This window comes from Sphingobacterium sp. UBA7249 (assembly GCF_002472835.1).
GTDB lineage: Bacteria > Bacteroidota > Bacteroidia > Sphingobacteriales > Sphingobacteriaceae > Sphingobacterium > Sphingobacterium prati.
Map to the genome: position 1 here is coordinate 230,686 of NZ_DKST01000012.1, position 52,185 is coordinate 282,870.

At 39.4% G+C, this 52,185-nt stretch carries 52 protein-coding genes (1 of these 52 only partly in view); 27 read left to right on the plus strand and 25 right to left on the minus strand.

Going from position 1 to position 52,185, the window contains the following annotated elements; all coding sequences use genetic code 11:
• Nucleotides 1–201 carry the 5' portion of a porin family protein gene (locus tag B4A24_RS08845; RefSeq protein ID WP_293944396.1) on the minus strand. Its footprint begins 396 nt before the window's first position, so 201 of the gene's 597 nt are visible here — the first part of the coding sequence; the start codon lies at nt 199–201; its stop codon lies beyond the left edge, outside the window.
• Nucleotides 202–290: 89 nt separating this feature from the next.
• On the opposite strand from B4A24_RS08845, the gene B4A24_RS08850 reads away from it, so the two are divergent.
• From B4A24_RS08850 to pruA, 6 genes are all read left to right on the plus strand, one after another.
• Nucleotides 291–500, plus strand: coding sequence for a hypothetical protein (locus tag B4A24_RS08850; RefSeq protein ID WP_172392257.1), 210 nt, complete (start codon nt 291–293; stop codon nt 498–500).
• Nucleotides 497–838 carry a tRNA-binding protein gene (locus B4A24_RS08855; protein WP_293944399.1) on the plus strand — a complete coding sequence of 114 codons (342 nt, stop codon included), beginning with the start codon at nt 497–499 and terminating at the stop codon, nt 836–838. Before B4A24_RS08850 ends, B4A24_RS08855 begins: the two co-directional genes overlap by 4 nt.
• A gap of 9 nt (nt 839–847) precedes the next feature.
• Nucleotides 848–1,315: a nucleoside deaminase gene (locus B4A24_RS08860; protein ID WP_172392255.1), complete on the plus strand. Its 468-nt coding sequence runs from the start codon at nt 848–850 to the stop codon at nt 1,313–1,315.
• A gap of 101 nt (nt 1,316–1,416) precedes the next feature.
• Entirely contained in the window at nt 1,417–2,025 is a 609-nt protein-coding gene (locus tag B4A24_RS08865) for a superoxide dismutase (RefSeq protein WP_293944402.1), read from the plus strand.
• 107 nt (nt 2,026–2,132) lie between these two features.
• Entirely contained in the window at nt 2,133–2,786 is a 654-nt protein-coding gene (gene msrA, locus B4A24_RS08870; RefSeq protein ID WP_293944404.1) for a peptide-methionine (S)-S-oxide reductase MsrA, read from the plus strand.
• A 90-nt stretch (nt 2,787–2,876) separates the two neighbouring features.
• The gene (gene pruA / locus B4A24_RS08875; protein WP_293944405.1) at nt 2,877–4,514 is read left to right on the plus strand and encodes an L-glutamate gamma-semialdehyde dehydrogenase; all 1,638 of its coding nucleotides are present in this window, start codon (nt 2,877–2,879) and stop codon (nt 4,512–4,514) included.
• Between the two features lie 112 nt (nt 4,515–4,626).
• Here pruA and B4A24_RS08880 read toward each other — a convergent pair whose 3' ends face one another.
• The 6 genes from B4A24_RS08880 to B4A24_RS08905 all read right to left on the minus strand — a co-directional run bounded on the left by B4A24_RS08880 (nt 4,627) and on the right by B4A24_RS08905 (nt 10,669).
• Nucleotides 4,627–5,808, minus strand: coding sequence for a metallophosphoesterase family protein (locus tag B4A24_RS08880; RefSeq protein WP_293944407.1), 1,182 nt, complete (start codon nt 5,806–5,808; stop codon nt 4,627–4,629).
• A gap of 6 nt (nt 5,809–5,814) precedes the next feature.
• A complete protein-coding gene (locus B4A24_RS08885) occupies nt 5,815–6,582 on the minus strand; it encodes an endonuclease/exonuclease/phosphatase family protein (RefSeq protein ID WP_293944408.1) in 768 nt (255 codons plus the stop codon).
• 200 nt (nt 6,583–6,782) lie between these two features.
• Nucleotides 6,783–7,808, minus strand: coding sequence for a recombinase RecA (gene recA / locus B4A24_RS08890; RefSeq protein WP_293944409.1), 1,026 nt, complete (start codon nt 7,806–7,808; stop codon nt 6,783–6,785).
• A gap of 67 nt (nt 7,809–7,875) precedes the next feature.
• Entirely contained in the window at nt 7,876–8,553 is a 678-nt protein-coding gene (nth, locus tag B4A24_RS08895) for an endonuclease III (protein ID WP_293944461.1), read from the minus strand.
• Between the two features lie 215 nt (nt 8,554–8,768).
• The gene (locus B4A24_RS08900; RefSeq protein ID WP_293944410.1) at nt 8,769–8,960 is read right to left on the minus strand and encodes a hypothetical protein; all 192 of its coding nucleotides are present in this window, start codon (nt 8,958–8,960) and stop codon (nt 8,769–8,771) included.
• A gap of 83 nt (nt 8,961–9,043) precedes the next feature.
• Nucleotides 9,044–10,669, minus strand: a complete 1,626-nt coding sequence (locus B4A24_RS08905) for a S8 family serine peptidase (protein ID WP_293944412.1) — start codon at nt 10,667–10,669, stop codon at nt 9,044–9,046.
• A gap of 291 nt (nt 10,670–10,960) precedes the next feature.
• On the opposite strand from B4A24_RS08905, the gene B4A24_RS08910 reads away from it, so the two are divergent.
• Nucleotides 10,961–13,051, plus strand: coding sequence for a S9 family peptidase (locus B4A24_RS08910; protein WP_293944414.1), 2,091 nt, complete (start codon nt 10,961–10,963; stop codon nt 13,049–13,051).
• 47 nt (nt 13,052–13,098) lie between these two features.
• Here the strand turns inward: B4A24_RS08910 and B4A24_RS08915 are convergent, their stop codons facing one another.
• Nucleotides 13,099–13,362, minus strand: coding sequence for a hypothetical protein (locus tag B4A24_RS08915; RefSeq protein WP_077438077.1), 264 nt, complete (start codon nt 13,360–13,362; stop codon nt 13,099–13,101).
• A gap of 172 nt (nt 13,363–13,534) precedes the next feature.
• Here B4A24_RS08915 and B4A24_RS08920 point away from each other — a divergent pair, with 172 nt between their 5' ends.
• The 8 genes from B4A24_RS08920 (at nt 13,535) to B4A24_RS08955 (ending at nt 21,551) form a co-directional block, all read left to right on the plus strand.
• The gene (locus tag B4A24_RS08920) at nt 13,535–14,305 is read left to right on the plus strand and encodes a HEAT repeat domain-containing protein (protein WP_293944416.1); all 771 of its coding nucleotides are present in this window, start codon (nt 13,535–13,537) and stop codon (nt 14,303–14,305) included.
• A gap of 500 nt (nt 14,306–14,805) precedes the next feature.
• Nucleotides 14,806–15,522, plus strand: coding sequence for a GNAT family N-acetyltransferase (locus B4A24_RS08925; protein WP_293944417.1), 717 nt, complete (start codon nt 14,806–14,808; stop codon nt 15,520–15,522).
• A gap of 109 nt (nt 15,523–15,631) precedes the next feature.
• On the plus strand, nt 15,632–16,816 hold the full coding sequence (argG, locus tag B4A24_RS08930) for an argininosuccinate synthase (protein ID WP_293944418.1): 1,185 nt from the start codon (nt 15,632–15,634) through the stop codon (nt 16,814–16,816).
• A gap of 91 nt (nt 16,817–16,907) precedes the next feature.
• The gene (argC, locus tag B4A24_RS08935) at nt 16,908–17,921 is read left to right on the plus strand and encodes an N-acetyl-gamma-glutamyl-phosphate reductase (RefSeq protein WP_293944419.1); all 1,014 of its coding nucleotides are present in this window, start codon (nt 16,908–16,910) and stop codon (nt 17,919–17,921) included.
• Between the two features lie 570 nt (nt 17,922–18,491).
• Nucleotides 18,492–19,103, plus strand: coding sequence for a hypothetical protein (locus tag B4A24_RS08940; protein WP_293944420.1), 612 nt, complete (start codon nt 18,492–18,494; stop codon nt 19,101–19,103).
• Between the two features lie 14 nt (nt 19,104–19,117).
• Nucleotides 19,118–19,384, plus strand: coding sequence for an AAA family ATPase (locus B4A24_RS08945; protein ID WP_293944421.1), 267 nt, complete (start codon nt 19,118–19,120; stop codon nt 19,382–19,384).
• 164 nt (nt 19,385–19,548) lie between these two features.
• Nucleotides 19,549–19,848: an AAA family ATPase gene (locus B4A24_RS08950; protein WP_293944422.1), complete on the plus strand. Its 300-nt coding sequence runs from the start codon at nt 19,549–19,551 to the stop codon at nt 19,846–19,848.
• A gap of 407 nt (nt 19,849–20,255) precedes the next feature.
• A complete protein-coding gene (locus tag B4A24_RS08955) occupies nt 20,256–21,551 on the plus strand; it encodes a DUF3472 domain-containing protein (RefSeq protein ID WP_293944423.1) in 1,296 nt (431 codons plus the stop codon).
• 93 nt (nt 21,552–21,644) lie between these two features.
• Here B4A24_RS08955 and B4A24_RS08960 read toward each other — a convergent pair whose 3' ends face one another.
• Nucleotides 21,645–22,484, minus strand: coding sequence for a hypothetical protein (locus B4A24_RS08960; RefSeq protein WP_293944424.1), 840 nt, complete (start codon nt 22,482–22,484; stop codon nt 21,645–21,647).
• Nucleotides 22,485–22,788: 304 nt separating this feature from the next.
• Here B4A24_RS08960 and B4A24_RS08965 point away from each other — a divergent pair, with 304 nt between their 5' ends.
• The 4 genes from B4A24_RS08965 to B4A24_RS08980 are packed head-to-tail and all read left to right on the plus strand — an operon-like array spanning nt 22,789 to nt 25,118.
• A complete protein-coding gene (locus tag B4A24_RS08965; protein WP_293944425.1) occupies nt 22,789–23,304 on the plus strand; it encodes an RNA polymerase sigma factor in 516 nt (171 codons plus the stop codon).
• Between the two features lie 41 nt (nt 23,305–23,345).
• A complete protein-coding gene (locus tag B4A24_RS08970; RefSeq protein WP_293944426.1) occupies nt 23,346–24,035 on the plus strand; it encodes a hypothetical protein in 690 nt (229 codons plus the stop codon).
• Nucleotides 24,036–24,041: 6 nt separating this feature from the next.
• Nucleotides 24,042–24,533 (plus strand): DUF4252 domain-containing protein, encoded by a 492-nt coding sequence (locus tag B4A24_RS08975; RefSeq protein WP_172392240.1) that lies wholly within the window; start codon nt 24,042–24,044, stop codon nt 24,531–24,533.
• A gap of 6 nt (nt 24,534–24,539) precedes the next feature.
• Complete coding sequence (locus B4A24_RS08980) at nt 24,540–25,118, plus strand: DUF4252 domain-containing protein (RefSeq protein WP_293944427.1); 579 nt, start codon at nt 24,540–24,542, stop codon at nt 25,116–25,118.
• Between the two features lie 93 nt (nt 25,119–25,211).
• On the opposite strand, the gene hemL is transcribed toward B4A24_RS08980, so the two are convergent.
• The 5 genes from hemL to B4A24_RS09005 all read right to left on the minus strand — a co-directional run bounded on the left by hemL (nt 25,212) and on the right by B4A24_RS09005 (nt 31,867).
• Nucleotides 25,212–26,522, minus strand: coding sequence for a glutamate-1-semialdehyde 2,1-aminomutase (gene hemL / locus B4A24_RS08985; RefSeq protein ID WP_293944428.1), 1,311 nt, complete (start codon nt 26,520–26,522; stop codon nt 25,212–25,214).
• 125 nt (nt 26,523–26,647) lie between these two features.
• Nucleotides 26,648–27,622, minus strand: coding sequence for a porphobilinogen synthase (gene hemB, locus B4A24_RS08990; RefSeq protein WP_293944429.1), 975 nt, complete (start codon nt 27,620–27,622; stop codon nt 26,648–26,650).
• Between the two features lie 108 nt (nt 27,623–27,730).
• A complete protein-coding gene (gene hemC / locus B4A24_RS08995) occupies nt 27,731–29,317 on the minus strand; it encodes a hydroxymethylbilane synthase (RefSeq protein WP_293944430.1) in 1,587 nt (528 codons plus the stop codon).
• A gap of 249 nt (nt 29,318–29,566) precedes the next feature.
• Nucleotides 29,567–30,808 (minus strand): glutamyl-tRNA reductase, encoded by a 1,242-nt coding sequence (gene hemA / locus B4A24_RS09000; protein WP_293944431.1) that lies wholly within the window; start codon nt 30,806–30,808, stop codon nt 29,567–29,569.
• A gap of 219 nt (nt 30,809–31,027) precedes the next feature.
• Nucleotides 31,028–31,867, minus strand: coding sequence for a hypothetical protein (locus tag B4A24_RS09005; RefSeq protein WP_293944432.1), 840 nt, complete (start codon nt 31,865–31,867; stop codon nt 31,028–31,030).
• A gap of 251 nt (nt 31,868–32,118) precedes the next feature.
• Between B4A24_RS09005 and B4A24_RS09010 the strand changes: the two genes are divergently transcribed.
• Nucleotides 32,119–32,517 carry a hypothetical protein gene (locus tag B4A24_RS09010; protein WP_293944433.1) on the plus strand — a complete coding sequence of 133 codons (399 nt, stop codon included), beginning with the start codon at nt 32,119–32,121 and terminating at the stop codon, nt 32,515–32,517.
• A gap of 52 nt (nt 32,518–32,569) precedes the next feature.
• Here the strand turns inward: B4A24_RS09010 and B4A24_RS09015 are convergent, their stop codons facing one another.
• The 4 genes from B4A24_RS09015 to rbfA are packed head-to-tail and all read right to left on the minus strand — an operon-like array spanning nt 32,570 to nt 35,353.
• Nucleotides 32,570–33,220 carry a hypothetical protein gene (locus tag B4A24_RS09015; RefSeq protein ID WP_293944434.1) on the minus strand — a complete coding sequence of 217 codons (651 nt, stop codon included), beginning with the start codon at nt 33,218–33,220 and terminating at the stop codon, nt 32,570–32,572.
• A 2-nt stretch (nt 33,221–33,222) separates the two neighbouring features.
• Entirely contained in the window at nt 33,223–34,311 is a 1,089-nt protein-coding gene (locus tag B4A24_RS09020) for an aminotransferase class V-fold PLP-dependent enzyme (RefSeq protein ID WP_293944435.1), read from the minus strand.
• Nucleotides 34,295–34,951, minus strand: a complete 657-nt coding sequence (gene aat / locus B4A24_RS09025) for a leucyl/phenylalanyl-tRNA--protein transferase (protein WP_293944436.1) — start codon at nt 34,949–34,951, stop codon at nt 34,295–34,297. The genes B4A24_RS09020 and aat overlap by 17 nt, the downstream gene beginning before the upstream one ends.
• 27 nt (nt 34,952–34,978) lie before the next feature.
• Nucleotides 34,979–35,353, minus strand: a complete 375-nt coding sequence (gene rbfA, locus B4A24_RS09030) for a 30S ribosome-binding factor RbfA (RefSeq protein ID WP_293944437.1) — start codon at nt 35,351–35,353, stop codon at nt 34,979–34,981.
• Between the two features lie 775 nt (nt 35,354–36,128).
• Between rbfA and argH the strand changes: the two genes are divergently transcribed.
• Nucleotides 36,129–37,460, plus strand: coding sequence for an argininosuccinate lyase (gene argH / locus B4A24_RS09035; RefSeq protein WP_293944438.1), 1,332 nt, complete (start codon nt 36,129–36,131; stop codon nt 37,458–37,460).
• 99 nt (nt 37,461–37,559) lie between these two features.
• On the opposite strand, the gene B4A24_RS09040 is transcribed toward argH, so the two are convergent.
• A complete protein-coding gene (locus B4A24_RS09040) occupies nt 37,560–38,618 on the minus strand; it encodes an aldose epimerase family protein (RefSeq protein ID WP_172392227.1) in 1,059 nt (352 codons plus the stop codon).
• A gap of 139 nt (nt 38,619–38,757) precedes the next feature.
• On the opposite strand from B4A24_RS09040, the gene B4A24_RS09045 reads away from it, so the two are divergent.
• Nucleotides 38,758–40,116, plus strand: coding sequence for a deoxyguanosinetriphosphate triphosphohydrolase (locus tag B4A24_RS09045; RefSeq protein ID WP_172392226.1), 1,359 nt, complete (start codon nt 38,758–38,760; stop codon nt 40,114–40,116).
• 167 nt (nt 40,117–40,283) lie between these two features.
• On the plus strand, nt 40,284–42,395 hold the full coding sequence (locus B4A24_RS09050; protein WP_293944439.1) for a type IA DNA topoisomerase: 2,112 nt from the start codon (nt 40,284–40,286) through the stop codon (nt 42,393–42,395).
• A gap of 32 nt (nt 42,396–42,427) precedes the next feature.
• On the opposite strand, the gene B4A24_RS09055 is transcribed toward B4A24_RS09050, so the two are convergent.
• Genes B4A24_RS09055 through B4A24_RS09070 form a run of 4 tightly spaced genes read right to left on the minus strand, consistent with a single transcriptional unit; the run spans nt 42,428 to nt 44,603 of the window.
• Nucleotides 42,428–43,318 carry a TIGR01777 family oxidoreductase gene (locus B4A24_RS09055; RefSeq protein WP_293944440.1) on the minus strand — a complete coding sequence of 297 codons (891 nt, stop codon included), beginning with the start codon at nt 43,316–43,318 and terminating at the stop codon, nt 42,428–42,430.
• Nucleotides 43,319–43,347: 29 nt separating this feature from the next.
• A complete protein-coding gene (locus tag B4A24_RS09060; RefSeq protein WP_293944442.1) occupies nt 43,348–43,725 on the minus strand; it encodes a hypothetical protein in 378 nt (125 codons plus the stop codon).
• Between the two features lie 4 nt (nt 43,726–43,729).
• Entirely contained in the window at nt 43,730–44,092 is a 363-nt protein-coding gene (locus B4A24_RS09065) for a hypothetical protein (protein WP_293944444.1), read from the minus strand.
• A 4-nt stretch (nt 44,093–44,096) separates the two neighbouring features.
• Nucleotides 44,097–44,603, minus strand: a complete 507-nt coding sequence (locus B4A24_RS09070; RefSeq protein ID WP_293944446.1) for a GbsR/MarR family transcriptional regulator — start codon at nt 44,601–44,603, stop codon at nt 44,097–44,099.
• Nucleotides 44,604–44,757: 154 nt separating this feature from the next.
• On the opposite strand from B4A24_RS09070, the gene B4A24_RS09075 reads away from it, so the two are divergent.
• The 3 genes from B4A24_RS09075 to B4A24_RS09085 all read left to right on the plus strand — a co-directional run bounded on the left by B4A24_RS09075 (nt 44,758) and on the right by B4A24_RS09085 (nt 47,104).
• Nucleotides 44,758–45,741: a hypothetical protein gene (locus tag B4A24_RS09075; protein ID WP_293944448.1), complete on the plus strand. Its 984-nt coding sequence runs from the start codon at nt 44,758–44,760 to the stop codon at nt 45,739–45,741.
• Between the two features lie 127 nt (nt 45,742–45,868).
• Nucleotides 45,869–46,261 (plus strand): energy transducer TonB, encoded by a 393-nt coding sequence (locus tag B4A24_RS09080; RefSeq protein WP_293944450.1) that lies wholly within the window; start codon nt 45,869–45,871, stop codon nt 46,259–46,261.
• A 78-nt stretch (nt 46,262–46,339) separates the two neighbouring features.
• Nucleotides 46,340–47,104: a suppressor of fused domain protein gene (locus B4A24_RS09085; protein WP_293944452.1), complete on the plus strand. Its 765-nt coding sequence runs from the start codon at nt 46,340–46,342 to the stop codon at nt 47,102–47,104.
• A 70-nt stretch (nt 47,105–47,174) separates the two neighbouring features.
• Here B4A24_RS09085 and lat read toward each other — a convergent pair whose 3' ends face one another.
• Together lat and B4A24_RS09095 are read right to left on the minus strand one after the other, a co-directional pair.
• Nucleotides 47,175–48,461, minus strand: coding sequence for an L-lysine 6-transaminase (gene lat / locus B4A24_RS09090; protein ID WP_293944454.1), 1,287 nt, complete (start codon nt 48,459–48,461; stop codon nt 47,175–47,177).
• A gap of 19 nt (nt 48,462–48,480) precedes the next feature.
• Nucleotides 48,481–50,010, minus strand: a complete 1,530-nt coding sequence (locus B4A24_RS09095; protein WP_293944455.1) for an aldehyde dehydrogenase family protein — start codon at nt 50,008–50,010, stop codon at nt 48,481–48,483.
• A gap of 132 nt (nt 50,011–50,142) precedes the next feature.
• Here B4A24_RS09095 and B4A24_RS09100 point away from each other — a divergent pair, with 132 nt between their 5' ends.
• Nucleotides 50,143–51,315, plus strand: a complete 1,173-nt coding sequence (locus B4A24_RS09100) for an acyl-CoA dehydrogenase family protein (protein ID WP_293944456.1) — start codon at nt 50,143–50,145, stop codon at nt 51,313–51,315.
• Nucleotides 51,316–52,185: the final 870 nt, after the last annotated feature.

Genomic DNA, 52,185 nt, shown 5'->3' on the forward strand with positions numbered 1-52,185 from the left:
GAATCCTAAAACGCCAACACGACCATAAAGACCTGCTTGATAACCCGCTTTATTGTCTGAATTGAAATATTTGCCATCGCTTTTAAACTTTGAAAAGTTCAACGCACCTTTTAAACCGACCTCAAATCCAGGCAGAAGCTGCGCTTGTGCCGTTGCTACGCTACCACAAATCAAGAGTAATGCTGGTAAAATCTTTTTCATAATCTTTTATTTATGTATATATTGTATCTTTAAACAAACTTTCACAAGTTTGTTTAAAGATATACAAATTTTATACCTAAATCATAGTTATGCTGAAAATTAACGAAGAACAATGGCAAATTGCCAAAGAAAAACTCCGTCGCAAGTACAATCATTTGAGTGACGAAGATCTAGCTTTTCAAGCAGGTGAAGAGGATAAATTGATCAATAAATTAGCGCAGCGCTTAAGGCGGAACCCCTCTTACATTTTATTCACAATAGGCAAAGAGATTCAGGATATTAACAGCAATAGATTATGAGTGACAACATCAGCTGGACAGATTTTGAAAAAGTTGATTTGCGCGTAGGAACTATTTTGGAAGTACAGGACTTTCCTAGCGCTAAAAAACCAGCTTATCAGCTGAAAATTGATTTTGGAAGCGAAATCGGAACATTACAAAGTAGCGCCCAGATAACAGTCCATTATAGGAAGGAAGAATTGATCGGAAAACAGATTGTTGCAGTCGTGAATTTCCCAAAGAAACAGATTGCTAATTTTTTCTCCGAATGTTTGGTCACCGGATTTGCTGATGAGCATGGAGATATTATTTTGACCTCTGTGGACAGAAAATTACCAAATGGATCGAAACTTAGCTAAGTTTGTGGCATGACATTTATAGATTTTGAAGGAACACAATTAATTGATAGCGATGAATCGTTTATGCGTATGGCATTAAATGAAGCAAGGAAAGCTTTCGAAGAAGGGGAGGTTCCTATCGGTGCGGTAGTCGTACATAGGGGACGTATTATCGGTAAAGGGCATAATCTTACCCAACGCTTGAATGACGTAACTGCCCACGCCGAAATGCAGGCTTTTACAGCCGCGGCAAATTATCTTGGCGGCAAATATCTGGATGATTGTACATTGTATGTAACGATTGAGCCTTGTATTATGTGTGCTGGCGCAGCTTATTGGACCCATATCAGTAAAATTGTCTATGGGGCCAGGGATGAAAAACGTGGTTATTCTCATTTTCACGATAAGATATTACATCCGAAGACAGTCGTTACCCAAGGTGTTTTGCAGGAAGAATGCGCCGATTTGGTAAAATCATTTTTTCGTCAAAAACGGTAAGTAAATATCGAATTTATTGTAACACATAAAAACATAACAAGCTATATTGTGTTATATTTGTATATATAAACGAAGTAATAAACATTTAAATTAAAATAGTTATGGCATTTGAATTAGAAGCGTTACCATACGCAGCCGACGCATTAGAACCACATATCGACAAGACTACAATGGAAATCCACCATGACAGACATCATCAGGCATACGTGGACAACTTAAATAAAGCAATCGCAGGAACAGACGCTGAGAATCTGTCGTTATTGGATATCATCAAAAACGTAAGTAAATATTCAGCAGCAGTACGCAATAATGGTGGTGGTCACTATAATCACTCTTTGTTCTGGAAAGTGTTAGGTCCAAATGCTGGTGGAACTCCAACAGGTGAATTAGCAGAAGCAATCAACGCTGCTTTCGGTTCATTTGATGAGTTGAAAAAACAACTTCAGGCAGCTGGTGCTACTCGTTTTGGATCAGGATGGGCATGGTTAATCGTTGGTGCTGACGGTAAATTAGCGGTGACTTCTACGCCTAATCAGGATAATCCATTAATGGACGTGGCTGAGGTAAAAGGAACGCCAGTTTTGGGTATCGACGTTTGGGAGCACGCTTATTACTTGAAATTCCAAAATAAACGTCCAGCTTATTTGGAAGAAATCTTTAATGTTATCAATTGGGATGCCGTAGCAAAAAATTATGCTGCAGCTAAATAATTGATTCTTTGATAAGAATGAGGAAGCGACAATATGAATATATTGTCGCTTTCTTGCTTTTGTAATGGTTAGATACTAACCAATAGTTCTAAAGTAATTGTACGCCGATGAAATATGTTATTATAGTTTTTGCGGCTATCTTTTTGTTGAGTTCTTGTCAGACTCAAACTCCTACGGCTGAGAAATCTGATTTCTCAAAGCTGCCAGAAAAGAGTGGGAACACCTTGGATACCGCTACATTTGCTGCAGGGTGCTTTTGGTGTACTGAAGCGCAATTTAAAGAATTGAAAGGCGTGCAGAAAGTTGTCTCCGGATATACTGGCGGATGGGTGGTTAACCCTAGCTATGCTCAGGTTTGTACGGGTAATACAGGTCATGCTGAAGCTACTGTTATTGTTTATGACCCAAAAGTAATAAGTTATGATAACTTGCTGGAAGCTTTCTTTGTGTCTCATGATCCTACACAATTCAATCGCCAGGGAGATGACGTGGGGATACAATATCGCTCCGCCATATTTGTACACAACAAAGAGCAATTGGGAAAGGTCCGGTTTTATATTGCCGCTTTGAATAAGGAGAAAGTTTACAGGGAGCCGGTTGTGACGGAGGTGGTACCAGCGACAGCGTTTTATCCTGCAGAAGACTATCATCAGGATTATTATAAAGTTAATGGTAAGGAGCGGTATTGCCAATTGGTTATTAAACCGAAATTGGAAAAATTTAAACGTATCTTTTCCAAGGTGCTTAAAGAAGGTGAGTAACTTTGGGTATTCGTAAAATTTAAGGTAATTTTACTCCTATTGGTATCATTTAGTGTGGTGCTAATAAGTTGAAATATAAATAATTGTAATATGTCTAAAGGATTTTTTACAGTGCCTGTTCCTACGAACGAGCCGGTGTATACTTACGCTGTCGGAACGAAAGAACGTAAGTTGTTGAAAGCAGCAATTGATGAGGCACGTTCGAAACAAATCGATATCCCAATGTATATTGGTGGTAAAGAAGTAACTACTTCTAAAAAAGTAACTATAGCTCCTCCACATGACCACCAACATATCTTAGGTCAATACAATCAAGGCGAGAAATCACATGTAACCGATGCAATCAATGCAGCGCTAGCTGCTAAAAAGAATTGGGAAAATCTGGCATGGGAAGATCGTGCGGCGATATTTTTGAAAGCAGCAGAATTGATTTCAGGGAAATACCGTTATGAGTTGAATGCTGCTACGATGTTGGGGCAATCAAAGAATCCCTATCAGGCGGAGATTGATTCGGCTTGTGAGATTACAGACTTTTTGCGCTTCAATGTGCAATATATGAGTGAAATCTATAAGCAACAGCCGCCGGTATCAGGAAAAGGTGTCTGGAACCGTGTGGAACAACGACCTCTCGAGGGCTTTGTGTTTGCGTTGACACCATTTAACTTTACAGCTATCGCCGGTAACCTGCCTTCATGTGTTGCAATGATGGGGAACGTTGTCGTTTGGAAACCATCCAACACCCAGATTTATTCTGCGAATGTATTGATGAAAATTTTCCGTGAAGCCGGACTTCCAGATGGTGTCATCAATTTAGTGTATGTATCAGGACCAGATGCTGGTGATGTTATTTTCCAACATCCTGATTTTGCCGGTATTCACTTTACTGGTTCGACAGGTGTATTCCAGGACATTTGGAAAACGATTGGAGACAATATCCACCGTTACAAAACTTATCCGCGAATAGTCGGTGAAACAGGTGGTAAAGATTTTATTGTTGTACACCCTTCTGCGGATCTCAAAACGGCAAATACAGCTTTGGTTCGTGGAGCTTTTGAGTACCAAGGTCAAAAATGTTCAGCAGCCTCACGTGCATATATTCCAAAATCATTGTGGCCAGCATTGAAAGAGTCAATGTCTAATGATGTGAAGTCATTTACAATTGGTGGAACGGAGGATTTTACAAACTTTATCAATGCGGTTATCGATGAGAAATCATTTGATAAATTAGCAAAATACATCGATCGTGCGAAAGAGTCTGCTGACGCGGAGATCGTCGTTGGCGGTACTTATGACAAGGCCAAAGGCTATTTCATTCATCCGACAATCATTGAAGCTTCAAAGCCTGATTACGAAACAATGGTTGAAGAATTGTTTGGCCCAGTATTGACCGTATATGTTTATGAAGACGCTAAGTTCGAGGAAACACTGGATATCGTCGATTCAACATCTATCTATGCATTGACAGGTTCTATTATCGCGCAGGATCGTTATGCCATTAATTTAGCTACGGATAAATTAAGACATGCTGCCGGTAACTTCTATGTGAATGATAAATGTACTGGTGCCGTAGTAGGGCAGCAACCGTTCGGCGGTGCGCGCGGTTCAGGAACAAACGACAAAGCCGGATCGATGATCAACTTGTTGCGCTGGGTATCTCCTCGTACAATCAAAGAAACATTCAATCCAGATACGGATTACAGATACCCTTTCTTAGAAAAAGGTGAATAAAAATGCCTACGGGATAATCCGCTACGAATGGGAAAGGCTTTATATAAAGCTAATGTCGATAGGAGCAGGTACATTCAAACAAGGCAGTCCACAAGTGGGCTGCCTTTATTTGTTATTTTTTAAACAGTCCTAATTCAGTTCCATCGTCACGGGTCATTCGGATAGCCAGTGATTTTGCGGACCCCGAAATATCAATGATTGTCCTTTTGCCAGCTTTTGGACCACCGCCGATAAATATCGGATAATGATGGTCTTTATCGGCGGGGTAGTATCCATATTGATGCGTATGTCCAGAGATCATCGCATCTATTTTATATTTCTGAAATAAAGGATGGAAGCATTCTCGATTATGCAGTGTACCATGCCAATCGTCTGAATGGAATATAGGGATGTGGCTGATCACAACTGTATGTTGTGCTGATTTTCTTTCTTTAGATTGTAATACAGTTTCCAGCCATTTTGCCTGTTCTTTTCTATAATTGTCATAGTCTACGGTACCACCATACACTTCGTGGTCGTCAGGTTTATCCTCCCCACTATCCAACATGATCCAAAATATGGCTCCCCTTTTGAAAGCTTGATAGTATTTATTATCGGGATAGCCAAAGTACCGTTTGAAATTCCGGGCGAAAGAGCCTCTCGTTTCGTGATTTCCGCGGTTCATAATAAAAGGTTTTCCGGTAGCGAAGAATTCAATAGGCTTCAGTAATTTTTCTGTAATATCCTCCTGATCGGTCACGTAATGAAAGGAGTCTCCGTTTAGAACAAAGAAGTCATAGATCGAAGGATCATGATTGGGTATGAGATCCCGATAGCTGCTTTTCTCCTCATGAACATCATTATACACCAGACAACGAATTTGTTGTTGATTGTTTTCTGCCAGTTTAGCTTCAAAAATTGGTGTTTGGATTTCTTGCGCATATATGATCTTATAGGGGGCAAATTTTTGAATTTCTTTTGCCCTGAGGCGATAGCGGAAAGACCGTGGTGCTTCTGCGATGGCAAAGTGAAAGAAATCTGTATTTGCATTAATCATACCATCTTCGGATTGATAGATCGTTTGCTGAACATTACCCGTACTGTCAAGGATTTCCAACCAGGCTACTGCCGGTTTACTCAGGATTGTAAAGATGCTTATGCCTGTTGCTGTTTGATTCTGTAAATAAGCAGGAACTACAAAACGAAAATCTCCTTCTGCATCTTCCGTTTCTTTTTCTTTGGCAACACTCATCGTGGGTAAGGTAATTCCCATCAATGCCAATGCTTCTAAAAATCTTCTTCTATCAAAATTCATGATGGGCTATTTAATGTCGATTTCAACATATAGTGGACGATGGTCACTCGCATATTTCTCTTCAAGAACACGGTGGTTGGAGAATTTTGGATGCGAGGCGGTATTAACCATAATATAGTCTATTTCGGTATTTGGTTTATCTTGTGGAAAAGTAAAACCATTTTGGCTCGTTGTTTTTGTGAATAACGTGCCAAGCTCTTTAATTGCCGGATCAGTAGCTTCGGAGTTTAAATCACCGACCAGGATAACAGGCCGTTTCTCATTTTTAAAACGAGATGTAATAAACTTTGCCTGTGCGATTTTGTTTTTATCTCTTAGATCAAGATGGCTATTGGCAAACAGGATTTTCTTTTTGTCGATGGTCACTTCAACAATAGATAAACTTCGGCGCTCACTTTCAACAGGAGAGGGAAGGAAGTGCTTTTCTACACGTTCTATAGGTTGTTTTGATAGTACTGCCGTGCCGTACTCGCCTTTCTCAAGATCTATTCCTTTTGAAAAAATATAATGCATTCCAGTTAGTTCAGCCAATTTTTTTGCCTGATCTTCATTGTGGGAGCGTTCCAGGTTAACATCAATTTCCTGTAGTCCGACAAGATCTGCGTTGGTATTTTTAATAATTTGAGCGATAGTGTCGAGATTGATAACAGATTCATTTTCTGAAGGTGGATTTCCATGATGAATATTGAAGGAGAGCACGCGGATTTTTTGTGCGCTGAGATGAGATATTGATCCGAAAAGGATCAATATAAAAGCAATTAACTTATTGTTCATTTTTCAAAATTAAGTTTAGAATGAAGTCGGTAATTATATTCGACACGCTAAAAATACTAAAATCTTAGAGTTCAAATCCAAAACTCTGGGCATGTAACAAAATAATCATTCAAACTTAATCTTGGTTATATTAAATTGGCGAAAAAAAATAGCCATCCCTTTAAGGATGGCCACCTACATTATACTAATTTTTACAGCAACTAGTCTTTATTTTCCTCTACTTGAAGCATCGGATCCTCTCCTGTTACTTCAGCACGGATTTTTGCCTCAAGTTCATCCATAAGATCTGGATTGTCAAACAATAAGGTTTTTACGGCATCTCTACCTTGTCCTAATTTGGTTTCACCATAGCTAAACCATGAACCGGCTTTTTTAATGATACCATATTCCACACCTAAGTCAATGATTTCGCCGACTTTTGAAATACCCTCACCAAAGATGATATCAAACTCCGCTATACGGAATGGAGGTGCTACTTTATTTTTTACAATTTTAACTTTGACACGGTTACCAGATACCTCGTCGGAATCTTTAATCTGTGATGTACGACGGATATCCAAACGCACAGAAGCATAGAACTTCAGTGCATTACCACCGGTTGTTGTTTCTGGGTTACCAAACATTACTCCAATTTTTTCACGCAATTGGTTGATGAAAATACAGCAACAGTTTGTTTTGGAAATTGTTCCAGTTAACTTACGTAATGCTTGGGACATTAAACGAGCCTGAAGCCCCATTTTAGAATCACCCATTTCACCTTCAATCTCACCTTTGGGTACCAATGCTGCAACAGAGTCAATAACAATTACATCAATGGCACCTGAGCGAATTAAATTGTCTGCAATTTCTAAACCCTGCTCACCATTATCTGGTTGAGAAATTAATAAGTTTTCTACATCAACGCCTAGCTTTTGTGCATAATACTTATCAAACGCATGCTCAGCATCAATAATTGCTGCAATACCACCTTTTTTCTGAGCTTCGGCAACAATGTGCGTTGCCAATGTTGTTTTACCTGAAGATTCAGGTCCATATATTTCAATGATACGTCCTTTTGGAACCCCGCCAATTCCCAAAGCGATATCCAGACCCAAAGATCCTGTAGAAATTGCCTCGATAGGCTCAACAGCTGTATCTCCTAATTTCATAATCGAACCTTTTCCAAAGTTCTTTTCCAATTTATCTAACGTCAGCTGTAACGCTTTTAATTTATCTGTGTTGCTCATATTTTTAGTATATATTTATCAAAATTAAAAATAAAAAATAATAAACCAAATATTTTCACTAAAAAAATTAGTTTTTTATTTCTATCGCGCTTGGAGCACTCTTTATGTGATGGGTTTTTTCAAAGTATTTACACATGTAGGTAATCGGGCACTTTTCACAAAGCGGCTTCCTGGCCAAGCAAATATATCGTCCATGCAAGATCAACCAATGGTGCGCAACGGCAATGGTCTCTTTCGGGAGATTTTTGACTAACTGTTTCTCTACGGCCAATGGTGTCGTCGCACGATAGGTGAGCCCAAGTCTGTTCGCCACACGAAACACATGCGTGTCTACCGCCATTGCTGGGTTATGATAGACAACGGAGGAAATGACATTGGCGGTTTTTCTACCTACCCCGGGCAGCTTGACCAAATCTTCAATCTGCTCTGGAACGACATTGTCAAATTTTTCAATAAGCATTTGTGCCATCCCGACCAGATGTTTGGCCTTGTTATTTGGATAACTTACGGAGCGGATATAGCTAAATACCTCATCCACACTGGAGGCAGCTAAAGTATACGCATCGGGGTAACGTTCAAATAGCTTCGGTGTAATCTGATTAATTCTCTTGTCTGTACATTGGGCAGATAGAATAACGGCGACAAGTAATTCATAAGGATTACTATAGTTGAGTTCTGTCTGCGCATCGGGATTATTTTTGGAAAAATATTCCACAAAAGCCTTGTATCGTTCTTGTTTTAACATCACCTCAAAACTAGCCAAAATTTCCATCAAAAAAGAAAAACTTAACCTTACACATTGCTTATCACACTGATTATTCTGGGATACTTAGATAGCAATAATAGGTGGGCAGCTGTTATGACTTATCGTGTATTTTAGAAATACTATAAAATTACTTATCTGCTATAGATAATGGGAAAAAGCTCATGATATTTCATAAATAAGGCCTAATCTCCAGATTAGGCCTTTCTTTTTTCCATTTGTTTGGAATATTCCATGATATTCGCAATACATTTTTTGCTTGGATGAAGCAACATTTTGGGTAATTGAAGTTTCAATTCATTTTCTATATCCTCATCAGTCATTACCTTCTCGTTTTGGGTTAGTAAATTTTGAACTTCGTTTTCTGATTGGGTAAAGTTTTCTACCATAAGCATCTTGAGTTTTGTCCCTGTAAGTTAATTAATTAAACGGACAAAAGATGGTTTTGGTATACAAAAAATGAGAATATTCTTTATTTTTTCTTCTTACTATTGAATTCTTCCGCCATTAGAATTGCATTATATGCATTGACAATCCCGCCAGTTACCGAAATATCCGCTAATTTGACCATTTTTGTTGCATCTTCACCAATTTTTACCTGGACCATTTGCTCCGGCTTTTCCACAGATTCCAGAATGATCTGTTTGGTTTCCACAGCAGAAAGGTTCGGATAGTAGGAGCGTATCATAGCGGCCAGCCCGGCAACTACAGGGGCAGCCATACTTGTTCCTTGTTCCTCTTTATACTTTGAATCCGGAATAGTGGAATTGATTCGTACACCGGGAGCAAAAACATCTACTGTTTTTTTACCATAATTGGAAAAATCGGCTAAAAGCTCATTGTCAGGGTATAATCCTGTCGCCCCCACTGTAATCCAGTTGTTTGCAATACCTGTGGTATCTCCCTTCGCATTGGTGTAGTATTTCATGGGGAAATTTGGCTCCACATCGTTGTCCTCACTGTCATTCCCCGCTGCATGTACCAATAAGACATCCTTGGATTCGGCATATTTAACGGCCTCATCCACGGTCTGCTTGTTGTGCGCATAGCTTTTCCCGAAACTCATGTTGAGCACTTTTGCTCCGTTGTCTACTGCGTATCGAATTGCATTTGCGACATCCTTATCGCGTTCATCACCATCAGGAACCAAACGTACCGCTAGAATTTTGACATTGTCTGCGACGCCATTGATCCCAATATTATTGTTGCGATTGGCGCCAATAATACCTGCGACATGGCTACCATGAAGTGCATCTGGCCCTTTTACATCCGCATTTCCATAATGGCGTTCAGAAGCGTCCTCGTAATTGTCGCCAACAATGGGACGGGAATCGTATTCTTTGTTCAAATGGTATTCAACCTGATTGTTGAAATATGTTGCTCCCTCAGTGATGTCATCATAAAATTTGACAAAACCATTTGTCTGAATTTCGTCTTTTGCATAACCGAGAGCGATACGTTGATTATTCGATTTTGGGTTAAAGTTCTCAAGATCGGCCAATGTGATTTCTTCAGGTTTTTTACCTATTTCGCGAACCACAGCATCCAAATTACGTTTAAGCGCATCGTAAGAAAACTGCCCCATTTTGGCTTCTTCCAGCTTGTTCTTGTATTTCACCACCATCTTCTGATAAGCCAAAAAGGCTTTTCTATCCACTTCATTCAGTTCTGTCGCTGGGGTAACATGGGCAAATTTCTTATCTAAAATCCTTAATTGCCGCGTGAGCTCTAGATTGTCAAATTGAACATCTTTCCCCTGAGCATTGCCAATAAAGTTCCAGCCATACTTGTCGTTAATATACCCATTTCCATCATTATCCTTCCCATTGGAAATGCTGTCTTTGGGATTGATCCAGACGACATCTTTAAGATCCTCATGGAAAACATCTACACCGCCGTCCAAAACACCAACAATGACCGGGGTTGATTTTTTCCCCTTTAATAAAGTTTTGTAAGCTTTATCTGTACTGATTCCCATGACACCATCTGTGTTGTAATCTAAGTTATACCAATTTAACGGAACAGCTTCTGCTTGAGCAAACGAGGTCAACGGTAAAACACCTAAGGCAATCAGATATAGTGATTTCTTTAAATTCATAAAATTTTCTCCTAGAATAGTAACAAAGATAATGTTAATGCCCCTGTTGAATTGTTAATTTTTATTAAAAGTGACTTTTAGCCAGGATAAATGGATAGAATAGTTAGTTAAATAAAACGATCACAAGATGATAAAGAGGTCTTAGATCAATTTGTTTGTATCGGTTATATCGTTTTGATATTTCTGGAGAAATGCGTTAATTGACTTCTCTTTCCGAATTATGGGGCTGAGATTAGAAATGTAATACGTATTGTTTTAATCAAAATGGATATTTAGAGAATTCACATATATATGCAACATAACGAAAATGTACACTGGCCTGAGGTTTCAGCTCCAATAGCTGCAGCGTATTCATACAAAAGACAAATTCATGGTGATACTGTCATTGACAACTATTATTGGATGATTGATTATTTTAAAAAAGGACCAAGATCTGAGGAGGTTATCAATTATCTCAACGACGAAAACGCCTATACTGCCACCATGTTAAAAGATACGGAATCTTTTCAGGAAGATTTGTTCCAGGAAATGAAATCCCGTATCAAGGAAAAAGACGAATCTGTGCCCTACTTTAAAAATGGCTACTATTATTACAGCAGAACCGAGGAGGGCTATCAATATTTTAAGTTTTGCCGCAAGAAGGGGACATTGGACGCTGATGAAGAATTATTATTGGACATTGATAATCTAGCACAGGGGTATGCCTATTACACAGCAAAGGGTTTCTCCATTAGTCCGGACAATCGTTTGCTGGCCTTTGGTGTAGATACAGTTTCCAGAAGGGAGTACACCATATACATCAAGAATCTGGAGACAGGTGAGATCTATCCTGATCGTATTGTCAATACCGAAGGCATTGCGATTTGGGGAAACGATAATCAGACCCTGTTCTATACCGCCAAAAATCCAGTGACGTTGCTCAGTGAAAAAATTATGCGACATACACTCGGTACAGACATTTCAGCGGATCTATGTGTATATGAAGAGCACGATAACACAAATTATATTGCAGTCGGTAAATCAAAAAATGGCAAATATATTATCATCAGTTCAGAGGGTACCTTGTCCTCCGAAATTTGGTTATTGGATGCTGATCATCCTAATAAAGATTTTAGCGTTTTTCAGCCGCGTAGGAACGATGTGCTTTATACCGTAATTCCTTTGGAAGATCGTTTTTTGATATTGACCAATGATGATGCTATTAACTTCCGGATTATGCAATGCCCGCTGGACAAAACAGGAAGGGAACATTGGACTACATTTATAGGCCATCGTCCGGACGTTTTGGTAAGTGATATCGAAGAGTTTAAGTCTTTTTTGGCCATAGCCGAACGAAAAGACGGGCTGACTCAGTTGGCAATCTATAATTTGGACAGTCAGGAGCAGCATTATCTGGATTTTGGAGAAGTTGCCTATACGGTATATCCGGGGATAAATGTCGAATACAACACTGAAAAACTGCGTTATGGATACACCTCATTGGTCACCCCCAGTTCTGTATATGACTACGATATGGGGGAGCGCAGCAAAACATTGTTGAAACAACAGGAAATTTTAGGGGGGTATGATCAAAGTGCCTATAAAACGGAACGTATTTATGCCACGGCGAGGGACGGTGTAAAGGTGCCTATTTCCCTTGTCTACAAGAAAGGCACTCAATTAGATGGTACGGCGCCATTGTTGCAATATGCATATGGTTCCTACGGTGCATCGATGGACCCGAGTTTTTCCGGTAATAGGTTAAGTTTGTTGGATCGTGGTTTCATTTACGCATTGGCGCATATCCGTGGAGGTGAAGAAATGGGACGGCAGTGGTATGAGGATGGAAAAATGATGCGTAAAATGAATACTTTCCATGATTTTGTGGACTGCGGGAAGCATCTTATCGAACAGCGGTATACATCAGCAGGGCATCTTTACGCACAGGGGGGGAGCGCAGGCGGCCTATTGATGGGGGTTGTTGCGAATATCGCAGCTAAGCAATATCATGGTATAATAGCACAGGTACCTTTTGTGGATGTCGTGAATACCATGTTGGATGAGACAATACCGTTGACGACGAACGAGTATGATGAATGGGGAAATCCCAATGAATCTGACGCCTATTTTTATATGAAAAGCTATTCTCCTTACGAGAATATTGAGCCGAAAGAATATCCGAATCTATTGGTCACAACCGGGCTGCACGATAGTCAGGTGCAATATTTTGAACCAGCGAAATGGGTAGCAAAATTACGGTCCGTCAAAACTGGAAATTCCATCCTGCTATTGAAAACAGATATGGATTATGGACATGGTGGTGCATCCGGAAGGTTTGACTATCTAAAGGAAATTGCGTTGGAATATGCTTTCTTGTTTAAATTGGAAGGGATTGGCTCTTAAAATCGGCTATTATTACAACAATAAAAAAAGCGGCATTGCCGCTTTTTTTATTGTTGAGCATGATTGATGCTGTCCTGTTGTTTTTGTAAACGTTCTTCACGTTCAATTTCTCTGGAATCGATTTGATGTTGTTGGTAATTGTCCATCGCGACTTTGCTGGCTTTCTGCGATACATAGATCGCTAGTATGGCAACTACAGTGATAATTGCAAGTCCCCAGGCATACTTATGTTTGTCCTGTTTTACAAGCCAATACATAAAGATGATATAAGGTACAGCAAAAATAATATAGAAAATTAAACTCGGTGACATGCTATTTTTTTCTAATGATATCTACAAAAGTATCGTTTTTCTCCAAGAAAAAGAATCATAAGAATCAAAGATAAGTAAAACTGCTGAACCAGCCCCGATGGTTCGATCCCGATTTCACGGATTTTTCATGTATTTTTATGCTGATATGTTGACAATGTCAAAAAAATAGATCATGGGATTTTACGATCTTAATAAGGAACAACGCCTTCAACTTGTTGACACCATCAACAAAGATATTCTTTTCTGCCTCCAGCAAGGGAAGGAGAGCAGCATGATAAGTTATTTTTCGGACGAGGACACATGTATTCGAAAGACGGCCTACCTGGCGATAGGGAAGATCTGGAAACAACATCCCAACTTACACACAAGTATAGGGTGCATGCTCGATAAACTTTTCCAATCAGAACAAGAAAAAGTCAGACAAACAGCTGTGAATGCAGCCGGTGAGATCGGGATGAAGGAATTTGAAATTGTGGAGCATTTTTTCGACAGCGGACTTTTTGATGGACACCATATCGTTAGAAATGCCGTGATCGGTTCGATAAAAAAAATGGGCGATAAAAATCCCGAACCGGTCTTGAAATGGGCTGTAAAATATTTGCATCATCCCGATAAGGAAGTGCGCAGGGAAATTTGTCATGGTATCGAGCTCCGTGGACGTACATACCCTCAGGATATTTTACCATTGCTCAAAGAACTCCAGTATGACAAAACAGCGAGGGTCAGGGATACTTTGGTGCATGTTTTAGGGCAAATTGCTTATAAAAAAGGTTGCATAGAGACTGTCGTTCAACATCTGAAATCCTGGGATAACAAAGAGCTAGTGTTACGGGCATTAACTGAAATTGTTGTCGTTCATGATCGGTACAAAGACTTTTCGGTGCTGACACAACAGCAAGCCATCGATTATATTGACAGCCATTACAGCGGGAAGACAAACTAAAATTTTAAATTGACAAAGCTTTAAACCTTTATCAGTTTTATTGTCAAATTAATATCAGATATAGTGTCTGGACAGGATTGGGTTTGTGAGAAGTAAATACCTGAAAATGAAGGTTACAAGCGAAGTTTGAGACCTGATTGTAATTTTTTGACTTTTGCAAAAAATCAATGATAATATTGTAGAAAAGAAAAAAATATTTTTATACATTTGCAACGTCAGAAACAATTGACAGAGAAATAAAATGAAACAGCGCAAAAAGAACGACTATTCTTATACTCAAACTTTTGAGAAGTTTATGAGAAAAGTATTCTGTGCGTTCATTTTCGTAGAAATACCTGTTTTACGCTTCCGACGACCCATACTACCTCGGGCTTGATTTGAGGTAGTGAATCTTTTCAAACAAGACCATGATTGTCCGATGGTTTTGAATCCATTATTTTAATTTATTCAGTAACAAAACACGACGGTAGTTGTTGTTTTATTATTAGGGTCGTAAGTCAATGACTATATCAGATTTTTTAATTATTCCGGCTAAACCTGAGCATGCGCATTATGCCGAGGTGATCTGCAACGAAATGTTCGAGTCTGCAAAGGCTCGTGGTACTGGTATTGCGCGTCGTAAACCAGAGTACGTTGCCAACAAAATGAATGAAGGTAAAGCGGTGATCGCTTTGCACAGAGATGGTCGATGGGCTGGGTTCTGTTATATTGAAACTTGGGGTCATGGCGACTATGTGGCAAATTCAGGACTTATTGTCAATCCCGAATTTCGAAACGTGGGCCTAGCAAAAGCCATTAAGAAAAGGGTATTTGAATTGTCCCGTGAGAAATATCCCAAAGCGAAGATATTTGGCTTGACCACCGGTTTTGCTGTCATGAAAATTAATTCGGAACTTGGGTACGAACCGGTACCTTATTCGGAACTGACCAACGACGATGAATTCTGGAAAGGATGTCAGAGCTGTGTGAACTACGAAATCTTAATGAGCAAAGACCGTAAGAACTGTATGTGTACAGCTATGCTCTGGGATCCCGAAGAAAAAGAACGCGAGCTGAGAGAAAAAATCCAACGTAAGCATGAAGCAAAGGAGCGTTTGGAAAGAATCACGCAAAAACAGTCTTTATTAAAACGCATACAAGCGAAGTTCTGGAAATCGGCCAATAAATTCGTTGCCGCCAATTTTCCAAAACATAATAAAGTTGCAAAAGGATTTTAATAACTTTAAACTGGAGAAACCGTGTGTCGTGCACTTTATCTCTATAGCATTCATGGTATGCCAGCTGGCAGGGAGCCATTGAAAATAATAAATAAAACAATTTATCTCAATGAAAAAAGTAGTTTTAGCATTCAGCGGAGGATTAGATACTTCGTTTTGTTGTATTTATCTTACGCAAGATTTAGGTTTGGAGGTTCATTCCGTAGTCGTAAATACAGGTGGTTTTTCGGATGAAGAATTGAAGAATATTGAAGCACGTGCGTATGCATTAGGCGTAAAATCACATACAGCGATTGACGAAACAGAAGACTATTACCGCGAAACTATTAAATACTTGATCTTCGGTAATGTACTGAAAAATGCAACCTATCCATTGTCGGTATCTGCCGAACGTGTATGCCAGGCTACCGCCATTGCAAACTATGCAAAGAAAATCGGTGCTGAATGTGTAGCACATGGATCCACAGGGGCCGGAAATGATCAGGTACGTTTTGACATGATTTTCCAAACCCTCATTCCGGGTGTTGAAATCATCACACCTATCCGTGATCTACAGTTATCCCGCGAAGCTGAAATCGAATACTTAAATAAACATGGTGTTGAATATTCGGCAGAAAAAGCTAAATATTCAATCAATAAAGGTCTTTGGGGTACTTCTGTGGGTGGAGCAGAAACATTGACATCCAATCAATATCTACCTGAATCGGCATGGCCGACTCCGGTGACCTCCTCCGAACCTCAACAAATCACGATAGATTTTGAAAAAGGGGAGCCGATTGCTTTGAATGGCAAGAACATGTCATCTGTTAAAGTGATTCAGGAATTGCAGGCTATTGCGCAACCTTATGGTATCGGTCGGGATATCCACGTAGGTGATACAATTATCGGTATCAAAGGCCGTGTGGGTTTTGAAGCCGCAGCTTCAGTGATTTTAATTAAGGCACACCACGCCTTGGAAAAACATACCTTGACCAAATGGCAATTGTCCTGGAAAGATCAGATTGCTGCTTTCTACGGAAACTATATGCACGAAGGACAAATGCACGATCCTGTCATGCGTGATATTGAAGCGTTCTTGCAATCATCACAAGAGACCGTCACCGGGCGTGTGATCGTTGAATTGCATCCTTACCGTTTTGTGGTCATTGGCATAGAGTCGGATCACGATTTAATGTCCAATAAATTTGGTAGCTACGGCGAGATGAACAAAGGTTATACCGGTGAGGATGTAAAAGGCTTCTCCAAAATTTTTGGAAACCAAACCATTATCTGGCATAAAGTAAATCAAAAATAAACCGTGTTTTGGAGTCGGTCCTGTCTTCGCATAATCTAATGTGAGGTCGGGATAGGGGGTAAACTCACACCAAACAATAAATTAAAAAAAAATGATAAGAGTAGGCATAGTTGGTTCAGCAGGGTATACAGGTGGCGAATTATTGCGCGTTTTGATCTACCATCCTGAGGTGGAGATTATATTCGCCAATAGTGCTTCCAACGCTGGAAACAAATTATATGAAGTACACAATGATTTATTCGGAGATACTGAGCTGACCTTCTCTTCTGATTTTCATTCCGATATTGATGCATTGTTTTTATGCGTTGGGCATGGCGATGCACGCAAATTTTTGGATGCGAATCCTGTTGCGGCATCTGTGAAGATTATTGATCTTTCGCAAGATTATCGTCTTCGCGCAAATACCGCTTATCAAGGACAGCAATTTGTATATGGACTTCCGGAGTTAAACAAAGAAGCGATTAAGACGGCACAATATATTGCTAATCCAGGCTGCTTTGCGACAAATATACAATTGGCTTTATTGCCACTTGCAAGTGAAGGTCTATTGCCGGATCAGATCCATGTCAATGCAACGACCGGATCAACCGGAGCAGGGCAGAAACCGGGGGCGACCACACACTTCTCTTGGCGTAACAACAATCTTTCAGCTTATAAATCTTTTGAGCATCAACATTTGCAGGAGATTTCAGAATCGCTGGATCAGCTGCAAAAAGGCTTTTTGCCTGCTTCTGAGGGTTCACTGTTGCAACGAGCTGCGGAGAAAATAAATTTTGTTCCACAACGCGGAGATTTTGCTCGGGGAATATTCTCTGCAATTTATGTAGAATCTGATTTGACAGAAGAACAGGCTTATGAATTGTATGAAGATTATTATGCTACACATCCATTTACCCATGTCAGCCGTGCAAATATTGATCTCAAACAAGTGGTCAATACCAATAAAAGCATTATGCACATTGAGAAACATGGTAATAAGCTACTGATCTTAAATGCTACAGACAACCTGTTGAAAGGTGCATCTGGGCAAGCCGTACAAAATATGAATTTGATGTTCGGTCTGGACGAACGTGCAGGGTTGAATCTGAAAAGTGTTGGTTTTTAATTTCCTTTCAAGGTAATAAACATCGCTATTAACAAGTTGTGCATAACTCAGCTGTATGACTTGTCGATCAAATAAGGTTATCAACATAGTTGTTAACACTGTGTGGAAAAGTGAAGAGCAAGGTTCTTCACTTTTTTTATGAAAGATCGGACAATTTACGGGGTCATCGCACATAGTTTAGAAAAATAGCAATTGCTACATATAAATAAGCAATTGCTATTTTTTTAATATCATTCTATTTTTATAAAATATAAGCTTCTTTTTAATATAAATAAAGCGCTTTTTAAAAAATATAAATGTATTTATTATAGAAATAAGACCATATTTTATATGTATCAGTTTATAATTAGGGATAATAATATGCTATTGGAAAAGCAGCAATTTATTGCTATTTAATAGAATGTTATATTTTATAATAAGCAGATGATTAGTATAAAATATGAAAGGGTATTATTAAATAATAAACTGATAAATTAAAAATATCGAGTTATAAATTTCCATTTTTATGGAACACTGCTTAACTTTAAGTGTAGGATAAACCAATTTTTGTAAACCAAAACTACAGACTTAATGAAAAAAGCGATTGTACGATCGCATAATGCCAATGCTTTAAGCGTCCGCGATTATGCAGCACAAATTGTGAAATCAATGCGTGAGGAAAAAACGCTGTTTCCCGATCCTTATCCATCTCTTGATGAAATTGAAAAATTAATCGATCGTCTTACCAATGAAATAGCAGACGCTATGTATCGGGATAAATTGGCGGTTGCTATTCGTGATGACACACGGGATGAGTTGCTCGGTCAGATCCGTTTGTTGTCCTATTATGTAAACCGTATAGCTCAGGGGGATGAAGTGATTATCTTGGGAGCGGGATTTCTCCCGTCTAAAGATCGGGATAATAGTGCGGATATTCCGTCTGTCGAATCTTTCAATGTGAAAGCCGAGATCGGTAGCGGCGGTGTAAAACTAAGCCTGAAAGCGTGGCGGAGAGCGAAGACATACCGCTATGAATACCGTAAAAAGAATGTCAACCAAGATTGGACCATTGTGTTGAGCACGCGATCACGTTGTACGATCTCTGAACTCGATGTGCGAGAAGAGTATGAGTTTCGTGTATGTTACGTAGGGGCAAAGGGTAATTCGCCTTATTCAAACGTATTGCGCTCGTATGTGTATTAAATGTTATCATTTCTATGTACTACATTCATTCTATAAAAAATGCAAAGCCCATTGACGATCGAATTGCCTATCCATTCAATATTGCTTCGATACAGAATTTGGATAAATTACGATTTAGAGCTCCAGTAACCTTTATCATAGGTGAGAATGGTTCCGGAAAATCTACTCTGGTGGAGGCTATTGCTATTAATACTGGGTTTAATCCAGAAGGAGGAACCAAGAACTTTAATTTTCATACGAAAGACTCCCATTCTGTACTTTTTAAAGACTGCAGGTCATAAGAACAGCTTTCCGTGAAAATGATGGTTTTTTCTTACGGGCCGAGAGCTTTTATAATGTAGCTACCGAAGTTGATATCGTATTTGAAGATGATCCAAAAGCACTGGAGACAGCCTACGGAGGCTCATTACATGAATGCTCTCATGGGGAAAGTTTTCTGAATTTGATGTATAACCGCTTTTCGGGACGAGGGCTGTATCTGCTTGATGAGCCTGAATCGGCGCTTTCCATCAATAGCCAATTTCGGCTGCTAACGAGGATGAATCAATTGGTGAATAATAAATCCCAATTTATTATTGCGACCCATTCGCCAATTTTGCTGGCCTATCCAGATGCAGAGATTTATTCCGTATCTCAATTTGGATTGCAACAGGTGGATTATGAAGAAACAGAGCAATTTAAACTCTATAAGTATTTTTTGAACAATTACCAGAAGATGGTTGCCGAACTCGGTTTGAATGAATAGCTTTCAATTAAAGAAAGTAGCCTTGCTATTTTTCTTTATTTTATTTGAAATTCACATGGCGCTACGCTAATATCTTTCATGAATCTTTTTAATAGGTTAAATAACGGGTTGATTATCGCTGCTTTTTTACACAATCGATTGATATACATTTCCTTTCTTTTTCTTTTGATCTATGCCTTATCTTCATGAAATAATGCAGTTTTCAAGAACTGATATAAATCTTACATCACTATTAAAGTGAATTAAAACGGATAGGTAGACCACAACTCGATTTCCATAGGTGATAATCTGGAAGGCGTTTTGAAATCTCCGAATGAAACGGAAGTTTGGGACCCCGGCATGCTGTTGACAGCTAAAGGGAGTATAAATGCCTTTGGTGTTAGATAATTGATGAAAAAAATTAAAATATGAAAAGAAAACACTTTATCCAGTACCTCTTTATGGGGGCCTTATCCTGTCTGTCAATAGGGAGTAGCGCGCAGACAGTTGGGCAGACCTATGCAGTCCCACTAGCGGGCAATGCTTTTATTACAGCGGGACAGGCTGGCACTGCGGAGATTTCTGGTCGCAATGGTCTTGTCAAATGGTCCAGCGATAAAGAAGTAGCATCGGTTTATTTTAGGGCGCAAAAGGCTGGGAAATTGCTGTTGAAGCTAAAAGCTAAAAGTGAAGGTAACGGTAAATCTAAAATTGAAATCGCTGCATTGGGGAAAAAGGCTATTGTGGATGTCGAAGGGGCTGAACTGTCGGAAACTGCTCCCTTATTAATTGATGTAAAGACTCCAGGTTATGTACAGGTCAACCTAAAAGGAATCAGTAAATCGGGAAGTAATTTTGCCAATGTTACGGATTTGCTTGTCAGTGGTGATGCTGCATCGGATGGACCTATTTACTCCAATAATCCTGAATACTACTATTGGTCTAGAAGGGGCCCTTCCTGCCATCTAAATTATACAGTACCTACCGAGGGCAATGTCAGTTACTACTATAATGAGGTGACTGTCCCAAAAGGCGAAGATAAAGTTGGGTCATATTTTATGGCGAACGGTTTTGGCGAAGGCTATTTCGGTATACAGGTAAATTCAGAAACGGAGCGGCGGATCTTATTTTCCGTTTGGAGCCCCTTTCATACAGATGATCCGAAAAGCATTCCGGACGAGCAAAAAATCCATTTGCTAAAAAAAGGGGAAGATGTGCAGACTGGTGAATTCGGCAATGAAGGGTCTGGAGGACAGAGTTATCGTAAATACTTTTGGAAAGCGGGTGTAACCTACAAGTTTCTCTTGAAAGGCGTACCGGATGGAAAAGGAAACACGGACTATACAGCTTGGTTTTTTGTGCCGGAGGAAAATGCCTGGAATGTAATCGCAAGCTTCAAACGGCCGCAAACGAATACTTACCTGAAACGCTTCCACAGTTTCTTGGAGAATTTTATGCCACAACAAGGTTATTTGGGTAGACAGGTGGATTTTGGCAATCAGTGGGTTTATGATGGACAATGGAAAGCTGTGCAATCCGCGTCGTTCAGTGTTGATAATACTTATCGCGCCAATCAGCGTATTGATGCCATCGGTGGTACAACTAAAAATGGATATTTTCTTAGAAATGGCGGTTTCTTTAATGAAATTGTTAAGCCTGGAAGTAAGTTTGAGTTTGTTAATAAAAACAGCGCCCCAAAAATTGATTTTGATAAATTGCCTTAATGGCTAAATATGTCCCTGAAAGCAGGATATGTAGTATGAAAAACAAAAGAGTCGCATTTCAGTGCGACTCTTTTTTATTATGTTATGACCTATTTATTTCTCAACGAGTTTGATATCTCGTTCTATAGATATGTTATCTCCTGTAATGGCATTGCCTTCTTTATCGACCAACGTTAATTTTATCTTATTATTTCCCATTGGCAAACCTTTGATTTCATAAGGACTCCATTTATCCAATGTAAATGTCTGTCCATTGATATCTGCGGTAATCTTATTTCCGTCTGGAGCAATACTGGTGTTGACTAAATAGAAATCCAGGAGTAAATTTTTCGTTTCATCGCCTTTGTATTCGCCTTTTGGACGGGAGTAAAATAGAGATGGTTCTTTGGGAGTTGGCTCCTGTGTCAATTTTCCTGTGGCATCTATTTTGAATTTGATCAATTTTGAAGCTTCACTTGTTTTAATGGATTCGTGGTAAGACCGCGACAAAAATGAAAGTAAATAGTGCTCCGAATTTAAAGCCAAAGTAACGGAGTGTTCAGGTTTATATAATGCTGTATAGGGCTTATTATCCAGAATAAAGTGGATATGTTGTCCATCATGCGAGTTGGCCATGTGAGCAGCATGCGCATCTTCTGTCATTTCCGTCAGCTTGAAGTTCTTTACATCATATTTCACGGTGACTTTTGCAGAGTCTGCGCCTACTTTTTCTGCAGTTATGGACGCAATCTCGAGGTTTGCCCCGGGAAATTGTTTTGAATCTGCAATTGGGCTGACAGAAATAGAATCCATTTTTTGTGCAGTAATCGTATCGGTGTCACCCATGGAATCAGTATGGTCAGCACCTTTATTGGACGAATTATTACACCCCACAACAACCCCTATCAAAAATGCTATTGCAGCAGTAATGCCTGTAATTCTGTAGTACTTCATAATTTTCTTTATTTAAATTTTGCCGTTCAGTATCTTAGAATAACAACAGTTCAGCCTATTTTGTTTGTAATAATGCTAAAACAACTAACCAGTTTGTGAGCAAGCGGTACATAAACAAGAATAATCCCTGTTTATATGCTTTCTCAACACGAAAGAGTAACGTGTTTAATAACCTGTTATTTGAATAAATGAATATTTTAAAAAAATATTCATATTAGATGTAATGAATCATCAAGTTGAAATGTCTTGATTATGTGACGAAGGTATAGAAGGGATGCGGGCTAGTTACTACTAAATACTAAAAATGAACCAAGAACAATTTAAAAATACCGTTTTCGTCCATAAGGATAAGCTATTTCGCTTTGCGAAACGGATCTTGGTTGATGACGATGAGGCCTTTGATGCTGTGCAGAATGTCATGATGCGGTTGTGGAAATTGAAAGATCAGCTACATCGGTATAAAAATGTCGAAGCTTTCTGTATGCAAAGTGTAAAAAATGAAGCGTTGAACCGGATTAAAAGAGATAAAGTGAGAGCAGACTACGTTGATCAATATCAAGTAGTTTCGATGACGGAGAATACGGTTGGAAATACCAAAGAAATTATTCTGGAGATGATCAATTCCCTTCCTGAAAAACAACGTCTGGTTATGCATCTGCGCGATGTGGAAGATTATGATATTGATGAAATCGTTGAAGTATTGGATATGGGTGAGTCGGCAGTTAGAGTCAATTTAATGCGTGCAAGACAGAAGGTAAAAGAGCAGTTGACAAAGTTATTCGATTATGAAAGAACGCGAGTTTATTTAGATAAAAAATAGATCCTGTAGTTTCATAATTAGACAAAATAAGATAGGTGGTGATGAAAGATAAAAAATTAAAGGAATTAGAAGAGAAGTACTTTAATGGCCAGTCGTCGTTAGAGGAAGAAGGCGAGTTGAAAAACTCGGATCATGTTTTTTTTCAAACATTGAATCAAGAAAAGAATGTTAAAATGGACTGGTCCTTTGATGACTTCGAAAGTCAGATCAATGCGGATAAAAAGCTTATTGTACGGTGGAAATATAGCTGGGTGAAATATGCGGCAGCAGCGGTTCTTTTAATGACCATTGGAATCGCACTATTCCTGAACCAGGAGTCAACGATCGAGGAGCCGGTGCTCGTAGAAAAGAACATGAAAGATTTAAAACCTGCGAAAAATAAGTCTATCGAACATCAAAATACGGAAGCAGCGAATCCCAATCCTAATGATAGGATATTGTCAGATGGAAGTCGGAAGGCAATGCAAACAGCAGAAACTTTCAAACGTCCAAAAATTAAAAAACAAGCCAAAGATTGGACAGCGAAGAAGGAAGTAGTGATTGAAAATTTGGAATCAGCCACAGGACAGGCTTATCGAGAAGATTATGTTGTCTTAAACGGTAAACCAGTTGCGAACGAAGAGGAAGCTGTTGAATTGACGCTGAAGTCTCTGGGCCTTTTGGCAAATAATTTGGAAAATGGTGTAGATAAAGCAATGAATATAAAACAAATGTCAATAACGATTAACTAAAATAATATGAAAGGTTTTTTAATAGTTTGCCTTCTACTTGTAGCAAGTATGGCAAATGCACAAATTTCTAAATTGGATAAGCTTTTTGAACAATATCAAGGAAAGAAAGGTGTAACGACACTTAAAATCGGAGCACCTATGTTCAAGCTGTTGGGTAACTTAAAAATTGATGATGAGGATATGCAGAAAATTACGCCTTTACTCAAAAACGTAAAATCCTTGCGGATGCTGATCGTCGAGGATGGCGAGGACAAAAATTTGACTTCAGTCATTCGGAGTGCAGTCTCCAATCTCAAGTATGAGGAATTGATGACCCTTAATAGTGATGGTGAGGATATCCGTTTTCTGGTTGAAAATATATCCGCAAATTCTGATATTCTCAATAATTTGCTTTTGACAATCAATGGTGATGGACAAAACTTGTTCATGATTTTGGATGGAGCTATTCCGTTGAAGGAAGTGACTGGTTTGGTGAACGAAAATAACAATAAAAAGTAAAGCATTATGAAAAGATTACTAACATTGTTATGCCTAATTGGAGTGCTTTCTTCATTGCAGTCCTGTATGATTAGAAAAGGATCCAATATGGATTACGTGAGAGGATCCAATATTTCAAATAACGCGGAGATTGTTGCCATAAATTTGCCGATGTGGTTAACGAAACCGTTTATCAAAAAAGCATTAAAGGATGATAACGACGAGGAATCACGAGCGATGGCTGCAATCGTCAAAAAATTGAAAAAATTCAGGATGATGACATTATCAAATAATGATCAGGAAAAAAATGCATTGATTTTGGAGGATTACCACAAGTACCTAAAAAAGAATAAATTTGAGGAATTACTGGTAATCAACAGTGAGGGGGAGGAGATATCAGTTAATGCACGCATTGACAAAGATAATGTGATCAGCAGGGTTTCACTTTTGGTACATGACGAAGGCGATGAAAGCGTATTTATGGATATAAAAGGTAAATTTTCACTGGATGAACTTATTCAGGGATTGAATAAAATAAAATCGAAGGATAAAAAGTTATCCACTAAATTGGCTGATACCAATAGTGTAATTCAACAGGGACTTTAAGGCAGGCAACAATCCCCCGATCCAACTAAATAAAAATTCCCTAAAAACAGAGATAGTTTTTAGGGAATTTTCTTATTACTTGTTTCGTTTATTTTATGACTGAAAGACGATGTCCAACGCGTCAAAAATGTGTGTTTTTACAGTATTTAAATCCGTGTCGGTATGTGCAGCTGAAACGAAGCCCACTTCATAACCCGATGGTCCGAAATAGACGCCTCTATTTAGGAGTTCGCGGTGCATAATCTTATATGATTCCATTGAGGCCGGATCAATTTCACTGGCTTTTTTGATATCTTTTTGCTCAGTAAATGCAAACCAGAAAATAGACGCAACATGGAATAATTGTACTTGATAACCTTTTTCTGCGATATAAGTACGAATATCTTGAACAAATGCTGCGGTTTTAGCATTTAAGTTTGTATAAAAATCCTTTTGTGCCAATACAGTCAACGCTGCTATACCTGCTGCCATGGCTACAGGATTTCCTGATAATGTCCCGGCTTGATAAACAGCGCCATCAGGTGATATACAAGCCATAAGCTCTTTGGATGCTCCATAGGCTCCCACGGGCATTCCGCCACCTATGATCTTACCATATGTGATAATATCAGGCTGGATTTCATAGTAAGCTGAAGCTCCCTCAAAACCAACACGGAATCCGGTGATTACCTCATCCATGATCAGCATGCTGCCATGTTCTTTGGTGATATCACGCAAGAAATGCATGTATTCTTTTGATTGCATCAACAGCCCATTATTAGCCGGAATCCCCTCGATGATTACGGCGGCAATTTGATCTTTAAATTCAGCAAAAGCAGCTCGTAGTGCGTCTTTGTCATTTAATTCAATGACAATTGTTTCATCCGCAAAAGCTTTAGGTACACCGGCAGAAGATGTTTCTCCAAATGTCACCAAGCCAGATCCAGCTTTTACTAAAAGCGAATCCGAATGCCCATGGTAACAGCCGTCAAATTTGATAATCTTATCGCGTTTGGTATATCCTCTTGCCAAACGGATTGCAGACATCACGGCCTCTGTTCCCGAACTGACAAAGCGGATTTTCTCGATATATTTATTGTTTTCAATAATCAATTCAGCCAGTTGGTTTTCTAGAGCAGTAGGCGCTCCAAAACTCAATCCTTTACCGAGCTGTGCGGAAACGGCCTGGCGAACCTGGTCGTTATTATGCCCCAGAATCAGGGGACCCCATGAACAGCAGAAATCGATGAATTCATTGCCATCAGCATCCCAAAGGCGTGCTTTATCACCACGTTCAATAAATAATGGAGTCCCATATACGGATTTAAATGCCCGAACAGGAGAATTCACGCCACCGGGGAAATATTGTTTTGCCTTTTCGAATAATTCAGCAGATTTTGCTCTTGAAATATCAGGTGTTTGCATTGTCAAATTGAAAAGTAAAAATTATCTAAAGATGAGCTCGCTATTGCTCGTTAAAAAGTAGAAAAAAGAGACACTTGTGAGCCGCAGGCTTCCACGGCCATAATCTAAATACTCTTATCTCAATACTAAATACTAATATATCCTTTTTCCAAAACTTCTTTGGAATGGTATGATAAAATTGCTGTTGCGCCTGCACGTCTGAAACTTAATAAAGTTTCCAAGATGACGCGTTCATCTAACCATCCATTTTGAATAGCAGCTTTTAACATCGCATATTCACCACTGACGTTATACACCGCGATCGGGAGATCAAAATTATCAGCGAGAAGTTTCACAATATCTAAATAGGGAAGCCCCGGTTTGACCATCAGGAAATCTGCTCCTTCTTGTGCATCTAAGTGTGCCTCGATAAGTGCCTCCTTCGCATTTGCTGGATTCATTTGATAGGTTTTCTTATCCCCATGTTTTGGAGCTGAGCCAAGGGCATCTCTGAATGGTCCATAATACGCCGATGCATATTTAGCGGTATAAGACATTAGAGATACGTTTGTGAAACCATTTTGATCCAACAGCTCACGGATATAACCAATGCGTCCGTCCATCATATCTGATGGTGCGATAATATCGGCCCCGGATTGAGCGTGTGCGAGCGCCATCTTGCCCAATACTTCCAATGTTTCGTCGTTTAGGATCTCGCCATTCTCGACAATTCCATCGTGACCATCGCTGCTGTAAGGATCCATTGCTACATCTGTAACAACACAAGCTTCTGGAAAATTTTTCTTTACGGCTTCAATGGCACGTAAATATAAACTTCCATCACGGTAACTCTCCGTGGCATACTTATCCTTCAATGACTCTTCGATATTGGGAAAAAGATCAAATGAGCGTAAGCCTAATTTAAGGCAGCTTTCCACTTCTTTCAATAAATTGTCTATTGAATAGCGATAGATACCTGGCATTGATTTAACCTCAGTTTTTTGATTTTGGCCATCTACGATAAAAAGTGGAAAAATCAAATTTGACGCGTCTAAACGTGTCTCTTGAATCATGTCGCGAATCACGGCAGATTTACGATTTCTTCTCGGACGTTGTAACATTTATATTTAATTTATTTATGATCGAGTGATTTCGTATTGATCAATCACAAAGGTTGCAAATTCGTTTGCAAACATCTCAATACGCAATACTAACTATGCAATACAATTTTAATATTCCAGGCCAAAAACAGCTTCTGAGAGACCGATCTCGTCTGGGGAATATGGAAGTGTATAAGGAACATTCATCTCATCAAACTTCGCCCCGGTTGAACGGCCTATACAAATGACCTTTTGCCCTGGTTCTAAAAGATTGTCAGCAAAATAAGCTTCAACATTACTTGGGCTCGTAAATACCAGCACTTCTGCATTGGATGGGTCTACGTCCTCTTCCAATACGGTTTCGTAGACAGGAATATTAATGATTTTTGTCTCTGGACTTAACGCTTTCTGAATAGTCTCCAGTGATTCCTTGGCACGTGGAATAAGTACCGTTCCGCCATTTGCTAGTTCGGCAAATTTCTTGGCGATTTCGTCCATGTTAATGCCTTCGCTATCACCAGAAAAATCAGCTACGCGATCGTACTTGCGTAATATTTCTTCTGATCCGCGCCCGATAACACCTATTTTGGTCTTTTTACTTAATCGAGGCTCTAGATTGAAGAAGTGCTCAATCCCGTTTTTGCTTGAAAATATGATCCAATCCACATGTTTCAGGATAAAAGGGTCCAGCTTATTGATGATCGGAAATATTTTGATCAATGAACGGCCTTCGATTGAAATGTTATGTTTGGCCATCGCACGGGCGAAGTAAGAATTTTCGTCTACTTCTCTGGAAATAAAGACAGATTGTGGCAACTTACGGTCTTTGGCATACTTGTTAAAAATACGTTCAGCCAACTGGATCGGATCAGTATCTCTCAAGTATACGCGATCAGGAAAGTCTTCGCTGGTATCAGCAATGGAAGCCCAGGCCTCATATTCATCACCGCTTTTGCGGCAATAACATCCTAATGGTGCGTGACATCCGGCATCAAATTTATTCAATACAAGACGTTCTACAGCAATGGTTTTCGCTACTTCGTCGTTATTAAGCGGTTGTAACGCTTCAAACAGTTCCTTGTCGACTTGACGAATCTGAATAGCTAATACGCCTTGAGCCGGAGCGGGAATAATTTCGACAGGCGGAATTTCTTCAACATGAAAATCTGTGATATCCATCTCAATACGGCTGATACCAGCTTTTGCCAGCACAATAGCATCGTATTGTTCATCTCGCAGCTTTTGCATTCTTGTTTGGAGATTACCCCTTAGATCGTCGAATTCCAGGTCTGGACGCAATGCAGATATCTGTGCCTTTCTGCGATTAGAAGATGTTCCGACAGTTGCATTATGTTTTAAGGACAGACGTTTCTTGATATCTACGCAATCCTTGTGGATAATCAATAATTCGGAGGGATCCTCCCGTTCGGAAACTGCCGCAATAATCAATCCCGGCGGATTTATTGTAGGTAAATCTTTATGTGAGTGTACCGCTAAATCAATGGCCCCATTTAATAATTCCTCCTCAAGCTCTTTGGTGAAAAATCCCTTACCTTCCAATTTATCCAAACGGAGATGTTGAATAATATCACCTTGAGTTTTGATGACTTTTAACTCTGCTTCTATACCAATTTCCTGTAATCGGTCTTTCACAAAATTTGCCTGCCACATTGCAAGAACACTTCCCCGGGTGCCAATAATTAGTTTTCTATTCACGTTATTTTACTTTACCTATTAAAATGTGTTTAATACCATTTATCGAAGCAAAAATAAATAAATAGGTGGAATATGTTGACACGTTACTGTCATTATCTATAGGGAAATGATTGATAAGCCGAAAATTAGAATAGGGAAGGGACGCTTTGAAAGAAGCGTAATTGCATAGAATCGCCACTTTTGGGCGTATGTCAGAAAAGCAGGAAATCTGTTTTTTTGCCAAGCAATGATTGCGACGATATACTGCAGTTAGTTTTTTTCGGTCTCCGGTGTTTTAACCAAAATCTCTTTCGCCATAACCATTGGAACTTTGATGTATTTCTTTTCCATATAGTTGATGACTTTTTCCAAGACCTCCCTTGCTTCAGGTGTCAACGCTTGTACTTCTTGAGCAAAGACTTCGTTTAAAGCAAAAGACTTGATTTCTTTGATCTTTTCAGGAACTTCACGCATAGCAACCTCTACACGTCGTTGTTTGATCAGTGGTAAAAATTCTTGAATATTGTCCTGGATGATTTTTTCTGCACTGTCCAATTCATTATAACGTTCTTGGATATTTTTCTCGGCAATAGCTTGTAAGCTACTGACTTCGATGTAATGAATCGGGTTGTTTTTAATGACTTCAGCATCAATATCATTTGGGACAGCCAAATCGATGATGATTTTCTTGTCTGTTTCACCGTTTAATAGTGATTGATACAAGGAATTGTCAATGATTGATGTTGGTGCACCCGTACAGGTAATCAGAATATCGAAGCCCTCTTTGTATGCGCCGATTTCAGCAAGAGGATGAGCCTCCGCATTTAACTCTTCTGCTAATGCCTTTGCGTTTTCAAGTGTACGGTTAAATACAATAAACTTGGCTTTTTGATTTTTCTGGAAATATTTTGCTAAGTTTTGATTCGTTTCTCCTGATCCGATAATGAGAATTCTAGGGTTTTCAACCAACTTTAATTCACGCAATTTACGGTATGCAAGGGAGACTACAGAAATCGGATTTCTGGAAATTTTTGTATAGGTATACACTTCTTTTGCAGTCTTTACAAGCCGATCCATCATTAAACGAAGGAAGTCACCTGTAAAACCTGCTTCTCTACAGCGGTCATAAGCTCTACGTACCTGCGCCAAAATTTCTTTCTCGCCCACAACAAGGCTTTCGAGTGAACAGGACATACGAAGCAAATGATGTAAAGCATCCATTCCTTCATATTTGTTGACCTGACCCAAATAACACTGGAGTCGCTCTTGCGGAACACAGAAATTTAATTTTCCCATAAATTCCGCAATAAATTCGTTGGTCAATTCATGAGCACCATAAAATACAAACTCTACCCGGTTACAAGTACCAATGTAAAAGATCTCCGGAATATCCAGGCTGTGTTTTAAGCTAATGAGGCGACTTTCTAAATCCTCATTGCAGATCACTAGATTGCCTAGATCTTTTAATTCGACATGTTTATGAGTAAACGCTAATACTTTAAGATTTTTCAAAGCTCTAATCCCTCGCTTATATTTAACGGTACAAATGTAGCTTAAATGCTTTGTGCTTGTGTCAAAAATCTGTCAAACGCATTAATTTAGAAAGATTTTAAATAGCTGTATTTTTAGATTAAGTTGTTGATTTTTAGTATTTTAAATATTGCTATGAAATTGAATGATTTTCATCACACAGCTATGTGATGAAAATTTCCACTTCTTGAAGGTATCAAACTATTCATTATTGCTTGTATTTGTTTGTGCTGAGTCTACAGTGATATCTTCAAGTTCTTCCACATAAGGAACTTCTTCAGTAGTGGTCGCTTCCTGAATTTCACTGTCAGTATATTGATAATAGTTGTCAAAAGTCTTTGTTCCTTTATTGTAAATCAAAGCATATTTAGAACTTTTGTTTTTGATAATAATCCCGTCAGCTGGGGCGGGCACTAATTTCATCTCATCCATAAAGATCTTTTGTCCCTTTTTAAAGCTATTGATCAAAGGGAGTTCACTAGAATACTCTTTCCAGAATAGAATATCTCCTTTTGCTGATATAATCCAGATGGCACTACTTTGATAGTCATTTTTTTCCACTAAAAAAGCCATTTCTTTATTCCACTTGTCCGCATCACGACGATCAGTAAAATTACCGTAACAGAATACTGATTTTGCACGGTCCTTTATACGGGTAAATTTATAGATGGGTTTATCACCTGAAGGTTCCAGATAATTATTTCCCATAAAGATTTTCGTAATGCCCCTGCGGTAGCGTAAAGGAATATTATCATATTCTGGTATCGTGAATATCGCATTGTTCCAATAACGATATTCGTCTAGACTAGACCAGCCATCGGCATCTTCGAGATCCTTTGGGTCAGCACCGTCTAAGCTCGCAAGAGCAGTGGCCGTACTGTCGACCGCTAAGGTGTCGAGAGCCTGTTTCTGTGAATAATTATAATATCCGCCAGCAGCCACTATAGCTAGAAGGACGATACCAACGATGATATAGACATTTTTCTTTTTCTTCGGCTGTGTTGTTTGCTCTGTAGCAATTTCTTCAGACTCTCTTTTCATGTTCCAATATATGGCTTAAAATTAAAATCAATTTTCAAGTAATGATTCTTTTAAATACCTTTTATAACCCAATTTTGAAGTGATCAATTTGATTCAATTTCAAATAATCTTTTGGATTATTGTTATTTGTCCAGAACGCTATACGAGAATTTCGTTTTAAAATTAGAACAAATTTCCAAAAAATGAAATACAAGTTATATATGTGGCGATATTCAACTTATATTCGTATCAATTTTAAAGTAATTTGAACCATGGTCATCATCAGGAAGTATTTTGCCATTGTTGGACTAATCATTTGTTTTTTGTCCAGTATGACACCATTTTTAAAGGTTCCCATTAAGGGAAACTGGAATCTCTATCAGGTGGACGCCTATCTATTTTTTATTACCATGCTGATTCTGGGAATAACAGCATTGTTATTTTTTGTTCGTGCGGTACGCGCCTATCAATGGATGACCAGATTGGCCGCATGCTGGTATCTTTTAAGTATTGCTGCTGTATGGTTTAAAATCAACAGCTATTTTGGTTGGGGATTCGCTGACAAATTGCTATCCAAATCGCTGCACATGCGCTGGGGATGGATTGTCTATTTAATTGGTATCCTGCTGTTGCTATTGAGCACGAAGAAAGTTGTATCGACAAGCGAGTAGTGGATATGAAAACGAGTCTTGTGCAAAAAATAAGCTAGATACCTGATCTAGCTTATTTTTTGTTTGGGCGATGCGGTATAAAATGTGATTTTAGTTTATCTAGCCCTAGGTCCTCTTCAATTTTATCCAACTCATAAGACCAAATTTTTTCATCCAAAATTTCATGCAGTACCTTTGGATTGGTCAGGTCTACAGGACGTACACGCTGTTCTTTATTGATCGGATTGGTCAATTCTTGCAAACTGCTGCTATGCCTAATGATTTGAAAACGGAATGTCGGCCATTTTCCGACATTGGCAAAGTTTCCCGTATAAAACTGGATCGAGTCATGCGGTGGTATTTTATTGCTAAAAAGCCCTTTCACTTTATTCGCTGTGGCTTCGGAAACCGATACCAGGAGTTCATAACTTGTCTCATTGACGATGTGTAATTTAGCCAATCCATCTTTATGATCTCCGGAGATGGCCAGTAAAATTCCTTTATCGATAAACCGATGCGGAGTCAATGGGGCGGCATGCTGATCAAGCTCGTCATCTGCTCGGCGCATATTTCCAAAAACGAGCGTTATTTTGTCCATAGGAACAGGAATTTCAAATCCTGTTTCATCCGTTACTCCTACAATATTGTTGGCTTGCATGGAAGTGATATGTCCCTCAATGGGCTCATCCACAAACCTGACTAAGTCGCCTATTCTAAATTTCATGGTTATTTTACTTTTGTATCTATAATATGTAATAGTTTTTCAAGATCCGCATGGTCATTGTAGAGATGGAATCCAATTCGGATACCCGAACCACGGGGAAAACATTTTATACCCTCGTCTAACAGGAGTTGAAAATTGTTGGGATTGATCTGTATATTGAAGATATTACTTTGCGGACGTCTATTCCTAACGCTATCTAGGAGTAGCCTTCTATTGGACAGTTCGACTCGGGTATGTCCAACCAGATCCTGTGTATAGGAAACTGTCGCTGCATAGTCCCATTTCTCAAACTGCAGTAATGCCTGTTGTAAGGTGCCGTGAGCTAAGGTGTCCAGGTGTCCCGGTTCAAAACATAACTGTACCACAGATTTATTCATCCACTGATTGTTGAGGTAGCTATAGTTTTTCTGGATATCAGCATAGAGAAGTTCTTTAAGTTGATCGCTGAGGAGAATAAAACCATTTCCGAAGCCGGCCATTAACCATTTATAGCCGCTGCTTAACACAGCGTCAAATCCGGCATTACTAAAGTCAAAAAGGTCAGTTCCTAAAAACTGGGTACCGTCGCCTATAATCAACAAGTTAGGATGCAGGTTTTTTAATTCCTGTATAAAAGAAAGGTCTATTTTTAAACCGGAAATGTACTGAACAATGGATAGAATAAGTACGTTGGGTTTAAAAGTTGCTATGGCATCCAGAATATTCGCTTCAAGCTGTTCGTCCATATTGACAAAGCTATGCTCAAACCCACTTATTATTGTTGGGAAATTTACCGAGGGATAATCATTGTCCAAAAGCAGCACCTTATAATGTTTGGGAAGACCAGCTAATAATGCATTGAATGCAAAAGAAAAGCAGCTTGACAAAAATACATTGGTCCCGGGGCAATTGAAGAACTGTCCAAGTGTATTTCTACAAGAATCCAACATGGCGCCCTGTTGCTCGCGTAGCGTTGTGTTGGACTCATGGAATTCTTGATCGCGTTGCTGACGCCATTGCTTTGTTTCACGTGAAAGTAGGCCTGAGCCGGGGGTAGTCAAGTAAGTTGTCGCTTCATCAATGTCAAAATATTTACTATATGGACTGTTCATATCTTGGGTCTTTTGTTAGTATTGCTAAATAATCAGTTAAGGAAAGGTATTCACCACCCATGCTCTCCAGATGTGGGGTATGAAATTGGCAGTCTATCAACCGTAGCTCTATTTCTTGTGCGAGATAAATCAGTGCAGCTTTGGAAGCATTGGGTACTTTGGAAAACATGCTTTCACCGCAGAATACACCATTAATCAGCATCCCATAAAGCCCACCTACAAGTAATCCGTCTTGCCATACTTCCACTGAATGTGCATAGCCGATTTCATGCAGTGCTGTATAAGCCTGGATCATGTCTTCTGTGATCCATGTTCCATCTTGATCCTTTCTATTGATAGCGGAGCAGTTTTGGATGACTGTATTAAAGCTGCGGTCTACCGAAATCGAAAACGTGTTTTTCCGGATACAGGCGGCCATACTTTTACTAACTTTAATTTTGGATGGATAAATGACGAAGCGTGGATGAGGTGCATACCATAATATCGGCGTATCATCACTAAACCATGGGAAAATACCATTGCTATAAGCCAAGAGTAGGCGGTCTGCCGATAGATCACCACCGATTGCCAATAGGCCATCTTCTTCTGCGTAGCTCGGATGTGGAAATTCCAGCTTTTTGCTATCCAATTCAAACACCATTGATCCGATAAGCCAATTTAACTTGCATTATTCTTCTGGTTGACGGGGCTCTTTGCTTATTTCCTCAAACAATTTGTCCATGTGCTCTACATACTCATTCGTGTCATCCAGGAAAAATTCAAGCTGTGGGACAATTTTTACCTGGTTTTTAATTTTTGCTCCTAACTTGTAACGTATCTCGGATGTTTTGGTGCGTATTGCTTTAATATCCTCCTGTGCGGTCTTTGTATTTAGAAAGCTTAAATAAACTCGTGCGATAGCCAGATCAGGAGTAACTCGAACACGTGTAACCGTAATGAATGCCCCTGGAGCCCATGAATTGCCATCTCGTTGAAATAATGCTGCTAGATCCTGTTGAATGACCCCAGCAAAACGTTGCTGTCTCTTGCTTTCTGTTCCCATCGTATACGTTTTATGTTGAATATTCTCAATATGATACACAAAGATAAGTATTTTAGGCAAGAATCACATGCATGGGTCTAGACTACTCGACGTTATGCATAAGAAAAAAGGCACATCTTGGTTTGACGTGCCTTTAAATTTCGATTCACAATTGGTTAGGTAATTTCTTTCAAGTTTTAAGACGTTGGGGTCTATCATATTTGGTTTTAAATTCGGTGTATTTAAAGTGGTAAGTATTTACTAACCTTACCTGCTTTTATTTTTTCATCTCCCTTACACTACAAACATAGTAATACTTAAAAAACTGACAAAATAACTTTTAAAAATAAAGTGAGTGGTTACTTATTAAATGTGTTTATTGCGATTTAACAAACTTTTAACATTCGTTTTTTTTTGTAACACGTTTTTTTTCGTGTCAAAAATTTTACTTTTTACCTTTTCTGTTAAGATTCTTGGTCCTAAAATAGCTTGGCATTGATATAACCATTTGCAATTGGTATTTTTGTCATGTTAATAATTAAATGTATATTCTTATCACTCGATCATTTTATAATCTCGATAGAGCCTATGATAGCTTCAGGTGGAAAAACAGTCGTGTATAGTGGTGTAGGGCTATAGCAGCTTAATCGTTGCTGGGCATAGTAATGTTTTTAAAGAGTAGATAACTTATAAATATAAATTAATGAAGAAATTATTATGAGCTTTGACAATTCATAAAATCGAGATGAATAATTGGCTCATCATACTTTCGTTATCATAAAACAAAAATATATTAATGAAAATCTGGCAAAAAAATATAGATGTTGATTCGTTTGTAGAATCGTTTACAGTAGGCAATGACCGTGTGATGGACTTGCAGCTTGCTGCGGCGGATGTATTGGGCTCCCTGGCGCATACACGAATGCTGAATAGTATCAATCTCATGACTGATGATGATCTTGCCTTGGTACAGAAGGAATTGAAAAATATCTATAGAGAAATTTTGGCGGGAGATTTTCAGATTGAAGATTCGGTAGAAGATGTTCACTCACAGGTAGAGATGCTACTCACACAACGTATCGGGGAGGCCGGTAAAAAAATCCATTCAGGCCGCTCCCGCAACGATCAAGTACTTGTGGATTTAAAATTGTATTTCCGCACAGAAATTCAATACATTATCCAGAATACGGAGGCTTTTTTTAATGTATTGATTCAACTTAGTGAGCGTTATAAGCATATTCTGATCCCGGGGTATACACATCTTCAGATTGCAATGCCCTCATCTTTCGGTTTATGGTTTGGCGCCTATGCGGAAAGTTTGGTCGATGATTTGGAAATGATGAAAGCGGCATGGAAGGTCTGTAATAAAAATCCGCTGGGTTCAGCAGCAGGTTATGGTTCTTCTTTTCCGTTGAATAGAACGATGACAACGCAGCTGCTGGGCTTTGAAGATTTGAACTATAACGTGGTTTATGCGCAGATGGGTAGAGGTAAGACCGAACGGATTTTAGCGCAAGGGATGAGCTCAATCGCAGCCACATTAGCAAAGTTTGCTATGGATGTGTGCTTATATATCAATCAGAATTTTGGCTTTATATCCTTTCCTGCACATCTGACAACAGGGTCTAGCATTATGCCGCATAAGAAGAATCCGGATGTTTTTGAACTGATCCGTTCCCGTTGCAATAAAATTCAGGCGTTGCCAAATGAAATCGCCTTAATGACAACGAATCTTCCTTCCGGTTACCATAGGGATCTCCAGTTGCTTAAGGAGAATTTATTCCCAGCATTTAAGTCACTTAATGAATGTCTGGAGATAGCAACCTTTATGTTGGAAAATATTTCCGTAAAAGACAATATTCTTGATGATCCAAAATATGATTACCTGTTTTCGGTTGAGGTGGTAAACAATGAGGTGCTGAAGGGCATACCTTTCCGTGAGGCTTATCGGACTATCGGAATTGATATAGATGAAGGGCGTTTCAGACCATCCAAAGAGGTTAACCATACACATGAAGGTAGTATCGGAAACCTTTGTAACGATCAGATTCAACGGATGTTTGAGCAGGTAAAAGCGACTTTCGGATTTGAAAAAGTAGAAAAAGCTTTGGAAGAATTAGTGAAATAGGGGCGGTTTTATTTTTGACACTGAGAAAAATAGCAACAATATGTTGTCTAGGACATATTATAAAAAAAAGAGCTGTGATATCTTTATCACAGCTCTTTTTTATTTTTTTATAGAAAACTTAAAGTGTGTTTCTGAATCAAAGGATTCACCAGCTTTTAGTAATGTCGTGGGAAATTCCATTTGATTGGGGCTATCGGGAAAATGTTGTGTTTCAAGACAGAATCCGGCATAGGGTAGATATTTATTACCTCTTTTGCCTACGTCATTCCCTGTCATCCAGTTCGCAGTATAAAGTTGTACCCCAGGTTCGGTCGTGAATACATCCAGTTGAATTCCGGTGTTTTTTGAATAAACCGTTGCACAGGGCTGGGAGATGGGCTTATTATTAACGTAACAATGGTCATAGCCTTTGGCGGCAGTCAGCTGCTCATCATTTTCCGTGATATCCTGAACGATCTTTTTGGGGGTCCTAAAGTCAAATGGGGTACCTTCTACAGGTACGATCGCATTGGGGACCTGATTTTCGTCTACAAACAGTACTTCATCCGAATTTATTTGAAGCACTTGTTGCAATACATCCCCGCTTCCTTCTCCATCAAGATTGAAATAGGTGTGATTCGTCAAATTGATATGCGTGTCAGCATCTGATTGTGCGTGGTATTTGATAATGATTTCGTTGTTTCTCGTTAGGGTGTAAGAAACCATTGTCTTTAAGTTTCCTGGAAATCCCTCCTCTCCATCTTTAGAAACATAGTAAAATTCTACATGAGACTGGTACGTGACTCTGCGGTCCCAAACTTTATCATGGAAGCCTGAGATTCCACCATGCAGACAATTCTTGCCATTGTTTTGCGGGAGTGTGAACTGTTTCCCATTTATTTCAAATTTGCCATTTGCGATACGGTTTGCAAAACGGCCTGCAGTACAGCCATGGTATTTTTCGTCTGATTCCAAATAGCTCTGGATAGAATCAAAGCCGAGCGCCACATCAACGAGGTCGCCTTTGTTATCTGGGACTAAGATACTGACAATGCGTGCACCATAATCAGTTAGGAGCACTTGCATACCGCCCTCATTTTTTAATAAAAGTAAATGGGTGTTTTTGCCCTCAATAACGCTTTCAAAATGTTTTGGAATGAGTGATTGGTATTTAGTCATGATTGTTCCTATTGGTATTGAATGCTAAAGATACAGAATATAACCTTTATAAAAATAGCATAGACAACACCTGCTTGTAAAATTTATCATTTTGAGATTTGGTTCAGACCAATTATTGAAGAAATGGTATATTTGCGTTATGTCTGAAAAAATGAACTGGAAAGATTTGCTTTCTGCAAAACGCTGGGGTTATGAAGATAGAACAGCTGACAGCTACCTTGTGGCTCGATCTGAATTTCAACGGGACTATGATCGATTGATCTTTTCTTCCCCATTTCGAAGATTACAGAATAAAACGCAGGTTTTTCCACTTCCAGGGGCCGTGTTTGTACACAATAGGCTCACACATAGCCTAGAAGTAGCGAGCGTAGGACGTTCACTTGGCCGTATGTTCTATGCGCAGTTAAAGGAAGAAAATCCCAATATAGATACTGAATATCCATTTCTACAGGAAGTTGGAAATATTATTTCTGCAGCCTGTCTGTCTCATGATCTGGGAAACCCTGCATTTGGACATTCAGGGGAATCTGCGATATCGACCTACTTTACCGACGGCGACGGGCGAAAATATCAGGAACAAGTAACTGCCGAAGAATGGGCAGATCTGACTCATTTCGAAGGTAATGCCAATGCTTTGCGGATTTTGACGCATGCTTTTCAGGGAAAAGATCCAAAAGGATTTGCCTTGACCTATACTTCATTGGCATCCATTGTGAAATACCCTTGTTTAGCGATAGATGGTCATGTCAAAAAAAGTCATCACCGCAAAAAATATGGGTTCTTTACAGAAGAGCAAAAAGCATTTGAAAAAATTGCGAACGAACTGGGGTTGTTAAAGGATCCTTCAAATCCCAAAGGCTATTTAAGGCACCCTTTGGTATACTTAGTTGAGGCTGCTGACGATATCTGTTACAATATTATTGATTTAGAGGATGCACATCATCTGAAAATATTATCCTACCAAGAAGTAGAAGAGCTTTTGTTGCCGTTATGTGGTTCCGAAAATCTCCGCGACCGACTGGATGGATTGCTGGATACGCCGAGTCGCGTGGCACTATTGCGGGCTAAGGCGATCAACACCCTGATCAAGGGTTGCGTTGATGTATTTGTTCGTGAACAAGAGCAATTTTTATCTGGGACTTTTTCATCCGCATTAATGGATGCGCTGGATGACAATATTGTAAAGCAAATGAACAAAATCTCAAAAATATCCATTGCGAAGATTTATAATGCACCAACGGTAGTCCAGATTGAGATTGCCGGTTATCGTGTGATGGATGCCTTGTTAAAGGAGTTTGTACCTGCATATCTCAAAAAGAACAAAAATAATTACGATAAAAAGTTAGTTGCTTTGATTCCGGAACAGTTTTATACCGACAAACAGGATTCGTATTCTAAAATACGCTGTGTACTGGATTTTGTCTCGGGTATGACCGATGTGTATGCTATCGAGCTTTATCGTAAAATTAAGGGAATAACAATTCCTAGTATTGAATAAGTTTGTGAACGATTTATTTTGTTAGCTAGTCTTGCTTAACGAAGTTATAAAGATCATGCTTAATTTTGTGAGCTATCTATTCAAAGTAAAAATGAAAGTACTTGATAAGACAGGAGCTTTTATAGGTAAAGTCTCAAATCTCAATACTCAAAATTCAATACGTTAAAATGAAAGTTGTAATAGCTGAAAAGCCCTCTGTGGCACGTGATTTAGCCCGTGTGATGGGAGCAAAAGAAATCAAAGATGGCTATATTGCCGGGAACGGCTATGCTTTTACCTATGCATTTGGACATTTGGTTCAATTATGTACGCCTCAGGCTTACGGTTACAATAGCTGGACCATTTCAAACCTTCCTATCATACCCGTAAATTTTAAACTGGAATCAAAGAAAGTGAAGCGCGATGGAAAGCAGATGGATGACACTGGTGCGGTCAAACAGCTTAACACGATAAAATCACTATTAGAGCAGGCAGAAGAAATTATTGTGGCAACGGATGCGGGGCGTGAAGGAGAATTAATCTTTCGCAATATCTATTACTTTTTGGGATCAAAGGTGCCGTTTAAACGTTTGTGGATTTCGAGTCAGACGGACAAAGCTATCAAAGAAGGCTTTGCCAATTTAAAAGAAGGCACTGAATACGATAGTTTATATATGTCTGCCCGATCGAGATCGGAATCGGATTGGCTGATCGGCATCAACGCTACGCAGGCAATTACTTTGGCGGCAGGCAATAAGGGGCTTCTTTCTTTGGGTAGAGTTCAGACACCCACCTTGGCAATGATCTGCTCGCGTTACCTGGAAAATAAAGATTTTAAACCACAGGCATTTTATAAAATTCAGGCGGGCTTTGAAAAAGATAATATTAGCTTTAAAGCCACTTCAAACAAAATAGATAAAAAAGATGTTGCTGAACAGACCATTGCCCGATTGACTGTTGGAACAAATGCCCGCGTTGCTAAAGTTGAAGCTAAAGAGACAAAGGAGCAACCTCCTTTATTGTTTGACTTGACTTCCCTGCAACAGGATGCAAACAAAAAATACGGCTATTCGGCCGACCAAACCCTGGGTATTGCACAGACACTTTACGAGAAAAAGGTCATTACCTACCCACGTACGGGATCCCGTTATATCGGCGAAGATGTCTTCGAACAAATTGAAGAACTTTTTCAGCATCTCTCGGATCATGCGGAGGAATCTATTGCTTCCATTGCGAAGAATTTAATCGGGGCAAAGCTCAATAAGCGTTCTGTTGACGATAAAAAAGTAACCGATCACCATGCGCTGCTGGTTACTGATGAGAAGCCCGGCCACATGTTGAAAGAACAGCAAAATATTTACAACATGATTGCCAAGCGTATGGTGGAGAGTTTCTCTGAAGTCTGTATCAAGGATATCACTACGGTCACGATAGATGCACAGGGAGTAGAGCTGATCGCAAAGGGAACGGTCATCAAACAATACGGTTGGCGTCTTTCTGCCGAGCAGATAGAAGCTCCAGATGAGGATAAAAACAACGACGACCAAGATAACGAAAATGCCCAGTTACCTAAATTGCTGGCTGAGGAATTATTACAGATACTGACATTGGAACTTGCCGAACGTTTTACTAAAGCACGTCCGATTCATACCGAAGCTTCGCTCTTAAAAGCAATGGAAACTTCAGGTAAAGAAATTGAGGACGATGAAATGCGTCAGGCGATGAAAGACTGTGGGCTGGGAACACCAGCTACCCGTGCGGCAACGATAGAGACGCTTTTTCAACGGGAATATATCAAACGGGATAAGAAAAAATTGATTCCAACAGAAAAAGGTCTCGCTGTATATAACCTCGTCAAAGATCGCTCGATCGCTAAAGTAACGCTGACGGGAAAATGGGAGCAGAAGTTGGAAGAAATGCGGGCTAATAAGGTTTCTTATGATGTTTTTATGAAACATATTAAGGATTATACGGCGAAAATTACCAAAGAGTTATTGACATTGCGTATTTCATTGGCGCAAGAGGAAGTCAAACCACAACAAAAGGGAAAAATCAAATGTCCTAAATGTGAGAAGGGCTTAATCCTGCTCTATGATCGGGTGGCACAATGTGATCACTATGCCCGCGGTTGTGATTTTAAGATCTGGCGAACATTGAACGGTATTTTTCTAGAGGAAAAGGAAATGAAGAATCTGTTGGAAAAAGGGAAGACTTCGGAATTTAAGGGCATTAAAAATAGTGAGGGCGCCATCGTAAATGCTCCTCTTGTATTTGAAAACTTTAAAGTCAATGTGGGATAGTTTAGCTATCCCACATTGAACACTGGATATGTTTATTTTTCTGCTAAAATGTCTCCTAAAGCAGTTGAAATCGTCGGAAATTTAAATTCAAATCCATTATTTTCTAATTTTTCCGGTACCACCCAACGACTTTTCAAGAGCAGTTCAGTTTCCGTCCCAATCAATAATGCACCTATTTCTAATAACCATTTCGGTGAGGGCAGACCAATTTTTCGATGCATGATGCTTCGAAAAGTCTCCATAAAGATTTTATTCGTAATCGGATTAGGGGCTGCACAATTTATGATGCCATCTATTTCGCGATGTTTTTGTATAAATAATATAGTCTGGAAGAGGTCTTCAATATGTATCCAGCTAAAATATTGCTTACCATTCCCTTGTATACCTCCTAAACCGAAGCGAACAAGATTTTTAAAGGGCTTTATCACTCCACCATCGGTTCCGAGGACAATAGCCATCCGAAGAGCAACCTGTCTGGTATGGGGTAAGTGGAAATCGAAAAATGTCTTCTCCCATTTCTTTGCGACCTCGACAGAAAATCCCGTCCCAATCTCACCGCTGCTTTCGCTCATTGGTCGATCCTCCGCATGACGGTAGATTGTTGCGGTACTCGCATTTAACCAAAGGATGGGAGGATGGCTGCAATTTTCAATTGCCTTACCTAAAATGCTTGTGGTTTCTGTTCTTGAAGAAAATATCTGCGCTTTGTTGCTGGCATTGTAACGACAATTGACGGATTTTCCGGCGAGATTGATCAGTATTTCAGCATTTTCAAGTGCGGCGGAAATACCATCCGTATCGGTCCATGGTATATTTTCTTTCTGTCTACCAATGAGGATTACCTGATATCCCATTATTTGGAATCTTTTGGAAAGATATTGTCCGACAAAACCTGTTCCACCTGCAATAACTATTTTAGGCATGATAACATCATTTTTAGCGATCGGTTTTACTAGTCGATTGTTGTTGGAATATTTCTTCTTTGTTTTGCGATTCTTTTGCCCCGAAAGAATAAAAACATATTTAAGAAAAGCATGATACCTAGATAAATGCTGAATCCACCGATTTTATAACTGAGGCGTTCTATAAGTTCTTGTACACTTGGTTTATATAAGCTTATTTCGAGGATGTAAAGCGCAAACCCTAGGTTCAGCAAATAAAAACCGATACGGAAAAGATTATTTGTCGCATTCGCGACTTCCAGTCGCCCTGCAAAAATATCATTCATGTACACGATGCTATTTTTGAAAAGCACATACGCAACATAATAGGTCAGTGCGATTACAATGGGTAGATAAATGAAATACCCGATAACTGTTAGATTTCCCATGATATTAAGATTTAATGGTGAATGAATTTGTCTTTTTGGCGAAGAAATAAATACCGAACATATTGAAGTAATGCATGATAACAAGGACGAATAATAACAATCCTGTTTTTAACGCAATACTGCTAACCATTGCTTCGCATGTTTGGATTTGTTTCCAGTAACTGAATTGGATAATGGCATAACCAATATTGAGCAAGTAATATCCCGTAAGCAATAAGTTGTTTGTCGTGTCTGTTAGTGCAACGTTGTTCTTAAACAGCGAAAGAATAAAAACCCGACCGTTTTTGTGAAACAAACGGCCTACCCAAAGGATAACATAACAGGTCAGTAAGCCATATATCGCGTAAGCAAGGATATTAAAGTTCATCGTGTTATATCATTAGTTTGATCAATTTTAGCAATAAATCTCCGCCACTGGTATTGAATAGTTTATTTGCGATAGTTTCAAGTTGATCGGTCAATACCTGAATATCTTTTACCGTCTTATGAAACTCCTTGCCTTCCGGCGTTTTATCTTTCTCAGTATTTTTGCTGATTTCTCTGAGAATTTCCATGACGGGATCAAGTTCTTTTTGTTTGCGCATAACCGCAATTTTCATTGCCCATTTTAATACGTCTTTTTCAGCAAGAAAATATTCCTTTCGGTCTCCCGCAATATGTTTTTTGTAAACAATTCCATAGTCGATTAATTGACGGATACTCATGTTGGCATTACCTCTCGAGATAACAAGCTTTTCCATGATTTCGTCTGTAGACATGGGGTTGCTCGCAGAAAGGAGTAACGCATGTACCTGAGCAACGGATTTGTTGATTCCCCATTCGGAACCCAACGCTCCCCAAGTATCTATAAATTGCTGTTTTGCTTCTTGTAGTTCCATCTTCATTTTTATTTCTTAATCAAATTTATATATAGTTTTTGAATTTTCAAAAATTTCTGAAAATAAAATAACTTTAATAAAACAAGTCACCATATCGTAATAAGGTTTTGCTTTTCTTGTGTCGTTTTTGATTTGTATTAACTTTGCTGGCATTATGGCAACAACTTTGTATAATCCATTCAAACAATTTCAGTTTGATCCTGCTATTTGTTTTTTAACGGGCAATCAACTTCAGTCTGAAGAAGAGAGCATTCAGGTCTTTCCTGTCTGGATGATGAAATCTTTTCAATTGGAGGATAAGCCTTTCAAAATGTTGGATGAGAATCTCGTAACCTATAAGTCCTTGAAACTTCCATGTTCCATTCATGCGGCTGAAGCAATAGAGCAGATGGAACTTGCCGTTGAGCAGTCATTTGAGCAAGGCTATGAAGCGGTCCGACAATTAGACCCCTTGCTACTCTTTCAATGGATGACAAAGATCATCTATGGGGTTGTTTATAACGAAATTCTTGCTGGAATCCGCCAACAGAAAGCCTCAGGTGAGGATATGAATTTTTCACAGGCTTTGGCGCAGCGTTTTACCAACCTGCATGCCATGTTGCAGTCGTTGGTTGTTCCAATGGAATTTGAAAATACATTCCCATTTTCCCTCGTTGTTGTGCCCGTGGAAAATGCGCCGGATACCTTCATGTATCGTGATGAAATCAATACCCTGATTTTTTCTATTCGAATGAAAGACTTCGCTGTTGTCGCCTGCCTTCAGGATAACGCCACAAACAATATTTACCATGAGGAAATATTGAAGGCTATTGAAGGGAAGAAACTGCATCCGATACAGTTTGAAGAATTATGTGCCCGCTATTTCTATTCAGCCTATTTATTTAATCGTTTACCCGATTATACATATTTAAATACACCGCAGAAAGTTTATGTTGAACCAATGCCTTTAGCAGATATGTCGATGAAACCAATATTTGATCATTGGCAGAACAAGACGTATGGGCAGGTATTGGAAAACTTCTGGAAACCTTGGGGGTTGACCTTATTTGAAATTATTAAAAATCCAGAACATCCAATCAGCTTTTTGTTGGATGATCAAGGCAATTTGATCACCAATGTCCAAATGCCGCTACATTAAACTGATGAACGTAAAGCAATAAGTTGTTGCAAATATGCGTTAAATGGTATGATTATGGATAGGATCAGGTATGTATTCACCAAATTTTAACATTACTGTTTTATCAGTCCTATTTTTTATCGTTTGTTTGACTTCAAAGGCGCAGACTGGTGTTGTTCGTAACATTCCAGCAGATAGCTTAATTCAAAATGTGGATAATTTTCCTTATTTTAAGGGCGGGATAACGGCATGGTCGAAGTTCTTGCAAAATAACCTCGATCTAACGCGTACAGCAGTTGCTATGGATAGCATTGCCTATGTAAAATATGGCTCCAAGCAAATGGCTATTCTCAATTTTATCGTTTGTGAGGATGGCGCGATTTGTAATATCGAAATCGAGAATCCAGAAAAGATAAGTCCTGAATTTGCTAAAGCTGTACTAGCAGCAATGCGGAGATCTCCGCAATGGATGCCGGCCCTAGTGAAGGGGCAGCCGGTCAAAACAAGATTTCGGCAACCCATAGTTGCTGTTATTGAATAAATAAAATACAAACTGTAAACTGAAAATTTAAACATTTATTCGCATAGTATGTCATTTTGGGATAAAGTCAAAAAAATCATGAGTGGCGAAGAGGACGAATCTTCCACTGAAAAGAAAGATGTTGAAATTACCGCCGGGGGTTCGACTGTATATCGTTATGAAAATCAACCTGAGGAAAAAGATCCAAAAGACCTATTTCCCGAGGTACAATGTGTTTATTTGGAAGAGATAGAAGAGCATTTAGCAAAATATATCGCTGAGCCAGATTTGGTTTTTCACGAAATTATATCTGAGTTGGTGCATATTGATGTGCATTGGATTAAACCTAGCGCAAATTATCCGTACAATATCTTGGTAACATCCGGTATGAGTGACCTACCAATGAATGTTCCAGAAGAGATAGACGATAAGGAGGCTTATGAGCGAGCCGAATTGATGGTGGTACTTCCCGCGGATTGGAAGATAGGAGATGAAGAGTTTCAGGATGATAATAATTATTGGCCAGTTTATTTTTTAAAAAGGCTAGCGCGGTTTCCACATGAGTATAAAACCTGGTTAGGTTACGGACATACTATTCCTAACGGGATGGAGGCGGAAGAGATTGCAAATACCAGCTTTGGCTGTATGCTTTTATTGCCTCCGATGTTGAGTTTTGATGAGGAATTTTTAGAACTTACAACAAAAGATGGGAAGATCATTAATTTCTATGCAATGATTCCAGTCTATAAAGAAGAGATGGATTATAAATTGGAGGAGGGGACAGATGCTCTATTGGATCTTTTTGATGAATATGGGATTTCAGAATTGGTCGATATAGATCGTCCTAATGTTTGCAAAAGATAACGGATATAATTATTCTGTTTGAAATGCAGTATTGTCAAGGATGAAACTGCTGACAATACTGCATTTTGTCTTATAGGCTGTTTTCAATGATCGCTATCGTTTTGTCGATATCTTCCGTACTGACATTCAGATGTGGTCTGAAGCGGATGCTTTTCTCGCCGCAGCCTAACATAATTAATTTATTGGCATAAGCCCGTTTGATAAATTCGTTACGGGAATCTGCGGTATCAAAATCCAGGGCAACAAGTAAGCCTTCTCCTCTTAAGTTACTGAGCTGCGGTTTGTCTTTCATAACTTCCTGTAGTTTGCTCTTTAGGTAAGTTCCTTTTTCAGCGGCATTCGCTAATAGATTTTCCTGCTCGATGACTTCCAAAATTAATTTGAAACGCAACATGTCAATAAAATCTCCGCCGAAGGTTGAGTTGATTCGGCTGGATTCTTTGAATACATGATGCTCGACCTGATCAAATTTTTCCTTATTCGCCAATATCCCACAGACTTGGGCCTTTTTGCCAAAAGCCAGGACATCAGGTATAACGCCGTAATGTTGATAAGCCCACATTTTTCCGGTAATACCCAGGCCTGTCTGCACTTCGTCAAAGACGAGCAGCACTTCATTGTCATCACAGATCTGACGCAGTTGTTGAAAGAATTCTTTCCGGAAGTGATTGTCGCCGCCCTCACCTTGTATGGGTTCAATAATAATGCATGCAATATCATTGGGATTGTTTTGAATAGCCTGATTGATCTCCGCGATTGCTTTTTCTTCCAGGTTTACTGTTTGGCTTATACGCTCCGGAGTTAAAGGGTAGGTAAGCTTAGGGTTAATTATCCGCGGCCAGTTAAACTTTGGAAAATACATGTACTTTCTGGGATCCTGTGTGTTTGTTAGGGAAAGCGTATAGCCTGATCGACCATGAAAGGCCTGTTTGAAATGGATGACCTGGCTGGCTTCTTTTTGTATTCCTTGTGCGAAATTAAGTCTTGTTTTCCAATCAAAAGCCGCTTTTAAGGCATTTTCCACAGCTAATGTTCCGCCCGAGATGAAGAATGTGTAAGTAAGTTCTTTGGGTATGGCCACACGGTCGAAGGTATCCACAAAATCTGCGAATTCTTTTGGATAGATATCCGACATCGCCGGTTTGTTGACCGCCATTGTGCCGAGAAAATCGCGATGTTTAATTAAATGAGGATGGTTATAACCAATAGCCATGGAGGCAAACATGCTAAACATATCCAAATATTCATCCCCATTTTCATCGACAATATAAGAGCCGTGTGATTTTTCCATGTCCATGACCAATGGAAATCCATCTGCCAATATATGTTTACTTAGTCTTTCATGTACGTTGCTCATAATTTCGAATCTGAATGGTTTATAAATCGAATTTTATACCCTGTGCTAATGGTAAGTCTGTTGTATAATTAATGGTATTCGTCTGGCGACGCATATATGCTTTCCATGCATCGGAGCCGGATTCTCTACCTCCTCCAGTATCTTTTTCTCCGCCGAAAGCACCGCCAATTTCTGCCCCTGAGGTACCGATATTGACGTTGGCTATGCCACAATCCGATCCGGCAGCACTGAGAAATAGTTCGGCTTCTCTCAGATTGGTTGTCATGACGGCCGAGGATAGTCCTTGGGTAACGCCATTTTGCAGGGCAATCGCATCGCTTATGTTGCCCTGATATTTTATTAAGTATAAGATAGGGGCGAAGGTTTCATGCTGTACGATCTCATAGTGATTTTCAACTTCCGCAATAACGGGCTGTACATAGCAGCCGCTTTCATAACCTTTACCTTCCAGTACTTTTCCTTTGATAAGAAGTTTTCCCCCTTGTGTTTTAATTTTGTCCAGTGCGTTTAAGTATGATTTTACGGCGGCTTTGTCGATCAATGGTCCTACATGATTTTTTGTGTCCAAAGGGTCGCCAATTTTTAATTGTCCATAAGCTTTCGTCAGTTGTTTCTTTACTTTGTCGTATATACTTTCGTGGATAATAAGGCGTCGCGTGCTGGTGCAGCGTTGTCCCGCGGTACCTACGGCACCAAATACGGCGCCGATAATTGTCATATTGAGATCGGCATCGGGAGTAACAATAATTGCGTTGTTACCGCCGAGTTCCAGCAGCGTTTTGCCTAAACGCTGCGCAACAGTAACAGCGACCTCTTTTCCCATTCGTGTCGATCCTGTTGCTGAAATTAAAGCGATTCGGTTATCAGCAGCAAGCCATTCACCGACTTCTTTGTCGCCCATGATTAGATTGGAGATACCTTCTGGTAATCCGTTATTGTGGAGTATATCAGCTAATATTTTCTGACAGGCGATCGCACATAACGGTGTTTTCTCACTTGGTTTCCATACGACTGTGTTTCCGCAAACCAAAGCGATAGCTGTATTCCATGCCCATACAGCAACGGGAAAATTAAATGCTGTAATAATCCCGACGACGCCCAGCGGATGATATTGGTCATACATGCGGTGGCCTGGACGTTCGGAATGGATCGTATTTCCGTAAAGCTGTCTGGATAAACCAAGGGCAAAATCACAAATGTCTATCATTTCTTGTACTTCCCCCATTCCTTCCTGGTAAGATTTACCCATTTCATAGGAGACTAACTTTCCCAGAGTCGGCTTGAGTTCACGTAACTTGTCTCCTAATTGGCGAATAATATCACCTCGTTTTGGTGCGGGAATGAGCCGCCATTCTTTGAATGTATTTTCTGCTGTAAGGATAATCGTTTCATAGGCTTTTTGGCTGCTCCCTGATACTTTTGCAATGAGTTTTCCGTCGACTGGAGATAGGGACTCGAATGCTTCACCACCAGAAAGCCAGTTCTGGCCTGTTGACGAGCCTGAATTCTGGGTAGCTATGCCGAGTATTTTAAGTTCCTTTTTTATCATAATGGTTTATTTTATTCGTGTATTACGTTAAATATAAGGAATAAAATTCTGTTATACAAGTTGTGAATGAATATTGTTCAGTTTGAAAATATTTTACTATCTTAGGTATAAGCTAATGTAGACTATACGATCATGAAACAAATAAATGTTGATTATTTTCAAGTAGATGACCTTTTATCTGAGGAGAACAAGCTTGTTCGTCGTGCTGTTCGTGATTTTGTCCGGGCAGAAATAAAACCTGTCATAGAAGATGCGGCACAGGCACATCAGGCAATAGCGGGGTTGATGCCTAAGCTTGGTGCAATAGGGGCTTTAGGACCCTATATCCCAGTAGAATATGGTGGTGCCGGATTGGATCAGATTTCCTATGGTTTGATCATGCAAGAATTGGAGGCTGGTGATTCCGCTGTCCGTTCGGCTGCTTCGGTGCAATCTTCTTTGGTGATGTATCCAATATACACTTATGGTAGTGAGGAGCAACGACGTAAGTATCTGCCGCGACTTGCTTCGGGTGAGCTTATTGGGTCATTTGGTTTGACCGAACCGAATCACGGTTCTGATCCGGGAGGTATGGAGACACGGCTGACTGCCAAGAACGGTGGTTTTCTATTAAATGGAGCAAAGATGTGGATCACAAATTCGCCGATATGCGATCTGGCTGTGGTTTGGGCACGCGATGAGGCTGGAAAAGTACGGGGAGTAATTGTTGAGCGCGGAATGGACGGTTTCGAAACACCGGAAACATTACATAAGTGGTCTTTAAGAGCCTCTAAAACTGGTGAGTTGGTTTTTCATGATGTTTTTATTCCTGCGGAAAATGTATTGCCTGAGGTAAACTCGATGCGTGGGCCGCTATCTTGTTTGAATTCTGCACGGTATGGAATATCTTGGGGCGTCATAGGCGCAGCGATTGACTGTTACGAGACTGCTGTTCAATATGCCTTAGAACGGGAGCAATTTGACCGACCAATTGGTGGATTCCAATTGCAACAGAAGAAATTAGCCGAATTTCTGACAGAAATTACAAAAGCGCAGTTATTGTCGTGGCGATTGGGTGTCTTGAAAAACGAGGGTAAGGCAACTCCGCAACAGATTTCGATGGCCAAAAGGAATAATGTGCATATGGCTTTACAGATTGCGCGTGAATCCCGACAGATTTTGGGAGGAATGGGCATTGTAGGAGATTTTCCAATTATGCGACATATGATGAATCTTGAGTCGGTTATTACATATGAAGGAACTCACGATATTCATTTATTGATTACTGGCCAGGATATCACAGGGCTTAATGCGTTTTCTTCTTAGGTTTGATAGTAATTATAACATGCGACACCCTGTTGTTCAAAATAAACAAAACTTATAGGTAGTCTTTTTATCATTGCTTGATCCGGCTACGGGTAGGCCATTTTAATTTGTATTTGTAGTTTTTGAGAAAAGGCTCGAAAACTACAAATACAAAACTTTTACCTCGTTTTAGCAGAACTATCCCCATTATTTTTTTAAGTTTTCTGATTTCTGAAACCAACCCGTCTTTGGACTGGAGCAGGGCCGTCCCCTTTTTTAAAAGTACTTATTGTCTATCGGTGACAACAATATTGCCTTAGTTTAGCAGTGGGAATTCATTGTTGCCCTTGACTGGCACCTATTAAAGCCTTGTTATTATTCATTCATCTAACTGCCAAGCGGAAGAAATAGACGGTCCTGGGGACGGGACTGTCTATTTCTTTGATCATATCAGATCTGATTTTTCATATGGATAAGTCCTATATTAAGATAGTAATACGCTAGTAAACAAAACCTAAGTTAACCTTATATAGATACTTATATTAATCCTGCTTCCATTTGCTCCGTTCATCTCCCTGCATTCGTTCTCTATGGTCGGGTTACTTTCGGAGCTCTTTTACATCTGGATTCCTATTGGCCACGGGCCGCGACTTTTCCTTCCGTTATATCATAGCGATAGCCGATGGAATCATGTTTCCCTGCAATGTTCCATTGTAAATTCTATAAAAACAGCATCCGATAGCCTTTTCTGCTGCTCGTTCCTGTGTTTAAAGGTCTGTTGGAACTGTCCTGCAAAAAGAATCGGTCAAGTTCACAGGCAGTTAAGGGTATATTGAAAGAAAATAAAACAAAAGGCTTGGAAGTTTGTTGGTAATCTCCCTATCTTTGCAC

Coding starts and splice junctions, on each gene's coding strand:
- B4A24_RS08850 (WP_172392257.1), top strand. CDS start 291: ATGCTGAAAATTAACGAAGAACAATGGCAAATTGCCAAAGAAAAACTC.
- B4A24_RS08855 (WP_293944399.1), top strand. CDS start 497: ATGAGTGACAACATCAGCTGGACAGATTTTGAAAAAGTTGATTTGCGC.
- B4A24_RS08860 (WP_172392255.1), top strand. CDS start 848: ATGACATTTATAGATTTTGAAGGAACACAATTAATTGATAGCGATGAA.
- B4A24_RS08865 (WP_293944402.1), top strand. CDS start 1,417: ATGGCATTTGAATTAGAAGCGTTACCATACGCAGCCGACGCATTAGAA.
- msrA (WP_293944404.1), top strand. CDS start 2,133: ATGAAATATGTTATTATAGTTTTTGCGGCTATCTTTTTGTTGAGTTCT.
- pruA (WP_293944405.1), top strand. CDS start 2,877: ATGTCTAAAGGATTTTTTACAGTGCCTGTTCCTACGAACGAGCCGGTG.
- B4A24_RS08880 (WP_293944407.1), bottom strand. CDS start 5,808: ATGAATTTTGATAGAAGAAGATTTTTAGAAGCATTGGCATTGATGGGA.
- B4A24_RS08885 (WP_293944408.1), bottom strand. CDS start 6,582: ATGAACAATAAGTTAATTGCTTTTATATTGATCCTTTTCGGATCAATA.
- recA (WP_293944409.1), bottom strand. CDS start 7,808: ATGAGCAACACAGATAAATTAAAAGCGTTACAGCTGACGTTAGATAAA.
- nth (WP_293944461.1), bottom strand. CDS start 8,553: ATGTTAAAACAAGAACGATACAAGGCTTTTGTGGAATATTTTTCCAAA.
- B4A24_RS08900 (WP_293944410.1), bottom strand. CDS start 8,960: ATGGTAGAAAACTTTACCCAATCAGAAAACGAAGTTCAAAATTTACTA.
- B4A24_RS08905 (WP_293944412.1), bottom strand. CDS start 10,669: ATGAATTTAAAGAAATCACTATATCTGATTGCCTTAGGTGTTTTACCG.
- B4A24_RS08910 (WP_293944414.1), top strand. CDS start 10,961: ATGCAACATAACGAAAATGTACACTGGCCTGAGGTTTCAGCTCCAATA.
- B4A24_RS08915 (WP_077438077.1), bottom strand. CDS start 13,362: ATGTCACCGAGTTTAATTTTCTATATTATTTTTGCTGTACCTTATATC.
- B4A24_RS08920 (WP_293944416.1), top strand. CDS start 13,535: ATGGGATTTTACGATCTTAATAAGGAACAACGCCTTCAACTTGTTGAC.
- B4A24_RS08925 (WP_293944417.1), top strand. CDS start 14,806: ATGACTATATCAGATTTTTTAATTATTCCGGCTAAACCTGAGCATGCG.
- argG (WP_293944418.1), top strand. CDS start 15,632: ATGAAAAAAGTAGTTTTAGCATTCAGCGGAGGATTAGATACTTCGTTT.
- argC (WP_293944419.1), top strand. CDS start 16,908: ATGATAAGAGTAGGCATAGTTGGTTCAGCAGGGTATACAGGTGGCGAA.
- B4A24_RS08940 (WP_293944420.1), top strand. CDS start 18,492: ATGAAAAAAGCGATTGTACGATCGCATAATGCCAATGCTTTAAGCGTC.
- B4A24_RS08945 (WP_293944421.1), top strand. CDS start 19,118: ATGTACTACATTCATTCTATAAAAAATGCAAAGCCCATTGACGATCGA.
- B4A24_RS08950 (WP_293944422.1), top strand. CDS start 19,549: ATGTATAACCGCTTTTCGGGACGAGGGCTGTATCTGCTTGATGAGCCT.
- B4A24_RS08955 (WP_293944423.1), top strand. CDS start 20,256: ATGAAAAGAAAACACTTTATCCAGTACCTCTTTATGGGGGCCTTATCC.
- B4A24_RS08960 (WP_293944424.1), bottom strand. CDS start 22,484: ATGAAGTACTACAGAATTACAGGCATTACTGCTGCAATAGCATTTTTG.
- B4A24_RS08965 (WP_293944425.1), top strand. CDS start 22,789: ATGAACCAAGAACAATTTAAAAATACCGTTTTCGTCCATAAGGATAAG.
- B4A24_RS08970 (WP_293944426.1), top strand. CDS start 23,346: ATGAAAGATAAAAAATTAAAGGAATTAGAAGAGAAGTACTTTAATGGC.
- B4A24_RS08975 (WP_172392240.1), top strand. CDS start 24,042: ATGAAAGGTTTTTTAATAGTTTGCCTTCTACTTGTAGCAAGTATGGCA.
- B4A24_RS08980 (WP_293944427.1), top strand. CDS start 24,540: ATGAAAAGATTACTAACATTGTTATGCCTAATTGGAGTGCTTTCTTCA.
- hemL (WP_293944428.1), bottom strand. CDS start 26,522: ATGCAAACACCTGATATTTCAAGAGCAAAATCTGCTGAATTATTCGAA.
- hemB (WP_293944429.1), bottom strand. CDS start 27,622: ATGTTACAACGTCCGAGAAGAAATCGTAAATCTGCCGTGATTCGCGAC.
- B4A24_RS09005 (WP_293944432.1), bottom strand. CDS start 31,867: ATGAAAAGAGAGTCTGAAGAAATTGCTACAGAGCAAACAACACAGCCG.
- B4A24_RS09010 (WP_293944433.1), top strand. CDS start 32,119: ATGGTCATCATCAGGAAGTATTTTGCCATTGTTGGACTAATCATTTGT.
- B4A24_RS09015 (WP_293944434.1), bottom strand. CDS start 33,220: ATGAAATTTAGAATAGGCGACTTAGTCAGGTTTGTGGATGAGCCCATT.
- B4A24_RS09020 (WP_293944435.1), bottom strand. CDS start 34,311: ATGAACAGTCCATATAGTAAATATTTTGACATTGATGAAGCGACAACT.
- aat (WP_293944436.1), bottom strand. CDS start 34,951: ATGGTGTTTGAATTGGATAGCAAAAAGCTGGAATTTCCACATCCGAGC.
- rbfA (WP_293944437.1), bottom strand. CDS start 35,353: ATGGGAACAGAAAGCAAGAGACAGCAACGTTTTGCTGGGGTCATTCAA.
- argH (WP_293944438.1), top strand. CDS start 36,129: ATGAAAATCTGGCAAAAAAATATAGATGTTGATTCGTTTGTAGAATCG.
- B4A24_RS09040 (WP_172392227.1), bottom strand. CDS start 38,618: ATGACTAAATACCAATCACTCATTCCAAAACATTTTGAAAGCGTTATT.
- B4A24_RS09045 (WP_172392226.1), top strand. CDS start 38,758: ATGTCTGAAAAAATGAACTGGAAAGATTTGCTTTCTGCAAAACGCTGG.
- B4A24_RS09050 (WP_293944439.1), top strand. CDS start 40,284: ATGAAAGTTGTAATAGCTGAAAAGCCCTCTGTGGCACGTGATTTAGCC.
- B4A24_RS09055 (WP_293944440.1), bottom strand. CDS start 43,318: ATGCCTAAAATAGTTATTGCAGGTGGAACAGGTTTTGTCGGACAATAT.
- B4A24_RS09060 (WP_293944442.1), bottom strand. CDS start 43,725: ATGGGAAATCTAACAGTTATCGGGTATTTCATTTATCTACCCATTGTA.
- B4A24_RS09065 (WP_293944444.1), bottom strand. CDS start 44,092: ATGAACTTTAATATCCTTGCTTACGCGATATATGGCTTACTGACCTGT.
- B4A24_RS09070 (WP_293944446.1), bottom strand. CDS start 44,603: ATGGAACTACAAGAAGCAAAACAGCAATTTATAGATACTTGGGGAGCG.
- B4A24_RS09075 (WP_293944448.1), top strand. CDS start 44,758: ATGGCAACAACTTTGTATAATCCATTCAAACAATTTCAGTTTGATCCT.
- B4A24_RS09085 (WP_293944452.1), top strand. CDS start 46,340: ATGAGTGGCGAAGAGGACGAATCTTCCACTGAAAAGAAAGATGTTGAA.
- lat (WP_293944454.1), bottom strand. CDS start 48,461: ATGAGCAACGTACATGAAAGACTAAGTAAACATATATTGGCAGATGGA.
- B4A24_RS09095 (WP_293944455.1), bottom strand. CDS start 50,010: ATGATAAAAAAGGAACTTAAAATACTCGGCATAGCTACCCAGAATTCA.
- B4A24_RS09100 (WP_293944456.1), top strand. CDS start 50,143: ATGAAACAAATAAATGTTGATTATTTTCAAGTAGATGACCTTTTATCT.